Genomic DNA, 40,879 nt, shown 5'->3' on the forward strand with positions numbered 1-40,879 from the left:
AGTGACTCGCCCGCCGGGGCGAATTCCCGGCCCCGGCCTCGAACCAAGCGCAAGGTACAAACAGAGGGCCCAGTGCAGTGCTCATCCTGCAGCCCCCCCGCCCTTGTCACCCCGCCCCTCAACCTCCTCCATCCCACCCGCATCCACCGGCGCATTCTGCGGAACAAAGTCTTCCCGCGCCCCCGGCACCCCATAGGCATACGCCCCGCGATGGACCACCGGCAACACCGCCCCCCAATTGCCGTGCACCGGCGGCGTCTGCGGCGTCTGCCACTCGAGAGAAGCAGCCCGCCAAGGATTGGCATCGGCCACCCGCCCATGCCGCACGCTCCACGCGAGGTTGAATATGAACAGCACCTGCGCCAAGCCGACGGCCAGCGCCACCACCGTGATGAAGGCGTTGAGGCTGTACGCCGAGGCCGGGATGAACTGGTAAAGATCGAAGTTGTAGTAGCGCCGCGGCATGCCCAGCACGCCCAGGTAGTGCATCGGGAAATAGATCAGGTAGGTGCCGATGAAGGTGATCCAGAAATGCAGCTGCCCCAGCCGGTCGTCCAGCATGCGCCCCGTGACCTTCGGGTACCAGTGGTAGATGCCGCCGAACACCACCAGCAGCGGCGCCACGCCCATCACCATGTGGAAGTGCGCAACCACGAAGTAGGTGCCCGACAGCGGGATGTCCACGCTCACGTTGCCGAGGAAGAGCCCGGTGAGCCCGCCGATCGCGAAGGTGCAGATGAAGGCCAGCGAGAACAGCATCGGCACCGACAGGTGGATGTCGCCGCGCCACAAGGTGAGCAGCCAGTTGTAGACCTTGATCGCCGTAGGCACCGCGATGATCAGCGTCGTGGTGGCGAAGAAGAAGGCGAAGTACGGGTTCATGCCGGCCACGAACATGTGGTGGGCCCACACCACCAGGCTCAGCCCGCCGATGGCGACGATGGCCCAGACCATCATGCGGTAGCCGAAGATGCGCTTGCGCGCATGGACGCTGATCAGGTCGGAGACCAGGCCGAAGGCCGGCAGCGCGACGATGTAGACCTCGGGATGGCCGAAGAACCAGAACAGGTGCTGGAACAGCAGCGGGCTGCCGCCCTTGTAGGGGGTCGCCTGCCCCATCGACAGCAGCGCCGGCATGAAGAAGCTGGTGCCGACCGCGCGGTCGAGCAGCAGCATCACGCCGCTGACGAAGAGCGCCGGGAAGCCCAGCAGCGCCAGGATGGTGGCCACGAAGATGCCCCATACCGACAGCGGCATGCGCAGCAGGGTCATGCCCTCGCAGCGTGCCTGCAGCACGGTGGTCACGTAGTTCAGGCCGCCCATGGTGGTGGCGACGATGAAGATCAGCAGCGACACCAGCATGAGGATGATGCCCGCGTCGCTCCCGGGGGTGCCGGGCAGGATGGATTGGGGCGGATAGAGCGTCCAGCCCGCGCCGGTGGGCCCGCCGGTCACGAAGAAGCTCGCCATCAGCACCAGCACCGACAGCAGGTACACCCAGAAGCTCAGCATGTTGAGGTAGGGGAACACCATGTCGCGCGCGCCGATCATCAGCGGGATCAGGTAGTTGCCGAAGCCGCCGAGGAAGAGCGCGGTGAGCAGGTAGATCACCATGATCATCCCGTGCATGGTGACGAACTGGTAGTAGCGCTCGGGGGTGATGAACTCGAAGGCGCCGGGAAAGCCCAGCTGCAGCCGCATCAGGTTCGACAGCACCACGCCGATCACGCCGACGGCAATGGCGGTGCAGGCGTACTGGACCGCGATGACCTTGTGGTCCTGGCTCCAGACATAGCGGGTCCAGAAGCTCTTCGCTTCATGGTGCGGGGCGGGGACGACGATGCTGGACATTGGGCTTCCTTCACTCCTCGCAGGCGCGCGCCCGGCTCATCGCTGCGCCTTCTGCTGTGGCGGGGCCAGCGGCGGCGCGGGGCTCAGGCTCTTGATGTAGGCCACCAGCGCCCCGAGTTCCTCGTCGGTCAGGGGAATCTTGGGCATGACGGGGGCGAAGCCCTTCACCCCGCGCGCCTGCGGGTCGCGGATGAAGGCGCGCAGGTAGGCATCGTCCACGAACGCCGTGGAGCCGTCGCGCATGTTCTCGGTCTTGCCGAAGAGGTCCTTCCAGGTCGGGCCCACGCGAGGACTCCCGTCGATGGAGTGGCAGGCCACGCAGCCCTTGGCGGCGGCGAGTGCGCGGCCCTCCCCGACCGGCCCGCCCTCGGTGGACGGCGGCCGCAGCGTGACCGCGAAGGTCTGCTTGTCCTGCAGCCAGGCCTGGTAGCCGGCCGCATCTTCCACCACCACCACGGCACGCATGTTGGGGTGCCCGACGCCGCACAGCTGCGAGCACATCGCCTCGTAGCGCCCGGCCTGGGTGGGCGTGAACCAGAAGGTGCTGATCTGCCCCGGCACCATGTTCATGCGGGCGCGGAACGGCGGCACGTAGAAGTCGTGCAGCACGTCGTGCGAGCGCAGGATCACCTTCACCGGCCTGCCCAGCGGAAGGTGGACCTCCTGGTCGGCGATGAGGATGTCGTCCTGGCCCGCGGGGTCTGCCGGGTCGAGGCCGAAGGGGTTGGCCGAGTTGACATGGCGCGTCTCGCTGAGCCCCAGCTTCCCGTCTGTGCCCGGCAGCCGGAAGCGCCATTGCCACTGCTGGCCCAGCACCTCCAGCACGGTGGCGTCGTGCGGCGGCTTCACGTAGCTGGCATAGACCACCAGGCCCGGCGCGAGCAGCGCCATGATGCCGACCGTTGTGATGCCGATCAGCCAGCGCTCCAGCGACTTGCTCTCAGGCTGGTGCGCCGCGCGTGGGCTGCCGGGCCGGTGCCGGTAGCGCAGCAGCGCGTACACCATGAACAGGTTGATGCCGACGAAGAAGATGCCGGTGATCGCCAGCGTGATCGTGAGCGTGTCGTCCATCGCCTTCCAGTTGGACGCCAGCGGCGTGATCCACCAGGGATTGACGAAGTGGAACAGCACCGACCCGAGGGCGATGAGTGCCAGCACGATGGCAATGATCATGGGCGAGGCCCTTCATCCGTGCGCCGCGCATGCGCGTTTCAGGGCAGGACCGGGACCAGCCGCTCTTCGCCGGCGAAGCGGGCTTCGGGATGGGCGCGCTCGAGCAGCGCCTCGATCTGCGCCGCGCGCTCGCGCGGCAGGTCGACCATCAGCAGCACCTGGCCCGAGGCGATGGCGCCCTGGAAGCGCGCCAGCCGCGGGCTGGGAATGGAGATGCCGATCATGCTGGAGGACCAGGCACCGAACAGGCCGCCCAGCACCGCGAGCACCACCGCCACCTCCCATTGCGGCGCATCGCCGACGATGGGGAACAGCAGCGCGGCCACCAGGCCGGCGACCGCGCCCACTGCGCTGCCGACCACGAGGCCGCTTTCGGCGGCATGCACCAGATCCGATGTCTGCCAGACGTTGGCCGCATGGAGCCCGCGCATGTCTGCGCCCTCGGGACCTGCGAAATGAATGTGCGCGGTATCGACCCGCGCCTGCACCAGGTCATGCATCACCCGCCGGGCGCTGGCCAGGTCGGGGACCAACCAGTAGATGCGTCTTTTCATGGCGCCCTCCTTTGCCGTCCTGCGGACGAAACAAGGAAACCACGAAGCTCTTATATGCCAGCGTGCAGGGGTTATCAAGAGTAGTCGTCCACCAATCGGCCGAGGGTCCCCGCCCACCAGGCAGCCGCCCCCCGCCCTGCCGCGATGGAGACACCCGCGGCGCGAGCTCCACCATGCGATCCCGCAGCGCGTCATGCGCAATCGGCGCGACCGTGTCCTGCTTGCGTTTTTCTCAAGCGTACATCCTGCAAATATCGTTTGAGCGCGAAGGCTCGAAAGCGAAAACTAAGGCCCATCCCACCCATCAGGAGACCTCCGTGCCCGAGCTTTCATACCCTCTGTGGAGCGCCGCTTCCGAACCCGCCCTGCTCGCCTCCCGTGACCGTGCCACCGGCGAGCTGGTCTTTCCCGCGCTGCCGCCCTCCTCGCCGCTGGCGGATCGCCACGAGACGGTCGGCGTCGATGCCGCCGGCGAGGTCTACAGCTTCACCGTCATCCACCCGGGCGCGAAAAGCGGCCTGTCCCCTTACGCACTCGGCTATGTCGACTTCCCTGGCCCGGTGCGCATCTTCGGGCGCCTGTGCGGCAAGCCGCGGCCGACGATCGGCGAACGCTATGCGGCACGCCCCGACGACGCATTCGGCTACGTCTTCGTGGCCATCGACCACTGACCGGCCCGAGGAGCGGAACATGCAACACATCCACATCACCGGCGGCGCGATGACGCCCTTCGGCCGCCACCCCGGCGTCATGGCGCCCGAGCTGGCGCAGCAGGCCATCCTGAAGGCGATGGACGACGCAGGCGTGTCGAAAGACGAGATCCAGGCGATCTACTGCGCCAACGTGCTCGGCGGCATGATCCTCGGCCAGTTGATCGTGCGCGACCTCGGCTTCGAGGGCGTCCCGGTCTACAACGTCGAGAACGCCTGTGCCAGCGGCGCGACCGGCGTGCATCTTGCGCGTCATGCCCTGCTTGCGCAGCAGTACGACACGGTGCTGGTCTTCGGCATCGAGCAGCTCACGGCGCTGGGCGGCGGCACCATCCCGCTGCAGCGCAACGACCACAAGACCGAGCTCTATGCCAGGGCCGGCATGGTGCTGCCGGCGGTGTACGCGATGCGCGGCACGCGCTTGCTGCACGAGCGCGAGGCGACGCCTGCCGACCTGGCCGCCGTCGCGGTGAAGAACCGCCGCAACGGCTCGCTCAACGAGTACGCGCAGCAGCGCACCGAGACCACGGTCGAGGAGGTTCTGGCCTCGCGCATGATTGCCGACCCGCTGACGCTGCTGCAGTGCTGCCCCTCGCAGGTGGACGGCGCGGCGGCGGTGGTGCTGAGCAGCCGGCCCGGCCGCAGGCAGAAGCCGGTGAAGGTGCTGTCCTCCGTCGTGGTCTCGGGCATTCGCGAGGCGGCCGACGACGACATCCTCGATGCCGAGATCACGGCGCGCGCCGCACGCCAGGCCTACGAGCAGGCCGGCCTGGGCCCGCAGGACGTGAACGTGGTGGAGCTGCACGACGCCTTCACCATTGCCGAGCTGTTGTACTACGAGGCGCTGGGCCTGGCGCCGCGTGGCGAGGCGGTGCCGCTGCTGCGCTCCGGCGCGACGCAGCTGGGCGGGCGCGTGCCGGTCAACCCGAGCGGCGGGCTGCTGGCCAAGGGCCATCCGCTGGGCGCCACCGGCGTGGCGCAGATGGTGGAGCTCATGTGGCACCTGCAGGGCCGTGCCGGCGCTCGCCAGGTGGCGGGCGCGCGCATCGGGCTGGCGCAGTGCACCGGGGGCGGCATTGCCGGCGTGGACCACGCGGCCTCCTCCGTCCATCTCCTGGGAGCCTGACCATGACTGCTGCACGATTCGAGACCGGCCAGGTGGCCGTGGTGACGGGCGCCGCCCGGGGCATCGGCCTGGGCATCGCCAAGCGCCTGGCGCGCGAAGGCTTGACGGTGGCGCTGCTGGACCGCGACGGCGCCGCCCTGGCCGATGCGGTCGGCGCGCTCGAAGCCGAAGGCCGCCAGGCCATCGGCGTGACCGTCGACCTGACCGATTCCGCCGCCGTCAACCAGGCGATGGCCGAGGTCGCCGAGAAGGCGGGCCGCATCGACCACCTCGTCAACAACGCCGGCGCGGTGCGCGACATGCGCTTCCTGAGGATGAGCGACGAGGACTGGGACCTGGTCATCGACACCAACCTGCGCTCGCAGTTCCTGTGCTGCCGCGCCGTGCTGCCGGGCATGATCGAGCGCGGCCACGGGCGCATCGTCAACATCTCCTCGCGCGCCTGGCTGGGCGGCTTCGGCCAGGCCAACTACTCCGCGGCCAAGGGCGGCGTGGTGAGCCTGACGCGCTCGCTGGCCATCGAGTTCGCCTCCCAGGGCGTGACGGTGAACGCCGTCGCGCCCGGCATCGTGGACACACCGCTGTTCCGCGACTTCGCGCCCGAGGTGCAGTCGCGGCTGAAGGGCTCGGTACCAGTCAAGCGCATCGGCACCGCGGAGGACATCGCGAATGCGGTCGTGTTCTTCCTCGACCCGTTGTCGTCCTATGTGACCGGGCAGACGCTGTACGTGTGCGGCGGGCGCAGCCTTTCGTCTCCCAGCGTGTGAGGTGACGCCATGAACGTGCGATTCGAGACCCACGGTGCGGTCGCGGTGCTGACCATCGACCGGCAACAGGCGCTCAACGCCCTGAGCGTGGAGGCGCTGCGCGAGCTGCGCGCGCACCTTGCGGAACTGCGCGACCGCCGCGAGCTGCGCGCCGCCATCCTCACCGGCGCGGGCGAGCGCGCCTTCTGCGCCGGCGCCGACCTGAAGGGCACGCAGACCTCGCCGGCGAGCTATGCGGAAGCGGTCTTCCAGGGCACCGAGCGCTCCGTGGACCTGGGCCTGTACATCCGGCTGATGGACCTGGCGGACCTGTGCGTCTGGAAGCCGGTCGTCGCGGCCGTGAACGGCCATTGCCTCGGAGCGGGCCTCGAGATCGCGCTGCAGTGCGACCTGCGCATCGCGTCCAGCCATGCCAGCTTCGGCCTGCCGGAAGCCAGGGTGGGATCGATCCCCGCGGTTTCCGGCCTGCACCGCCTGCTGAAGGCAGTCCCTTCGGCGCATGCGATGCAGATGGCCTTGACCGGCGAGCGCATCGCCGCGGCGGAGGCACAGCGCATCGGGCTGGTCACGCAAGTGGTCGAGCCCCAGGCGCTGATGGACCGCGCACTGGCGCTGGCCGGGACCGTGGCCGCCAACGCGCCGCTGGCGGTGCAGGCCATCAAGAAGCTGTCGCGCCAGACACAGCACCTGAGCGAGGCGGATGCGCAGCAGCTCACCGAGCTCTACTGGGGCGTGCTGCGCGACACCGAGGACCGCCTCGAAGGCCGCAAGGCCTTCGCCGAGAAGCGGCTGCCGGCCTATGCCGGGCGTTGAACCCACGACAACATCGAACCGGAGACCGATCATGAGCAACCTTGTCCAACGGCGCCAGGCCGTCCTCGCCCTCGCCGCCTCCATGGCCGCGCTGGCCCTGCCGGCCGCAGCGCAGGCCGAGTTCCCCAAGCAGAAGCCGATCACGCTGGTCGTGCCCTTCTCCCCGGGCGGCGGCAACGACATCCTGGCGCGCGCCATCGCGCCGCGCATGGGCCAGCTGCTGGGCCAGACCATCGTCATCGACAACCGGCCCGGCGCCGGCGGCAACCTGGGCACCGAGCTGGTCGCGCGGGCTGCACCCGACGGCTACACGCTGGTCATCGCGTCCAGCCAGGTGACGATGAACCCATTCCTCGACATGAAGGTGCCGTTTCGCATCGAGCGCGACTTCGAGCCGGTCGGACTGCTGGGCTCGGTGCCGATCGTGCTGGTCGCGAACATGCAGGAGCCGTACAAGACACTGCCGGAGTTCATCGCCTACGCGAAGTCGAACCCGGGGAAGCTGGGCTACAGCAGCCCCGGCAACGGCACGCCGCAGCACCTCGCCGGCGAGGTCTTCGCGAAGCTCAACAAGACCGAGATGCTGCACGTGCCCTACCGCGGCACGGGCCCGTCGATCACCGACCTGATCGCCGGCCAGGTACAGGTGTCGTTCGCGACCTACGCCTCGGTGGCGCAGCACATCCAGGCCGGCAAGCTGCGCGCGCTGGGGGTGGCGGGCCAGAAGCGCACCGCCCTCATGCCCGAGCTGCCCACCTTCGGGGACGCCGGCATGAACAACTACGACGCCAGCCTCTGGTACAGCCTGCTGGCCCCGGCGAAGACGCCGGCGGCGGTCGTGAACAAGCTCAACGAGGCAATGGCCGGCGCCTTGAAGGAGCCCGCCGTGGCGAGGCAGATCGCCAACCAGGGCTTCGAGGTGCAGAGCTCGACACCGGCCGAGCTGAAGGACTACATCGGCAAGGAGCTCAAGCGCTGGGAGCGCGTCATCCACGACAACGGCATCAAGGTGGCGCCGTGACCACGCTTCGCCATGCCCTGGACGGCCTGACGGTGGTCGACTTCACGCAGATCGGCGCCGGGCCGACCTGCACCATGCTGCTGGCCGACATGGGCGCGCGCGTGGTCAAGGTCGAGTCGCCCGAGGGCGAGCTCGGCCGCAGCCTCGGGCCGGGCTGGATCGGCGAGGACGCCGCGCTCTACCACGGGTTCAATCGCAACAAGCTGGGGGTCTCGCTCGACCTGAAGACGCAAGGCGGCGTGGCGGTCGCCAGGCGCCTCGTCGCGGGCGCGGACATCGTGGTCGAGAGCATGCGCCCGGGGGTGATGAGCCGGCTGGGACTGGGCTTCGACACGTTCGCCGGAGAACATCCCGGGCTCATCTACTGCTCCATCTCCGCCTACGGCCAGACCGGCCCCTATGCCCAGCGCGCGGGTGTCGATGGCATCGTGCAGGCCGACTCCGGCCTCATGAGCCTGATCGGGCTCGAGGGCGCGGAGCCCTGCAAGGTCCAGGCGCCCATCGTCGACGTGATGACCGGCTACGTCGCGGTCATGGCCGTGCTCGCCAAGCTCGCGCAGCGCGCACGCGACGGCCAGGGCGGCCAGCTCGACGTGAGCCTGCTCAATGCCGCGCTGGCACTGCAGCAATCGTCCATCACCAGCTTCCTGGCCGATGCGCAGCTGCCCGTGCGCGTCGGCAGCGCGGCGCCCTACTCGGCCCCCAACCAGGCCTTCGAGACGCGCGACGGCTGGCTGATGATCGCCGCCTACATGCCCGAGCGCTGGACGAAGCTGTGCGCGCTGCTGGGCCTGCCCGGGCTCGCGACCGATCCGCGCTTTGCCACCTCGCCCCTGCGCGTCGCCAACCGCCTGGCCATGGTCGAGATCCTGACCGGGGTGCTGAAGACCCGGACGACCGGGGAATGGCTGCCTCTGCTGCGCGCGGCCGACATCCTGTGCGCACGGGTGGCGAGCTACGAAGACCTCGCACGTCATCCGCAGCTGGGGGTCAACGGCATGCTGGCGCAGGTCGAGCACCCGGTGCACGGAACGATCCGCATGCCGGGCTTCCCGGTCGACAGCGCGCAGGCCAACGCGCAGCCGCACCGGCCGGCTCCCTCTTGCGGCGAACACACGCGGCAGGTGCTGCGCGAGTCGGGCTTCGATGACGCGGAGATCGGGTCGTTGCTGCGCGCCGGGGCGATCCGATGCCCGGATGCGGGCGATCGAGTCGCGGCCCCGGCACACGCTGCCTGCTGACGGATGTCCGGGCCCGCGCCGGGCGCAAGCGAATGCCGCCCCGCACCTTCTCAGCCCTTCCTGAACTGCTCCATCATCCAGAGGCGGAAGGTCTTCATGGGCGCCGGCTCGTCGCGATGGCTGGGCGTGAGCAGGTAGTAGGTGAAGTCGCCCATGTCGAGCGTCTTGCGCAAGGGCAGTACCAGCCGGCCCTCCTCCAGATCCTTCTCGACCAGGAAGAGCTGCGCCATCGCCACGCCCTGGCCCTCGATGGCGGCGGCGTAGCTCATGGCCGAGCTCTCGTAGGTCATGCGGGCGCGCGGGTCGAGCTGCCTGGCGCCACCGGCAGCCTCCAGCCAGTAGGCCCAGTCGTCCGGCCGGGCAACCGTGTGCAGCAGCGTGTGATGCGCCAGGTCGGCCGGACGCTTGAGCTTGGGCCCCGTCTTCAGCAGCCCGGGGCTGGCGACCGGCGCCAGGATGTTGTCCACCAGCCGGTAGCTGTGGGTGCCGGGCCAGTTGCCGTCGCCCAGGCGGATCGCGCCGTCGATGTCCTCCTTGCGGAAATCGACCGGCGCGAGCGAGGCCTTCAGCAGCACTTCGATATCCGGGTGCGCGGCATGGAAGCCCGACAGCCGCGGGATCAGCCAGCGCATCGCGAAGGTGGTGTAGGCGCGGATCTTGAGCTGCCTGCGCTGGCTGCGCCGCTTGAGCCGTCGGGTCGCGTCGCGAAGCGCCTCGATCGCGCGCGTCACCGCCCGGTAGTAGTCGCCGCCCTGGCGCGTCAGCGAGATCTGCCGGTGCCCGCGCTTGAGCAGCTGCAGGCCCAGCGTCTCCTCGAGGCTCTTGATCTGCCGGCTGACCGCGCCGGGCGTCACGTTGAGCTCGTCGGCCGCCAGCGTGATGCTCATGTGGCGTGCGGCAGCCTCGAAGGCACGAATGGCGTTGAGGGGCGGCAGGCGGTCCATGCCGCCAACCTTAGCTTCGATTGAGCCAGGCTCAATCATGGAATGCCAGCATCGTGCACCGGCCGGCCTCCCCGGGGCCCCTGGTCTTCAGCATTGCCGTCGAGCCCGCCGCGGCGTATCGTGTCTGGAGGAAGGAGCAGTCGATGCCTTCACGAAGAAGCCTCGCGTCCAATCCTGCACCCGGCCTGCGTGCGATGCCTCCCGGATTGTTGGACTATGCAGAAGCCATGGCGCCGCCATCGCAGGCGCAGCTGTGCGAACGCGCAGTCCAGGCCATCTGGCACAGCCTGGACGAGCATGACCTGGTGGACGAGCAGGTGCGGCGCGATCTGGCGCTGGTCCTCGAGTCGCTGGGCGCTGTCGGGCTGGGAGAGCGAGCTCAGCGCCTGATCAAGACGCTCCGGATGCCCGACCCCATCGATGCGTCCCACCTCTACTGGCTCACTCGCCGGTTGCTCACCTTCGTGCCCGAACTGCAGTCGGCGGCCAACGCACTCGCCCGGCAAGCCGACGACCAGCCCCCGCCTCCTGCCTGAGGGCGGCAGCCCCAGCGGGCAGGCGAAGAAGGCCCGGGGCAGCCCTGCAGCCGCAGCGCTTTGTATGCCGCTGTGTCGCACGCCTCGGCCGACACTTGGCAATGCAAATGCCAGGATCGCTCGACACACCGTCGATACAGCCACCCGATTGAATTGCGTCATCGCCATCCGGTGCCGCCGACGAGGCAGATCCGGTCCTTGGCGATGACGAAGCATCCCTCAACCCAACCTGAAGACACCCCCCATGATCACGAAGATCGACAAGGTCCTCTACACCGCCAGTACCCACACCACCGGAGGCCGCGATGGCGCCGGCAAGTCCAGCGACGGCGCGCTGGACGTCAAGCTCAGCTCGCCGGGCTCCGGCAAGCCCGGCACCAATCCCGAGCAGCTGTTCGCGGTCGGCTGGTCGGCCTGCTTCATCGGTGCCATCGGGCTGGCCGCCGGCAAGCTGAAAGTCAAGCTGCCGCCGGACCTCGCCGTCGATACCGAGGTGGACCTGGGCACCGCCGGGTCCGACTACCTCCTCCAGGCCCGGCTCGACGTCAGCCTGCCGGGCCTGGATCGCGAGGTCGCCCAGGCACTGGTCGACACCGCGCACCGGACCTGCCCGTATTCGAAGGCCACGCGCGGCAACATCGACGTCGTGATCCGCTTGGTCTGAAGCCGGACCGGCATGCAGGCCGGCCCGCCCGCGAACATCGGGCGGGCCGTGCAACCAGGGACATGCATGGGGGGCTACATTTGCGCGTGCACTCCGCCCGCCTGCAAAGCCGCGCCACCATGACTCCGAACAGCACCGACCACATCCTCATCGTCGACGACGACCGGGAAATCCGCGAACTGCTGACCGCCTACCTGGTCAAGAACGGCCTGCGCGTCGCCGCGGTGCCCACGGGCCGCCACATGCGGGCGGCGCTCGAAGAATCGGGCCCCTTCGACCTGATCATCCTGGACCTGATGTTGCCGGGCGAAGACGGCCTGTCGCTGTGCCGCGACCTGCGATCGGGCAAGTACAAGGCCATCCCCATCCTGATGCTGACGGCCCGCAACGAGGAAGCCGACCGGATCCTCGGCCTGGAAATGGGGGCCGACGACTACCTGGCCAAGCCCTTCGCTGCACGTGAATTGCTCGCCCGCCTGCGTGCCGTGTTGCGCCGCACGCGGATGCTGCCGCCGAACATGCGATCGACCGAGGGCGCCAACCGGCTGGCCTTCGGCGACTGGCAGGTCGACACCACCGCGCGCCACCTGATCGACGAGAGTGGCGTGATGGTGGCCCTGAGCGGGGCCGAGTACCGGCTCCTGCGGGTCTTTCTCGACCATCCCCAGAAGGTGCTGAGCCGCGACCAGCTGCTGAGCCTGACCCAGGGCCGGGAGGCGGAGCTCTTCGAGCGTTCGATCGACCTGCTCGTGAGCAGGCTGCGCCAGCGCCTGCGCGACGATGCGCGCGAGCCCCGCTACATCAAGACGGTGCGCAGCGAGGGCTACGTCCTCGCATCGACAGTCGAGGCGCGGGACTGAACGAGCGCCGCCCGCTCACCACTTGCCGGCGCTCATCCCGCCGTCCACCGGCAGCACGATGCCGGTCGTGAAGCCGGCGCCGCTCAGGTACAGCACCGCGTCCACGATCTCCTGCGTCGTGCCGATGCGGCCCGCCGGCTGCAGCGTGTCGAGGAAACCATGCATGTCCTTCGTGTAGAGCGGCGTGTCGATGATCCCCGGCGCGACTGCGGTCACCTGGACGTTGTGCGGCGCCAGTTCCAGGGCGAGGGCCTTGGTGGCCTGGTTGATGCCGCCCTTGATCAGCACGGGCAGCACGGCCGGCACGCTCTGGTTGGGCGCCAACGCGATGCTCGCGGTGATGCTGATGATGTGGCCTGCCTTGCGCTCGACCATGTGACGGGCCGCGGCCTGCGACGCGTAGACGAATCCCTTCAGGTTGGTGTCGACCAGGGCTTCGAGGTCGTCCTGCGAGTACTCGACAAAGGGCTTGGCGTTGAAGATGCCCGCGTTGTTGACGAGCACATCCACCCGGCCGAAGCGCTCGATGGCCTGCCGGACCACCGCAGTGCCGACGGCCGGATCGGCGACATCGCCGGGCACGCCCAGGAAGTTGTCGGGCGAACCGAGCGATGCGGCGGCCTGCTGCAGGCGTTCCGCGGTCCGGGCATTGCCGACGACGTTGTCGCCGCGCTGGAGGAAAGCGGCGGCCAGCGCAAGCCCGATGCCGCTGGAGGCGCCGGTGATGACGACGGTCTTGGGATGGGTCTTCATGGTGACTTCCTTTCGGTGATGGAGGTGTGCGGGGCTTGTGTCACTTGCCCCTGAGGCGTACTCTATTTCCCACCGTGGAGTTGATAAAGACAGCTCATACCACTTCAGTCCTTACATCATGTAATCCATGAATCGTCAGTTCGATGACTTGATGCTGGGAAGCCTGGAGCTGTTCTGCCTGGCTGCGGAGCACGGCGGGTTCACCGCCGCCGCCAACATCGCGGGCCTGACACCTGCCGCGGTGAGCAGGACGGTGGCCCGGCTCGAGGAACGCCTCGGCGTTCGCCTCTTCCTGCGCACGACACGGCAGATCCGGCTGAGCGACGCGGGCCAGGCGTACTACGAGCAATGCCGCCAGGCGCTGCACCAGCTGGTGGAGGCCGAGCGCGAAGTCAGCGGCCAGCAGGTCACGCCCAGCGGGCTGCTGCGCATCAGCGCGCCGACCACCTATGGGCACTACCGGTTGCTGCCACTGCTGCCGGCGTTCAGGGCGCGCTATCCCGACATACGGGTCGAAGTTCACGTCAGCAACCGCAACATCGACTTCGCTGCCGAAGGCTACGACCTGGCGGTGCGGGTGCGCGCGCCCGGCGATTCGACGCTGGTCGCACGCCGTCTCGAGGACGCCGAGCTCGTACTGGTCGCTGCCCCGGACTACCTGGACCGGCGCGGAGAACCCCGCACCCTGGACGACCTGCCCGCCCACGAATGCATCCAGTTCGAGCTGCCCAGCAGCGGCCGCACCATCCCGTGGCTGTTTCGACGGGACGGCCAGGACATGGAGATGTCCACCTCCGGCGGCTACGCCTGCTCGGACGATGTTCTCGCGGGCGTCACGCTGGCACGCCATGGCGCGGGCATCTTCCAGGCGTACCGGTTCGTGGTCGAGGAAGACCTGCGCCAGGGGCGGCTGATCGAGGTGCTCAAGCCCTTCGGCGGGCGAAGCCGGCCCTACAACCTCCTCTATCCGCAGTTGCGCTTCGTGCCGTTGCGCGTGCGCACCTTCGTGGACTTCCTGGTGAGCCGCCAGGCAGGTTGACAGGCTGGCTCAGGGCGCGAAGCGCCCTTCGAAATGCCGCCAAACTTGTTACTCCCCCCGTTCGCTTCCCGATGCCAAACTGCCTCACGACCCGCAGCGAATGGCATCGCGCTTCAGTCCCGAGGCGCGGGCATTCGCCCGAACAGGAGCTTGACATGACCCAGTCACCCGAGAACGCACCGCAAGGCAGCCAGCCTGCCATGCACACACCACCGATCGTTTCGCCACAGGCGTGGGAGGCGGCCCGCGAGCAGTTGCTCGTGAAGGAAAAGGCCCAGACCCGCGCCCGCGACGCCCTGGCCGCCGAGCGCCGGCGAATGCCGTGGATGGCCGTGGAGAAGTCCTATGCCTTCGAGGGGCCGGCGGGCAAGGCCAGCCTGCTCGACCTGTTCGACGGCCGGCGCCAGTTGATCGTCTACCGCGCCTTCTTCGAGCCCGGCGTGTTCGGCTGGCCCGACCACGCCTGCCGTGGCTGCTCCCTGGTGGCCGACCAGGTCGCCCACGTCGCCCACCTGAACGCCCGTGACACCACGCTGGTCTTCGTCTCGCGTGCGCCTCAGCCGGATATCGTGCGGCTGAAGGCGCGGATGGGCTGGGAGCTGCCGTGGTTCACCCTCACCGACCGCTTCGACGCCGACTTCGGCGTGGACGAGTGGCACGGCACGAACGTGTTCTTCCGCGACGGCGACCGCGTGTTCCGCACCTACTTCCTCAACAACCGCGGCGACGAGCAGATGGGGAACACCTGGAACTACCTCGACATCACGCCACTGGGCCGGCAGGAGGTCTGGGAAGACTCGCCCGAGGGCTATCCCCAGACGCCGACCTACAAGTGGTGGAACTGGCACGACAACTACGCTGCGGATGCGGTGCCCGACAAGCAGTGGGTCGAGGTGTCGGACGCCGGGGAAGCCGCGTTCCGGAACCAGGACGCGGGCACGAAACCCTGAGGCAGGACAGCGGGCTGCCGCTGCCGCGCGCGAGCTTCCTGCAAGGCCTTCTTGCGCGCGCATTCCCGCTCGCGCGGCGACCAGTCCATTTGGACTGAGCCGTTGCTATCTGCCGATTCTGCGAGTTTGGTCACACCGGAGATCGAAACACTCGGGTCAAACTACTTGCATGCCCACAGCATTCGCACTCTCGCTTTGTGCCATCGGCACATCATGGCTCGTCTATACGTTCGGCTTCGGAATGCTCGTCCCGGCCGGCGCACTCGCCGTTGCCGCCCTCCTGTTGTCCGCCGGACGCGTGCGGGAGCCTGACACTGCCACGCACGATCGGGTCACCGGCCACACCCCGACCGGCTGGGCGGATTTCCAGGACTGAGACTGCGAGCAAGCTCCAGCCGCTGCGTTGTGAAACGTAGTGTGTCGACTTCGTGCATCGATACAGAGGCGTACCGCTTTCGCGCCGATCGAGGGCGATAGGGTTGAAGATCCGGGCGTTCCTTCACCAACCCCCGGTCATCATGAACATCCGCCTCAGTGCCTCCCTCTTCGCCGTGGCCCTCGTGGCCTCGTTTGCAGCCCTCACCTTTGCCGGACCGCCGCAGGGCGGCAACGTGCCCGTTGCCGCCCAGCAGCCGGCACCCGAGTTCCGGGACATCGAGAAGTGGCTCAACGCCCAGCCGTTGAAGCTGGAAGAGTTGCGCGGCAAGGTGGTCCTGGTCGACTTCTGGACCTACACCTGCATCAACTGCCTGAACCATCTTCCGTACGTCAAGGACTGGCACGCCAAATACAAGGACAGCGGCCTCGTCGTGGTCGGCGTGCACACGCCCGAGTTCGCCTACGAGAAGTCCACCAGGAACGTCCAGAAGGCGATCGAGCGGCTGGAGATCAAGCACGCGGTCGCGCAGGACAACAACTATGCGACCTGGAAGGCTTTCGGCAACCAGTACTGGCCTGCCGTCTACCTGATCGACAAGCAGGGGCGCATCGTCTATTCGCACTTCGGCGAGGGCAGCTACGGGGCGACCGAGAAGAAGATCCAGGCGCTCCTGGCAGAGCCGTCTTCGACGGGTTCGTGAGTCCGGCATGAAAAAGCTCTGGCTCGCCCTGCTGTTCTTCGCCGGAGGCGTCGCGCACGAGGTCCGCAATCCGGTGAGCTGCCACCTCATCGCGTCGCGTCGGACCACCAGACCGGAAGGCAGGCCGTGACCCCTCGCTCCCTGTTCGCCCGCGTCACGCTCATCATCGTGGTGGGCCTTGCGGTTGCGCAGCTGCTGACCTTCGCGGCGATCCGCTACGAGCGTGGCATGGCGCTTCGCGAGCTGATGATGACCGGCATCGAGCGCGACATCGCGAGCTCGATCGCCATCATGGACCGCCTGCCCGCCGCCGAGCGCGAAGGCTGGCTGGACAGGCTGGAGCGGCGCAACTACCGCTTCATGCTGGGCGGCGGCGTCGCGGGCCCGCAGCCCGCTTCGGAGCAGTCGCAGGCGTTTGCCGCAGCCATCGTGAACGCACTGCACCCCTTCGAGGTCGTGAAGGTGGCGCAGGCCACCGGCGACGACGTCCGCATCGAGGTCAGGCTCGGGGACGGCAGCCCGGTAGTCGTCGATGCACGCCGGGTCGGCATGCCGATGTCGAGCTGGGTCGTGTGGGTGCTGCTGCTGCAGCTCGCGGTGCTCGGCATCTGCGCCTGGCTCGCGGTGCGCCTCGTCACGCGCCCCCTGGCCCGCCTCGCGGCGGCCGCGGACGAGCTCGGGCCCGACCTGAAGGGCCAGATGCTCAGGGAGGAAGGTCCGACCGAAGTGGCGCACGCGGCGCGTGCGTTCAACGCCATGCAGCGACGGATCGCGGGCTACATGGCCGAGCGCTTGGAGATCCTGGCTGCCATCTCCCACGATCTGCAGACGCCCATCACCCGGATGCGGCTGCGCACCGAGATGATGGACGACGAGAAGGACCAGCTGAAATTCCGGCAGGACCTCGACGCCATGAATGCGCTCGTCAGGGAGGGCGTCACCTATGCGAGGACGCTGCACGGCGCCACGGAGCCGCCGTGCCGCGTCGATGCCGACGCGCTGCTCGAGAGCATGGTCGCCGACTACCAGGACTCGGGCCGGCAGGTGCGCCTGGAGGGGCGGATCGGCGGGCCCATCGTGACGCGTCCGAACGCGCTGCGCCGGATCGTCATGAACCTGGTCGACAACGCGCTGAATTTCGCAAGCGACGTGCGCATGCAGGTGCGCGTCGAGGCGGACCGGCTCGTCATCGCCGTCATCGACAACGGGCCGGGCATCCCGCCCGATCAGCTCGAGGCCGTTCTCAAGCCTTTCTACCGCCTCGAAGGCTCTCGCAACCGCAGCACCGGAGGCACGGGCCTCGGGCTGGCCATCGCACACCAGCTCGCCATCGCGATGGGCGCGGAGCTGAGCTTGCACAACCGCGACGAAGGCGGCCTGGAAGCCCGCGTCGCCATGCCCCTCCAACGGGACACCGCATCATGATCATTCTCGCGATTGCCTACCTGGGCGGCGTGCTCACCATCCTGAGTCCCTGCATCCTGCCGGTGCTCCCCTTCGTGTTCGCGCGCGCCGACCGCCCGTTCCGTTCGCACGGCTTGCCGATGCTGCTGGGCATGGCGCTTGCCTTCACCGGCATCGCCACCCTGGCGGCCGTGGGGGGCGGCTGGGTCGTCGAGCTCAACGAATACGGCCGGTACGCGGCCATGGCCCTGATCGCCGTGTTCGGCCTGACGCTGCTGCTGCCGGCCTGGGCCGATCGCATGAGCAGGCCGTTCGTCGCGCTGGGCATGCGGCTGTCCCAACCGGGAGCGGAGCCTTCATCCGCGCGCCCGTCGATCCTGTCGCCGCTCCTGCTGGGCGTCGGCACGGGCCTGCTGTGGGCGCCCTGCGCCGGGCCGATCCTCGGGCTGATCCTGACCGGGGCGGCACTCAACGGTGCCAGCGCCGGCACCTCGCTGCTGCTGCTCGCGTATGCGGCTGGCGCATGCACCTCCCTGGCGGCAGCGCTGTTGTTCGGCGCACGCGTGTTCTCGGCCTTGAAGGGATCGCTGCGGACCGGCGAATGGATCCGGCGTGCCGCCGGTGCGGCAGTCCTGGCCGGAGTCGGCGCCATCGCGATCGGCCTGGACACCGGCCTGCTCAGCCGGCTCTCGTTCGCGACCACCTCGGAGCTGGAGAAGACGCTGCTGGAGAAGATCGAGCGTCCGGGACCGCTGTCGCCCCTCCCGCGCCCGGGCACCGGTTTCGACGAGCCGGTCATGCTGCCGACCGCAGCCCGCGAACCAGCACCAGCACCGGCACGCGTGCTGGGAACGCAAGGCCGCTTCCCTTCGCTGGCCGGCGCGACCGAATGGATCAACTCCGATCCGCTCACGCCCGAAGGCCTGCGCGGCAAGGTCGTGCTGGTGGACTTCTGGACCTACTCGTGCATCAACTGCCTGCGCACGCTGCCGTACCTTCGCGCATGGGCCGACAAGTACAAGGACGCGGGCCTGGTGGTCCTCGGCGTGCATGCGCCCGAGTTCGCCTTCGAGAAGCGCTCCTCCAACGTGCGCAAGGCCACGAAGGATCTCGGCATCGGGTTCCCGGTCGCCGTCGACAACGACTTCGCCATCTGGCGCGGCTTCGGTAACCGGGCCTGGCCGGCCTTCTACTTCATCGATGCGCAGGGACGCATACGTCACCACCAGTTCGGGGAGAACCAGTACGAGGAGGCGGAGCAGGTCATCCAGCAATTGCTGCAGGAGGCGGGAGGGCCGCAGGTGCCATCCGGACGGGTCGCGCCCCAGGGCCAGGGCGTCCAGGCCGCGGCGGCCTTCACCGCTGCAGGGTCGCAGGAGACTTACCTGGGCCACGAACGCGCGCACAACTTCGCCTCGCCGGGCGGTCTCGCGCGCGATCGGGCAAACACCTACCAAGCCCCCTCTTCGTTGCGAACGAATCAGTGGGCACTGGCCGGCGACTGGACGGTCGAGCGCGAGCGCGCGGTGCTGAACCGCGTCGATGGACGTATCGCCTATCGCTTTCATGCACGCGACCTGCACCTGGTGCTCGGCCCCTCGACCGACGGCAAGCCCGTGCGATTCAGGGTGCTGCTGGATGGCAAGGCACCGCTCGCGGACCATGGCTTCGACGTCGACCCCCAGGGCCACGGGACGATCGATGGGCAGCGGCTCTACCAGCTGGTTCGCCAGACGACGGGTGGGAAGGACCGCCTGTTCGAGATCGAATTCATGGATGCCGGGGTACAGGTCTACGCGTTCACCTTTGGCTGAGCGAGGTCTGGATGCCCACAACGCCAACATATTGCCGCTCGACGCCTCCTTGGGGACTATCATTTCCCCATTTCGGACGGCGCCGGTTCTCCCGAACCGGACTGGAGGTTCCGATGCGCACGAGCAGCCAGAATGCGATGCCCTGCAACGCGGGCACGTACAACCTGTGGGTCGACGATTCGGTGGCCTTCTCGACCCACCGCATCACTCCACTTCACCACAACTTCCATGAGCATCCGCTGTTCCAGGTTCCCGAACTGATCAAGCTGGGCAAGGAGCTCGCGCCCTTCGAGCAGTGCCGCTTCATGCGGCCGCGCCTGACGCCGGCATCGGTCATCGCGCATGACAGCCGCCACCCCGACGGGCGCAGCATCGACGAGTTCTTCGAGCGGCTGGAAGAGCCGGGCTCCTCAGTCGCGCTCTACAACATCGAGGTCATCCCGCGCTACCAGGCGCTGCTGCTGGCGGTGGTCGGCGCCATGCAGGACAGCGTCGAGTTGGAGCAGCCCGATGTGTTCCGGGTGAACGGCTTCGTCTTCATCTCGGCGCCGCCGTCGGTGACACCCTTCCACATCGATCGCGAGAACAACTTCTGGCTGCAGTTGCACGGCCGCAAGATCATGAACGTCTGGGACCATCGGGACCGGCGCATCGTGCCGGCCGAGGCGGTGGAGGACTTCATCGTCACGCATTCGCTGCGCAAGGTTCGCTACCGCGAAGAGCTACGCGCCCATAGCCAGGAGTTCCATGCGGGCCCGGGCGACGGGGTGTACTTCCCGAGCACCTCGCCACACATGACGCGTTCGGACCCGGACTGGACAGGCCCTGGCGATCGCGTCTCGATCTCGATCGGCGTGACCTTCTACACCTCGGTCACACGCCAGGTCGCGCGCGTGCATCAGGTCGACCGGGTCATGCGCCGATGCGGCTGGTCGCCCCGCTACCCCGGCGAATCGCCGAGGACCGATGCGTTCAAGGCGTCCCTGGGCGGGCTGGTCGGGGTCGCGCGCGCGAAGCTGATCAGACTCAGCCCTTCGGCGCGGCGATTCAAGCTGGCGACCACGCCGCCGCCCGGATCTTACTGAGGGGGTGCCGGCCTGCTGCGGTCGAGCCCGCGGCGGCGGCATCATGACAGGGGACGCCGGCGTCGCGCCCGCCTGTTTGCCTGGGCTTCTCAGGCGGCCACGAAGCTGAGCCGCGCCTCGTGCGCCAGCGCATCGCGAACGATGGGGCGGGCATCGTCGTCCACGAAATCGAACAGCGCGCCGGGGATCTCGTCCTCATCGAGCCCGAAGAGGATCTCGATGGCATCCTGCTGGGCTTCCGAGAAGGTCCCGGCCTGGACCAACTCATTGAACTTCGCGGCGGTCTCCTTCGGGGCCAGCTGGCGCAGTTCCAGCATCTCGAGCACCAGCTCGATCTGCGAAGGGGTCAGGGGCTGGGGGGCGGCAGAACGCTTCATGACGTGGGATCCTTTCGTAGGGCTCGGGACTTCTTCCTCTGCTGTGGAATCAGTCTCTGGGTCGATGCTTAAGCGTCGCTGAAGCCCGCGTAAAGAAGCATGGCTGGTCGTGAAAACTTTGTGCCGGCGTGAGGAAAGTCTCGTGCTGGGCGTTGTTCGGACGATACGGGTCGAGCCCGGCGCGGAACGGCGAGCATCAACCCCCGTTTGCTCAGCACACACCCTCTCTCTGCGCGCCAGCTGGCCTTACTCCCTCTCCCTTTGGGAGAGGGTGGGGGTGAGGGCACCGGGCCTGTCAGGCATAGACAGTTCGTCAATGACACCTGGCGAATCCAGCACATGAGCAGCGAGCGTCATCCAACCTGGACGTGTGATTCCGCGCACCACCAAGCCCGGCTGCGGACTGCCTAGCCATGCGGGCAGAACGACCTGCAACGTTGCTTCGAGCTGGCCGGCGCGCACCAGCGTGCTGACGCTTTCGACGTCCGCGTCATCAGTGAGGATCACGGGCAAGGGTTCGCGGGCGAGACGGTGAAGGAGCGCAAGGCGTGTAGGTGCATCGAGATCTGGGTTCGCAAACCCCTTTCCTGCAACAGCAGCCATTCATTCTCCTTGCGAACCATGGCCTGCGTCGCGCCGCCGAAATATATGAATTAGTGTGTATGCGAATTAGAGCATAGAACCGAGAGTCGCCGGATGGAAAGTTTGGCTCAGCGGTTCGGAAGGGTAGTGCGCGACATGCGCGTCGAGAGAGGCCTCAGCCAAGTTGATTTTGGCGAGCGGTGCGGGTTCTACCAGACCTACTTGAGCCGCATCGAGAACGGGCGGGCCAATCCGTCGCTGAACGCAGTGGAGGTTATCGCCAATGCATTGGGGGTGACTGTGTACCAATTGTTTGATCGCGTGCGAGATAGCTGAGGACGAACGGTATGAGGAAACGGCAAGCTCCCGCGCGATCGATCACGTTGTAGATTCTGATCGACCATGGATTGCTTCAGCCTACCGCAAGAGACGAATGGCGTGTTGGCACTCGGCGAGAGCTATGTGGGAACTTGCGACGATGACTCGGAGTACGACGACATCTACTGGAACCAAACCGGTCTTGCTCCCCTCCCCCTGTCACGCTCTTGTTGGCCGTCATCAACCCATTCATATACCGGCTTTTCCTCGACTCCATGAGCCAACAGTCCTCCGCATCTACCCAGCAGCGCTGGACTATGGAGAGGCTCGGCAGGGCCTTGTTTGCGAATGAAGCCTGACCTTGCCGAACGCCCCCCGTGGAGCTGACCGGCACTCAGGGTTTCCTGGTTTCCGGTGCGTCCGTATTCCCGCCACGCGTGAATTCCCCTCGGCGGTTCGCCTCGCGGGCAGCAGCCCGGCGCTGCGCAGTTGCCGCATTGCGTTCTGCTTTCGACAGGCGCGGCGCGGTGGTCGGTGGCACCTCCACCTCGCCCATCTGGGGGCCACGTGCGGCCTTGCCGCCTTCGGTCGCGCGCCCGGCCCGCGCTGCCGAGCGTTCCGCCGGGGTCGACTTGGCCGTGGGACGTGCCTTGGCTTGAGCCGGATCGGCTTCACCCGAGCCCTGCGCGAAAGCGATTCCGCTGAAGGCTGGAACAAAGGCCATGAGGGACAACAGGAGTACCCGGCGCGCTTGGCGTGCGGGAGACAGGTCGAGTTCGGAAGAAGAGCGCATGCTGGAAACTCCAACGGGTTGAAAGAAGAGACTCTAGAGGCGACTTCCCCGCTCTCCATTGATCTCGATCAACCTAGCGTCGCGGTACCCACGCGCTCGGGCTGCGTGGGCATCATCAGGCCGGGTGGACCCGGTTGGTCCCTGAGCCGGTGGAGCGCAGCACCTTGGTGTTGGCAGCGAGCGCCGCGCTCGCCCTGCTGCTGTGGCAGTGGCGGCCGATCGCCGAACCGGTATGGAGGGGGAACGATCCCGTTGCGCGCATCGCAGGCAGCGCTACCAGGCGTACCGCCAGCAGGTGCTACTGTCTGCGAAGACCGGCGCGCGCAAGGATCACGGCGACAGACAGCACGATGGCGAGAATGCTCAACGCCATCGCGCCGCGCCATGCCATGCTGTCCGCGTGTGCAGCCAAAGGCCGGAACCTGGGCAACTTGTCGTAGTCCTTCCCGGTCAATCCTCGGTAGCTCATGATTCGAGGCACAAAATAGGCGCGCCAGGCATCCTCGTAGGAGTTGACGGCATTCACATGACGAGCGTGGCGTGGCGCGTCGACACCCGCGAGCCGGTCGGCAGTCATGGCAAGCGCCAGGGCCGGCGATAGCCAGGACCATCGCTCGAGCAGGACGAAGCGGCGCGCCCGCTTCTCATCGAAGGCAGCCATCAGCGGCCGCACCTCGCGGTCCTGAGCCAGATACCTGGGCAGGAAGCTGACAGGCCACGTGTGGCTGTCGCGCAGGGCCGGCCGGTAAGCCGGATGAGCCGCGTACCTGGCGGCCAGGTGGTCCTCTGTGTGCACCTCGGCCTCTTGCTGGGCCGCGCGCAGCTCGGCAATCGCCATCAGCCTCGAAGGCATCGGCACCTCGCTGTCCGCCACGCCAGCCAGGGCGGCAGGGACGACGAAGGTTGCAAGAAGCCAGGCACCGAGCATCCCGAGCGCCGCAGCGCCCGACGACACGGGCAGCAAGCAGAACAGCCCCGCCAAGGCGGTCCAGCAGGCCGCGAAGGCAGCCAGGGTTGCCAGCCAGGCCGCCAGGGCGTGCAACGTAGCGCCTGGGTCCAGTGCGAACCCGATCAGCGACGCACCAGCAGCCACTGCCCATGCCATCGCTGCGCGAATGCAGAGCGCGATAGCGAAGACTCTCCAGGGTTGCGCGCATTGCGCGACCACCAGCCGCCATCGGCCCTGTTCACGGTCTTCCTGCACCAGCCCGTAGCACAGGCCCAGGATGGCAAGTGGCAGCAGCAGCGCGACCAGCGTCGCGAAATCGGGCGGCCCCAGGTCTTCGAGCAACGGGTTAGATATCCGATCGCTCTTGCGAGCGTCCGTATGCCGGCTCTCGACCGTGACGCGCATTGTCGGACTCAGCAGATCGAATGTTCCGGTTCCGAGGGCGAGGCCGCCGAGCGCGGGCAGATGTGCGGGCGGCGCACCGAGCCGAGCGAACTGGAAGGCGGCCATCATGGCCCTTGTATCGTCGCGCGGCGTCGCGGCCTCGGCCTCGATCGCGGCCGCAGCCTCGCGCGCCCTGGCACGAGCCTGCTCCCAGACGGACATCTCCTGCGCATCCAGCTCGCGCAGTTCCCTGGCCGAATGGCCCGACCAGACCGCACTGATGCACAGCAGCGCGCCCAAGGCGGCGAGCACCCAGAGATGGGTTCGCTGGCGAACGAAGCGACGCCATTCCGCGCGCAGGAAGAGCTTCGTCATGGCTGCAACCTCCGCGACGCAAGCCCCAGCAGCCCGCAGCCCGCGACGGCCCAGGCCAGCAGGATGCCGAGGTCGGGCAGCGCTGCACGCAGTGCGAAAACGACATCCGGCGGCCGGTACTGGAAGGCATCGATCGAGCGCCACAGCGCGTCACCTGCGTATTTCTCGTCGAAGGAGGTCAGCCCGCGCGTGTTGTCCATATCCCACTGGTCGATCCTGACGTTCACGCGGCGACGATACTGCTCGGCCGCTTCCTCGAAGTGGCGCTGATGTGCGAGGTCGGTGCCCGACAGCTTCATCGAGACTGCGCGCATGGCCACTGTCGGGCTGAATGCCGACGCGATTCGCGCCACGCTCTCCTGACTTGCATAGCGCTCCCACAGGCTGTCGAAGTGGATCGCATGCACGCGGTCGGCGTACGCGTCCCGCTCCATCCGGCGCAACGCATAGGCCCCGAAAGGAAGATCCTCCAGGCGCCGCACGCCATGCCGGCGCAGGAGCTCCGCATCGAAGCGTTCGGTCCGCGCGGCCAATGCACCATCGCCCGGCAAGCCTTCGGCGTAGTCGCGCTGGATGTCGCCCCAGAAGCGCTCGGCCGTCGGCAGCGGCGCCGCATGCTGCGCGCTCGCGGCGCCCAGGCGGGGCACGACGAACACGAAGGCGATCCACAAGCCCAGCAGGACGAACAGCGCACGCCGGCTGCTGGCAAGCAAGGCTGACGCCGCCAGTCCGAGCGCGGCAAAGACGCCGCAGTACATCAGGCAGGTCCCGCCCAGCACCACTGCGCGCCAGGCGGCATCGGCTTCAGGCCGCGCAACCGCCGGCACAAGCGCGAGGCCCACCCCCACGGCTGTCAGCAGCACCAGCGAGACCACCGCAAGCAGCGCGACGAGCTTGCCTGCCAGCAGCGCGCCGCCCGGCAAGCCGACACTGTTCAGCATGCGCAAGCTTCCACTCTCGCGTTCGGAACTGACGGCGTTGAAGGCCAGGGCAAAGATCAATAGCGGCAGCAGCGCCTGCAGCACGAAAGCGGGTGTCAGGGCACCGAAACGTACCGACGGCGGCTCGTCGGCCGCGGGACGAAAGCGCGTCATGTTGCGCCGGTGCGGCTCGAGCCAGAGGGCCTGGCCCAGGTAGGGACCGAGGCCGGGGTCGACCACCGCAAGTGGCGAGTCGGGCCGCAAGGCGTAAAGACCGAAGTGCGCGCCGCGGTGCGGGTGCTTGTCGCCTTGTGAATCCCATTGCTGCCGCACCAGCCCGCTGACCTGCGCCTTTTCTTTCGCGAGTCGGCCCTGCTGCTGGGCCGAAGCGAGCAGCAAGCCGGCCAACAGCACCGACAGCGATATAGCAAGCACAGCGAAACGACCGTCGCGAACGATTGCACGCAGTTCCTTCTGCACCACGGCGAGCGCTCTCATGCGTTGGCCTCCGGCTGCGCAGCGCGTGTGTAGGCGAGGTAGGCGCGTTCCAGGTCGTCGTGGCTGACGGTGTGCGTATCGAACTCCGCCACAAGGCGGCCCTCCCTCATGATGCCGATGCGATCCGCGACCTGCTTGGCATTGAACAGGTCGTGCGTGGCCATGAGGACTGCCATGCCCGTTCCAGCCGCTGCGCGCACGCGCTGTGCGAAGTCGTTGGCCGCGCCAGGGTCCAGGCCTGACGTGGGCTCGTCGAGCAGCATCGCCTTTGCGTGTTTGGCATGCGCAATGGCGAGGGCGACCTTCTGGCGCATCCCCTTCGAGTAGGTGGTGACACGCGCCGTATGCGACACCCCCTGCAAGCCGGCCTGGTCCAGCAAGGCCCTGGCTGCTGCGTCGGCCAGCGGCACGCCGCCGAGCGCGCAGAAGTACTGGAGGTTCTCGATGCCGCTCAAGTACGGGTACAGCGCGACGTTCTCCGGCAGGTAGGCCAGAAGGCGCCTTGCCGCAGCAGCATCGCGAATCGGATCGAGTCCGTCGACCTGGACGCGCCCTGCTGCAGGCACCACGAAGCCCAGAAGAGCGTTCAGGGTGGTCGTCTTGCCCGCGCCGTTGCCGCCCAGCAGGGCGTAAACCCTGCCGGCCGGAACACTCAGGTCGAGTCCATCGATGGCGTGATGGCCGCCCAGGCTGACGACCAGTCCCCGCGCAGAGAGCACTTCGTCAAGCATGCCGACCTCAGAAGAAGTAGCGCACGGACGCGCCGACTTGTGTGCGTGGCTGCGGCGACACCAGCAAGCCGGCTGGGGTGCCGTAGGCGATGTCGCTCGCAAACCGTCGCGGCTGAAAGATCGCGAACACCGAGAACTGGAACTGCTGCCAATCGTAGGTCGCCTTGAGGTCGTAGCGCGTGTAGGTCGGCATCAGGCGCAGCCGCGTCTGCGGCGTGCCCTCGTAGTACGGATTACCCGAGGTCAGATAGGCGTCGGCGTTGACGGTGAGGCGGCCCGGGCCGAGGCGCTGCCGATATTCGGCGCCGAGCTTGACTTGGTGCCGCGGCACCGAGAGCCTCTCGCCCGTGTTGGGCAGGGGGTTGTTGACGCGCGCTTCGAGCACGCGGCCGTAGCTGCCGTAGACCGACCATGCACTGTCTATCCTCAGCCTCGACTCGAGTTCGAATCCCCTGCGCGTGGTCTCGCCTACCGCTTTGAACGAGCCGTCGGGCTGCGCGACGATCTCGTCCTGGTTGAGGGTGTGATAGACCACGCCAGAAGCGCTCCATGATGCCGTCGGCGCTGCCGTGAAGCCAAGGTCGTAGGACTTGACCTTCGAAGGCGCGACATCGAACACCGTGCCGCCACGCGCGCCCAGCGGGCCGGTCGCCCCGCTGCTGCTGATCTGCTCCGCGGCCGGCGATCGGAAGCCTTCGGCCACGTTGGCGAAGATGTCGAGCTCCGGCGTCACGCTCCACACCGCCCCGATCTTCGGGGTGGTGACGGCGTCGGTGTAAGTGGTCGAGGCAGCGGGCAGCTTGCGGTTGCCGATGTCGTAGTCGAACCAGTCACGCCGCACGCCGCCGAGCAACTTGAGGTTCGGAGCCAGCTTGTACTGGCCTTGGGCGAACAGGCCGTAGGTCAGCAGATCGAGCTGCTGGTTGTTGATGTAGTTGGCGGTGGGAGCGCCATTGCGCCAGATGCGGCGCAGCGCATCGCCCCTGTCGCGCCGCAGCTCGCCGCCCACAAAAAGGGAGGCAGCGCCGCCGAAGACGAGGTTCTGTGCCAGCCGTCCGCCATAGAAGTGCCGGTCGTCCTCGCCGACCGTTTGCAGCACGCTGCTCGTCGAGGTGCCGCGCACGCGCTCGAAGGTTTCGCCGTAAGCCGTGGCGTACCAGCCCGCCTCGCCGTTCGCCGGAGTGCGGTTGAATACCAGCGCCGTTCGATCGCCGCTGCCGAAGCCCGGCAGGTTGAACTGCGTCGACCTCGGGTCCACGGCGCCGCGCTGAAGATCGGACAGCAGCAGGTAGCCGGGCGCGCTCGTCTCCGAGCGGTAGTGGTTCAGCCGGAGGCTGTACAGGCCATCCCCCAGCCGGGTCGAGAGCTTCCAGAACAAGTTGTCTCGCTCGATACGGCCATCGCGCCGAAAGCTGTCAGTGCGATAGGCATCGGCGATGAAGAGCGATTGCACTTCGTCGAACTGGTTGGACAGCACCAGCGAACCGCGGCGCCCGCCATAGCCTTCGAGCAAGACGCCGACGCTGGACGACGCGGGCGCCGTCTCTGTCGTGATGCTCACGGCGCCAGCGCGATTCTGGTCCCCGTACAAAGCGGAGATGGGGCCCTTGATCACGTTGATGCGCCCGATCATTTCCGGGGTCAGCCATTCCAGAAAGGCGGGGCCATGGCCGGCGCCGGCCTGGCTCGAGGGCATGTTCTGAGGCACGCCGTCGACGTAGACCGCGGTGTCGGCGCCGTGCGTCCCCTGCGTGGCGAAGCCGCGCATGCGAAAGCCGTTGCCTGTGTCGCCTTGATCGATATTGTTGGCGACCACGCCCGGAACGCGGCGGAACACATTCGAGATGTCGCGCCCGATATTGAGCGTGCCGAGTTCTTCCGGCGTGATGACAGTGACGCCCGCCGGGAGGCCGGTGCTGTCGTTGGTGATCCGAGTGCGCTTGCCGTGCAGATCGACACGATCGCCTTCGGCAGTCACGCGCACTTCATTCAGCGTGCCCGCGAGTGCTTGAGCCTGAGCGGAAGTAGTCGAGGGTGCGGCAATGGCGAACGCGATAGCCATGGGTGCGTGGCACCCCCAGGATGGTGAGTTCATGGAAGAGCGAAGAAGGGTGGTCGAGCGGCAGCCTCGCTGGCGTGGAGCCAGCGACTGCGATGAAGTCCGGGTGAAGGCGCCGCTCGCGCGGCGTCCTCAGGTGCCCTGCGGCGGGCCCCGGGGTGAAGCACCCCGGTACACAGGGGCCGCAGTGGCGTACGCGGCCGCCTCGCCATTGCGCTGAACACGCGCAGGTGGCGGGCTGGCCGGGAGTTCCGGCCTCGAGGCCAGCATCAGCTGCTGGACGTGTGCCATGCATCCGCTGCAATGACAGGGGGCCTCGACACCTTCTTCACCGTTCTCCTCGCTCGCGCTGCCCGCGAGTTCGAGATGCCCGGACGTCGAAGCCTGATGCCCGGCGCTCGTGTCGAAGCCATGCGCAACGGTCGCGCCTGCGTTGATGAACGCAAACGCAAGGACCAGCCAGAGGAGAAAACGAGAGATGCGCATGGCGGAGAGCGTGGATCATAGCCATGAAACGTCCTATTGCAAACGCAATTGCATTTGCGGCTACCATCGGCATGTGGAACGCCAAACTCGCCAACGTGATGCCGTGCTGACCGCGCTGTCCGACAGCGGGCGGTCGCTCACGCCGCAGGAAATCTGCGAGCTTGCGCAGCGCTCGGTACCCAGCCTGAATATCTCAACGGTCTATCGACAGTTGAAGGGCCTGCTGGAGCACGGCGAAATTCTGAGCGTCGACTTGCCAGGCCAACCCCCGCGCTATGAGGCGCCCTGCAAGTCGGACCATGCCCAGCCCGATCACCATCACCATCACTTCCACTGTGATGACTGTGGCCGCGTATTTCCGATCCACGGCTGCCCTGGAAGCATGGAGGACTTGGCCCCCGACGGCTTCCTGGTCCGCCGCCACGATGTGACGCTGCACGGGCGATGCGCAGACTGTTCAGGCGGCCCCCCGACCTCTCGAGCGGGGCGCCCCAGAAATCAGCGCGCAAGGCCGATCAGAAAGACCAGTTCAGGTTCACTTTGAACCCGTGATCCTGGCGGCCCAGGGCGGTGACGCGAAGGGGGCATGCGCCGGCGGGCCGCTGCGGCTCGGCCTGTTGGCTCCGCGTGGTTCGGATCACAGACTCGCAGCCTCGGAGGTCTCGGCGCGCCCGCTCCGTTCAAACGGCATCGGGCGGCCTGCCTTGGGCTAGACTTCGCCGATGCGCCGCCGGCTCGCCTTGCTACTCCTGCTGATCATTGCCTTCTGGCAGACCTTGGCCATCGGGGGCCACGCGCAGGCGCTGGGCGGCGTCGAACAAGCTGCCCATGCGGTGCTTCACTGGCAAGAGGAGCCGCATCATCACCACGACGATGGTTCGGTCTCGCAAGACAACTCGGTCGAATCCGTTCAACACGTTGTCGCGGACGGGTATCTGAGCGGTGCCGCGGTCATGTCGGCGGGGATGTCCCTGTTTCTCCCGAGGGCCATGGATCGGCCCTTCGCGGGCAACGAGCCCGCACCTCCCTGGCCGCACCTCGACGGCCTTCGACGACCTCCTCGACCGACGACCTGAAAAACGCCTCTGCTCGGCGCCGCAAGTTGCGTGTGCTGAGCGGGCTTCAGCACGCTTGCGCGTGTCCGGCGTGCTGCACGGGCGGTCGCAAGTCGACAGGAGTGCCGTGATCCCTTTCTCATGGCCTACAGCCCGCGCACGCATACGGCTGCTCGAAGACATCGTTCGGCGCCGGCATTTCCCCACCCTCAGGAGTCTCGTGAGTCTTGTAAACCCCGCTCCATGGTCTGTTTCCGGCGTCCTTGCAGCCATTGCCATTGCGATCGCGTCGCCGGTGCTCGCCCAACAGCCGCAGCCATCGGCGCCGCTCAACGCCGCATCGGCGACCGTCACGCTCGCCCAGGCCAGCGATGCCGCCTGGCATCGCGCAATCCAGGCCCGGGAGAGCGACTCGCAGGCCCGCCGTGCGCGCGCCGAGCAGACCTCGGCCTCGAGTCTCTGGGCGGCACCACCGGCGATCGAGATGAACCACCTCGACGATCGCTTCCATTCCAGCGCCGGCCGTCGCGAAACCGAGCTGGGCTTCGTCTGGCCGCTCTGGCTGCCCGGCCAGCGCGATGCGCGCTCGGCGGCGGCAGACGCGGAACTCAGGCTCGCCCAGTCGACAACGGACGCCGCGCGCTTGCGGATCGCCGGGCAGGTGCGCGAAGCGGCCTGGCGACTCGCGGCTGCGCTCGCCGAAGCCGCATCCGTGGCAGCCCAGGCGCGCTACCTGCAGGGAATCGCCGACGACGTTCAGCGCCGCGTGAGCGCCGGCGACCTGGCACGCGCGGATGCCCTCGCGGCGCGCGGAGAACTGCTGGAAGCCGAGGCAGCGCGCAGCGAGGCTGACCAACGCGTGAACGCCGGGCGTGCGCAATGGCGAACGCTGACCGGCCTGGACGCAACGCCAGCACTGGACTCGCCATCGATCCCCGGCGATCCGGATGGCGCCCAGCCCGCCGGCGATCACCCGGAACTGATCGCAGCCACGCAGGCCGTGGAGCGGGCGCGCAAGCGGGTCGATGCGGTCAACGCTTCGCGGCGAGATCCGCCGGAGCTCTCGCTGCGCTACCGCGAGGAGGCACCCGGCCTCGGCGAGGCGACCCAGCGCGGCATCGGCATCGGCCTGAAGATTCCCCTGGGCACGGACGGCCGGAATGCGCCGCTGCAGGCAGTCGCCTTCGGCGAGCTCGATGTCGCCGAAACGACCGAGCTGCGACTGCGCGAGCGCCTGGTGGCCGATGCGGCCGTTGCCCGCGATGGCCTGCAGAGTGCGGCGCGGCAACTCGACAGCACGCGCACCCGAGCACAACTGCTTCGTGAGCGCGCGCAGCTGATCGATCGCTCCTTCAGAGCCGGAGAGAGCTCCCTGCCGGAGCTCCTGCGCGCCGCGAATGCCGCTGCCCAGGCGGAAGCGGCGCTTGCGCGGCAGCACGCCGCGCTCGGACTGGCGCACGCCCAACTTCAACAAGCACTCGGACTCTTTCCATGACATTCCGCTCCTTCATCGACAGACGCCATCTGCGCCGACTGGTGCTTGCAGCCACCCTTCCCTTCATGCTGCTGCTGGGTTCGGGGACTGCGGCCGCGCCGGGAGCGCACGGCCCCGACGGCGAACATCTGGACGCCCCGGCCCAGGCAACCGGCGGGGGCAGCGACGCACCCCGCATCGAGGCCAGGTCGGAAACCTTCGAGCTGGTCGGGCACCTGCGCGCCGACGAGTTCTCGATCCTCATCAACCGCTTCGAGACCAACGAACCCGTCCTCGAGGCAAAGGTCGAAGTCGAAACCGCCGGCCTGAAGGCTGCCGCCAGGTTCCATTCGGACATGGGGGACTACGCTGTCGACGATGCCGCCTTCCTGACGGCGTTGAGAGCGGCCGGCGAGCACGCGCTCGTGATCACCGTTTTCGCCGGCACGGACACGGACCTTCTCGACGGAACCCTCAAGAGCGTCGGCGCCGCCGCCGGCGCTCGCGGACATTCGCATGACGATGAACAGGACAACGGCTTACCTGCGACAGCGTGGATCCTGTTGGCGCTTCTGGTCCTCGGCGTCTTCATCTTTTTCCTCAACCGCCGTCCCGGAACGACGGCTGGAGCAGCGCCATGAATTCACCGTTTCCTGTCTTTGTGTGCTTCCCGGGACTGCGCTCGTCGGCGCTGGTCGCGCTCGCTCTTGTGCTGAGCTGCGCAACAGTCGGCACGGCATTCGCATCCCCGGGTGCGCACGGACCCAATGGCGAGCACCTGGACGCGGCGGGAAGCGCCACCGGCACCTCGGGACTCGCCCGCCTGCCCGATGGCAGCGTGCAAGTACCGATGCTGGCCCAGCGCCGCCTTGGCGTGAGGACCATGCTGGCCCTGGAAACCGAGGCTGCCGCCACGATCGAATTGCCGGGCCGGATCGTGGTCGACCCCAACGCCGGCGGCCGCGTCCAGCCCGTGCATGGCGGACGCATCGAGGCAGGCCCGCGCGGCTTGCCCGTGGCCGGCCAGGCGGTGCGGCAAGGGGACGTGCTGGCCTATGTGAAGCACCATGCCGAACCCTATGCGCAGGCGAACCAGCAGGCGCAGCTGGCCGAGTTGCGCAGCAGCCGGCAGTTGGCGGCGCAGCGTGTCGAGCGCCTGCAATCGCTCGAAGGCACGGTGCCGCGCAAGGAGATCGAAGCAGCTCGCGCCGAGCTGCAGAGCCTTTCCGCGCGCGAGAAGAGCATCGGCGCGAGCCTGGGCGTGCGCGAAGCGCTTGCCGCCCCCGTCTCCGGGGTGATCGCGCGGGCCGACGCAGTGGCCGGCCAGATCGTCGAGGCGCGCGACGTCCTGTTCGAAGTCATCGATCCGTCGCGTGTGCTGGTCGAGGCAACGACCGCCGACGCGGCCCTGCCTGCACGCCTCGCAGACGCCTCCCTGCAGGGACTGCCCGGCGTGACGCTCAAGCCGCTCGGTGCCGCGCGCTCGCTGCGCGACGGCGTGCTGCCGATCACCTTCCAGGCACGGCCCGGCAAGGACGGCACCGCATTGCCGCTGGCGGTGGGCCAGCCGGTCACGGTCCTCGCGTCGCTCGACGAGCGCATCAAGGGCTTCGTATTGCCCGCGCAGTCCGTCGTGCGCAACAGCGCCAACGAGCCGATCGTGTGGATCAAGTCCGGCGCCGAGCGCTACATCCCGCAGCCGGTGCAATACCGGGCATTGGACGCCGCCACCGTGATCGTCGTCCAGGGCCTCGGCGCCGACAACCGCGTGGTGGTGCAAGGCGCGTCGCTGATCGCGCAGATCCGCTGAACGGAGCCGCCGAATGTTCAACTGGATCGTTCGAAGCAGCCTGCACAACCGACTCTTCGTGCTGGCCCTGGCCGCGCTGCTGCTGGCATACGGTGCCGTCACCGCGTGGCGCACGCCGGTGGATGTGTTCCCCGACCTCAACAAGCCGCTGGTCACCGTCCTCACCGAGGCCGGCGGGATGGCGCCCGAGGAGGTGGAGCAGCTCGTCACCTTTCCCATCGAAACCGCGCTCAACGGCATGCCGGGGGTGACGCGGGTGCGCTCCACCTCGGGCGTGGGCCTGTCCATCCTCTATGCCGAATTCGACTGGGGCACCGATGTGTATCGCAACCGCCAGCTGGTCGCCGAGCGCCTGGCGCTGGTGCGCGAGCAGCTGCCCGGCGGCATCACGCCCATCATGGGCCCGGTCTCCTCGATCATGGGCGAGGTGATGCTGATCGCGCTGCCCCTTGCCGAAGGCAAATCCGCGGCCGACCCGATGCGGGCGCGCGAGTATGCCGACTTCGTGCTGCGGCCGCGCCTGCTGTCGATCGCCGGCGTCTCCCAGGTCATCCCGATCGGCGGCGACGTGAGGCAGTTGCGCGTGGAGCCCGACACGGCCCGGATGGCGCAGTTCGGCGTGTCGCTCACCCAGGTCGAGCAGGCCTTGCGCGGCTTCGCGGGCAATGCCGGCGGCGGCTTCATCGATCTCAACAGCCGGGAGTTCCTGATCCGGCACCTCGGCCGCACCAATCGGGTGGAGGACCTGCAGGGCATCGCCGTGGCGTGGAAAGATGGGCGCCCGGTGCTGCTGGACCAGGTGGCCAACGTGAGGTTCGCCGCCGGCATGAAGCGCGGCGATGCCGGCTACAACGGTGCGCCGGCGGTCATCGTGAGCGTGCAGAAGCAGCCCGCCGCCGACACGGTGCAGCTCACCAAAGCCATCGAGACCGCCCTCGACGAGCTGAAGCAGGGCTTGCCGCCCGGCCTGACTGCCCCCAAGGTGCTGTTTCGCCAGGCCGACTTCATCGAGGCATCGATCCGCAACGTGAGCGAGGCGCTGCGCGACGGCGCCATCATGGTGGCGATCGTGCTGTTCGCATTCCTGCTGTCGGCACGCACTACGCTGATCTCGCTGGTGGCCATCCCGCTGTCGCTGGCCGTCACGGCACTGGTGTTCAAGCTGCTGGGTCAATCGATCAACGTGATGACCCTGGGCGGCCTCGCCATCGCGATCGGCGAGCTGGTCGACGATGCGGTGGTCGACGTGGAGAACGTCCTTCGCCGACTCAAGCAGAACCGTGCCAGCGGCGATCCGCTGCCGGCGCTGGAAGTGGTGCGCCGCGCCAGCATCGAGGTGCGTTCGGCCATCGTCTACGCGACCGTGATCGTGGTGCTGGTCTTCGTGCCGCTGTTCGCGCTGCCGGGCATCGAGGGGCGGCTGTTCTCGCCGCTCGGTACCGCCTACATCGTCTCGATCCTGGCTTCGATGCTGGTGTCGATGACCGTCACCCCTGTCCTGTGCCTCTACCTGCTGCCGAAGATGAATCGCCTCGGCCATGGCGACAGCCCGCTGGTCGTGCGCCTCAAGCGCTGGGACGAAAGGGTCCTGGCCTGGTCCTTCGCTCGCGCCAGGCTCCTGCTCGCAGTCGCCATGCTGGCCGTGGCTGCTGCCGCGGCCAGCGTGCCCTTCTTTCCCCGTGCCTTCCTTCCTGCCTTCAACGAAGGATCGCTGGTGCTCGGCATGGTCTTCAATCCCGGCACGGCCCTGACCGAGGCGAATCGAATGGGTGCCCTTGCGGAGACCCTGATCGCCCAGGTGCCCGAGGTGATCCAGGTCGGGCGGCGCACAGGACGCGCCGAGCTCGACGAGCATGCCGAGGGCGTGCACTCGGCCGAGATCGACGTCGACCTGAAGCGCTCCGACCGCGGCCGCGAGACCGTGATGGCGGACATCCGGGCCCGGCTCTCGGTGCTGCCGGCGCAGGTCGCGATCGGGCAGCCGATTTCCCACCGGCTGGACCACTTGTTGTCGGGCGTTCGCGCGCAGATCGCGCTGAAGATCTTCGGCGACGACACCGACACCCTGCGCGGCCTGGGCGAGCAGATGCGCCAAGGGCTGTCGGGCGTTCCGGGCCTGGTCGACCTGACCGTGGAAAAGCAGGTCCTGATCCCGCAGATCACCGTGAGGCTCGACCAGCGCAAGCTTGCGCAGACCGGCCTTTCCCCGGGCGAGGCGATCCGGATTCTCCAGGCCCTCACCGATGGCGCGCACGGCGCCCAGATCGTCGACGGCCAGCGCCGCTACGACCTGGTGCTGCGCCTGCCGGACGGACGCCGCAGCCCGCAGGACCTCGCAGCCACGCTGATCGACACGCCGGCCGGCCGCCTGCCGGTCTCCGCAATCGCGACGGTCGAGGAAACCGACGGCCCCAACCAGATCGGGCGCGAGAACGGGCGCAGGCGCATCGTGGTCTACGCCAACACCGACGGCTCCGACATGGGCAAGGTCATCGAGAACATCCGGGGCGTGATCGCCAGGACCTCGCTGCCGCCTGGCACCTTCGTGAGCCTCGAAGGCCAGTTCCAGGCCCAGGAGCAGGCGATGAACCTGATCGTCGGCCTCTCGATGGTCTCGCTCGCGATGATCTTCCTCGTGCTGTACGCGCGCTACAAATCCGCCGTCCTGGCAGGCATCGTGATGGTCAACATTCCGCTCGCGCTCATCGGCAGCGTGGTGGCGATGTGGCTGGCCGGCGTGAGCCTGTCGGTGGCCTCCATGGTGGGCTTCATCACGCTGGCGGGCATCGCCGCACGCAACGGCATCCTGAAGATCAGCCACTACATCAACCTCTGCAAGTTCGAGGGCGAGACCTTCAGCCAGGCAATGATCGTGCGCGGCTCGCTGGAACGCCTGACGCCCGTGCTCATGACGGCGCTGGTGGCGGCGTTCGCGCTGACGCCGCTGCTTCTGTCCGCCGACGCGCCGGGCAAGGAGATCCTGCACCCGGTGGCGGTGGTGATCTTCGGCGGCCTGGTCAGCTCGACACTGCTCGACACCTTGCTCACGCCGGTCCTCTTCTGGATGTTCGGCCGGCGCGGGATGGAGCGGCTGGTCGACGAAGACAAGGAAAGCGAAGCCGGCCCGCGGCCGATCCCGCAGATCACCTACTGAGCAAGCAGGATTCCAAAGGCCGTCGGCGCCGCCTGCCAAAGAGCGCCACAACGAAACAAAGGAAATGATTCCATGACTATCAAGAGCAGATCCCTGCGCCATCTGGTCGCGGCGGTGGTGATGAGTACCTCGGCCCTGGCCGCCACGCAGGCGTTCGCCCACGGGGCGGCCAAGCCGAAGCATGGCGGCGTGGTGCAAAGCGCCAGCGACCTGTCCTTCGAGCTGGTGCCCACGGGCGACGGCGCGACCCTCTACGTGATCGACCACGATGCAGAGTTCGATACGGCCGGGACCAGCGGCAAGCTCACGGCACTGAACGGCGCCGACAGGTCCGAGGCCGAGCTCAAGCCCGCCGGCGGCAACAAGCTGGAAGCCAAGGGCGTGAAGCTGGCCAAGGGCTCGAAAGTGGTCGCCGTACTGACGACCCCTGCCAAGAAGGCGGTCACTGTGCGCTTCACGATGAAGTGATGCTCCGGATGCCCCAATAGGCACGAGCACTGATGAAGCCTCAGTCGAGCGTCACCACCTTGACGTAGAGTTCTACCGCCAGCCAGCCAAGCAAAGCGGCAGCGCCTATCGCGAGGATGACGGAGCAGAGTCTCCCGTGTTCGACTCGCTTGCGTGCAGGGCCAGCCTGGCGGCCGTGTGCCGGGTCTTTCATTGCGATGCCGGCCGCACGCGGGTGACCGACGGGTGTACATGGACATCGAACTTTTCATCCCCATCGTCGAAGCGCATCTCGACCTCTGCTCGATCAAGTTCTGCAACGAGCATCCGAGCACGCCACCCAAAGAAGAGCGAGGAAGAAAAGCAGCATCGCATTCCAGCGCACCCTCCCCAGGTTGGTCCGGGATTGGCGTACCCGCACCACGCCGCTCATTCCGCTACACCGCCCTGTTCTGCTCCCTTCGCGGCCGCCACGGGTACTCGGCTCGCGAGCACCTTGTCGATGATCTTGCCGTCCATGTCGACGATCTCGAAGCGCCATCCCTCCCATTCCACCGCGTCGGTGATCCGGGGCAGGCGGCCGGTCAGCAGCATCATCATGCCGCTCAGAGTGTGGTAGCGGCCGCGGTCCTCTTCGGGCACCTGGTCGAGTCCCAGGCGGTCTTTCAGCTCGGGCACGGGGATGTGGCCATCGAGGAACCAGCTCCCGTCTTCGCGCTGCACGGCCCATGACGTCTCGGGATCGCGCGGCTGGAACTCGCCTGTGAGCGCCTCGATCAGGTCCTGCAGGGTCACGATGCCCTGGACCTCGCCGTACTCGTCCACCACAAATGCCATGTGAACGTCGGACAAGCGGAAGTTGTCGAGGAGCTCCATGCCGGTGAGGGTTTCGGGGACGTACAACGGCGGCTGCAGCGTTTGGCTCTCCAGCTCCCGTGGTGCGCCCCGCAATGCCTGCGACAGCCATTTTCTTGCATTGATGACCCCCAGCACATTGTCGAGGCCACCGCGAACCACCGGGAAATGCGCGTGATCCGAGGCCTCGATGCGCGCCAGGTTGTCATCGAACGGCAGGTCGATGTCGAGCGTTGTCACACTGCCGCGCGGCACCATCAGCGAGCCGATCTGGCGATCGTCGAGCCGGAACACGTTGCGCACCATCACATGCTCGTGCGATTCGATCACGCCCGCGGTCGTGCCTTCGACCAACATGGCATGGATTTCCTCCTCGGTCACCGGGCTGCCGCTGGTCTCCTTCACGCCCAGCAGGCGCAAGAGCGTGCGCGTCGACATCGACAGCAGCACCACGAAGGGCTTGGTCGCGACGGCCAGCCAGTTGATGGGCTGTGCCATCAGCCGCGCAAAGGTTTCCGGATACGACTGGCCGATGCGCTTGGGCACCAGCTCACCAACGACGATCGAAAAGTAGGTGATCAGCAGCACCACAAGTCCTGTCGCACCGTAGTTGCCCCAGGCTGGCGGTACCCCCAGCGAGGCGAGCCAAAGGGCCAGGGGCGCCGCCAACGCCGCCTCGCCTACGATGCCGTTGAGCACGCCGATGGAGGTGATGCCGATCTGGATCGTCGACAGGAAACGCGTCGGATCCTGGCCCAGTTTGACGGCCGCAGCGGCCGAACGGTTGCCCTCATCGACCAGCTTCTGCAACCGGGCCTTGCGCGCGGTGACCAGCGCGATTTCAGACATGGCGAACAGGCCATTGAGCAGGATGAGAGCAAAAAGTATGGCTATTTCCATAGAGATGTGTAGCAGGCACTAAAAAGGGAACACTCGGTTCAGGCTCCAGGCGCGGCCGTCGACCCATCAACCGGCGGCATGCCGATTGCGGGATGCGAACACATCCCAGGCCAAGAGTGGCCGCCTAAGAGTCAGACGATCAGGACGCTTGCCGCGCAAGGGGGCCGTTGCGGCCCTTCGAGGTAGGGTGACCGCAGGATCACGTCGGCCGGTGGCCGGGGGCGTGCTGCAGTGAGCATTTGTTCGCCGCGGTCATGCTGGATGTTCAACAGTGCGGCAAGGTCGAGCACATGCTCTGCGTGCGGTTGGTCGTCGATCAGGTGATCATCAAGCGACCCACTGAAATCGGTATGCAGCGATTCCGCAACGGCTTGACCATGACCCTGGGACAGATCCCCAGCCACGAGGGCGAAGCGCTCTTCCGTCATGGCGACGCCTGACCACAGAAAAATGACGGCAAGCAACAGCGCGACGACCCGGGGAGGCATGGACCCTGAAGTGTACAGGTGGCGCAGTCACTTGCCGCGGCGAGAGCGCCCTCGGATACGGCGAGTGCCGGCACCGCTTTACCGCCCAGGCGGGAGTCCGGGATTTCGGGGATTCCGGAGCAGGTGGGGCGCTGTTAACCTTTGCAGCAGTTGTAAAAGCGCTCTACGTGATCGACAGCGGCGACGAGTTCGACCCCAACGGCACCGGCGGCAAGCCGCCTCACGATGAAGTGATGCACCCATGGCAAGTCGCCTGACCCGTCTGCCTGCTCTGCGCGGCGGTCTGCTGGCCTTGCTGGCGGCCGTACTGTTCGGGGTCAGCACACCCCTCGTGCAGCGATTCGGCGCAGGGCTGGGCGCCTTCACGACCGCCGCTCTTCTCTACGCGGGCGCGGCCGCGGTCGGCGCGCTCTCGCGCCGGCACGTGGAGCGCGAGGCGCAGATGGTGCGCGGGGACCTGCCCCGCCTGATGTCCATGGCGGCATTCGGTGCCGTGCTGGGACCCGTGGCCATGGCCTGGGGCCTCCAGCACACCAGCGGCACGAGCGCTTCGCTGATGCTGACGCTCGAAGCACTCTTCACGGCGGTGCTGGCGCGCTTCCTGTACCAGGAGATGATGGACCGCCGCGTCTGGGCCGCCATGCTGCTGCTTCTGGCTGGCGGTGCAGCGCTGGTGCTGGACCAGGGCCGCAGCGGCGGAACACAGCTCTGGGGCATGCTGGCGGTGTTGCTGGCCACTGCAGCCTGGGGTGCGGACAACACGCTCTCCCGCGGGCTCGCCGAGCGAGATCCTGGGCAAGTGGTCCTGGGCAAGGCCGTGCTCGGCGCAACGGCGACGGCCCTGCTCGCGTGGGTCTTCAGGGACCCGATGCCGACCTTGGGTGCCGCGATCGCGTTGTTCCTCGTCGGCGCGAGCGGCTATGGCCTGAGCCTGCGCTTCTACCTGCTTGCGCAGCGCGCATTCGGCGCTGCGCGGACCGGCTCCGTTTTCGCGTTCGCACCCTTCATCGGCGCAGCCCTTGCAATCATGCTCGGAGACCGCAGCGGGACATGGGTGATGGCCGCGGGCGGCATGCTCATGATGTTCGGCGTGGTCCTTCACCTGGCCGAATCGCACGGACACGAACATGCACATGAGCCCCTGGTCCATGAACATGCCCACTCGCACGACGACGGACATCACACGCACAGCCACGACGTGATGCCGCACGGGTCGCACAGCCATCTCCACACACACGAGCCAACGCGCCACAGCCACGCCCACGTGCCGGATGCGCACCACCGGCACGAGCATTGAGCTTTCGACGCACCAGCTGCCCCAAGGTCAGTGCAGAGAAGCCAGATACGCGGCCAACGACTCGACCTCGGCATTGCTGAGGTCGGCAAGCAGCGGATCCGGCTTCGCGGCACTTCCGTGCGGCCGCGTTCCGCTGCGCATCAACTGCAACGACCAGGTGGTGTAGCGCACCTTCTGCCCGGCGAGCCGTGCCGCGCCGGCGCTCGTCCCCTTCAACCCCGGACCGTGGCAGACGGCGCATCGCAAGCGATCGGCCAATGCGCGGCCGGCATCGCTGCCGGCCGCTTGCGCCGTGGGAGGAGGCACCAGTGCCGCGAAGTGTTCGGCAAGGTCATCGACATCCTGCTCGCTCAACTCCGCGGCGAGGGTCACCATCACCGGGGCAGTACGTTTGCGCTCGCGAAAGGCACGCCACTGGGCAATGAAGTAGGCCTTGGGCTGGCCTTCGAGCAGCGGCACCGTCGAGTGGATCGCTTCGCTGGACGAGTGGCAGGATGCGCAGCGCGAGGCGGAGAGCCGCGCGCCAGCTGCAGCATCGGCGGG

Annotated in this window: 41 protein-coding genes; 26 read left to right on the forward strand and 15 right to left on the reverse strand. The window is 67.6% G+C overall.

From position 1 onward, the window contains the following. Window positions 1–81: 81 nt before the first annotated feature. Genes APY03_RS15845 through APY03_RS15855 form a run of 3 tightly spaced genes read right to left on the reverse strand, consistent with a single transcriptional unit; the run spans window position 82 to window position 3,578 of the window. Complete coding sequence (locus tag APY03_RS15845; RefSeq protein WP_068678150.1) at window positions 82–1,851, reverse strand: cytochrome c oxidase subunit I; 1,770 nt, start codon at window positions 1,849–1,851, stop codon at window positions 82–84. Window positions 1,852–1,887: 36 nt separating this feature from the next. Continuing rightward, window positions 1,888–3,024 carry a cytochrome c oxidase subunit II gene (locus APY03_RS15850; RefSeq protein WP_068678151.1) on the reverse strand — a complete coding sequence of 379 codons (1,137 nt, stop codon included), beginning with the start codon at window positions 3,022–3,024 and terminating at the stop codon, window positions 1,888–1,890. A 38-nt stretch (window positions 3,025–3,062) separates the two neighbouring features. Further along, on the reverse strand, window positions 3,063–3,578 hold the full coding sequence (locus tag APY03_RS15855; protein ID WP_068678152.1) for a DUF1269 domain-containing protein: 516 nt from the start codon (window positions 3,576–3,578) through the stop codon (window positions 3,063–3,065). Between the two features lie 317 nt (window positions 3,579–3,895). Here APY03_RS15855 and APY03_RS15860 point away from each other — a divergent pair, with 317 nt between their 5' ends. The 6 genes from APY03_RS15860 to APY03_RS15885 are packed head-to-tail and all read left to right on the forward strand — an operon-like array spanning window position 3,896 to window position 9,256. Beyond that, complete coding sequence (locus APY03_RS15860) at window positions 3,896–4,249, forward strand: Zn-ribbon domain-containing OB-fold protein (protein WP_068678153.1); 354 nt, start codon at window positions 3,896–3,898, stop codon at window positions 4,247–4,249. Between the two features lie 19 nt (window positions 4,250–4,268). After that, window positions 4,269–5,414, forward strand: coding sequence for a thiolase family protein (locus APY03_RS15865; RefSeq protein ID WP_068678154.1), 1,146 nt, complete (start codon window positions 4,269–4,271; stop codon window positions 5,412–5,414). Between the two features lie 2 nt (window positions 5,415–5,416). Then, entirely contained in the window at window positions 5,417–6,181 is a 765-nt protein-coding gene (locus APY03_RS15870) for an SDR family NAD(P)-dependent oxidoreductase (RefSeq protein ID WP_068678155.1), read from the forward strand. A gap of 9 nt (window positions 6,182–6,190) precedes the next feature. Further along, complete coding sequence (locus tag APY03_RS15875; RefSeq protein ID WP_068678156.1) at window positions 6,191–6,994, forward strand: enoyl-CoA hydratase/isomerase family protein; 804 nt, start codon at window positions 6,191–6,193, stop codon at window positions 6,992–6,994. Between the two features lie 31 nt (window positions 6,995–7,025). Beyond that, window positions 7,026–8,015, forward strand: a complete 990-nt coding sequence (locus APY03_RS15880) for a tripartite tricarboxylate transporter substrate binding protein (protein WP_068678157.1) — start codon at window positions 7,026–7,028, stop codon at window positions 8,013–8,015. Then, complete coding sequence (locus APY03_RS15885) at window positions 8,012–9,256, forward strand: CaiB/BaiF CoA transferase family protein (protein ID WP_068678158.1); 1,245 nt, start codon at window positions 8,012–8,014, stop codon at window positions 9,254–9,256. Before APY03_RS15880 ends, APY03_RS15885 begins: the two co-directional genes overlap by 4 nt. A gap of 50 nt (window positions 9,257–9,306) precedes the next feature. Here the strand turns inward: APY03_RS15885 and gcvA are convergent, their stop codons facing one another. Continuing rightward, window positions 9,307–10,200, reverse strand: coding sequence for a transcriptional regulator GcvA (gene gcvA / locus APY03_RS15890; RefSeq protein WP_068678159.1), 894 nt, complete (start codon window positions 10,198–10,200; stop codon window positions 9,307–9,309). A 143-nt stretch (window positions 10,201–10,343) separates the two neighbouring features. Between gcvA and APY03_RS15895 the strand changes: the two genes are divergently transcribed. From APY03_RS15895 to APY03_RS15905, 3 genes are all read left to right on the forward strand, one after another. Continuing rightward, entirely contained in the window at window positions 10,344–10,736 is a 393-nt protein-coding gene (locus APY03_RS15895) for a hypothetical protein (protein ID WP_146039679.1), read from the forward strand. 247 nt (window positions 10,737–10,983) lie between these two features. Then, window positions 10,984–11,400 carry an organic hydroperoxide resistance protein gene (locus tag APY03_RS15900; protein ID WP_174262843.1) on the forward strand — a complete coding sequence of 139 codons (417 nt, stop codon included), beginning with the start codon at window positions 10,984–10,986 and terminating at the stop codon, window positions 11,398–11,400. A 119-nt stretch (window positions 11,401–11,519) separates the two neighbouring features. Beyond that, window positions 11,520–12,260, forward strand: coding sequence for a response regulator (locus APY03_RS15905; RefSeq protein WP_068678186.1), 741 nt, complete (start codon window positions 11,520–11,522; stop codon window positions 12,258–12,260). Between the two features lie 15 nt (window positions 12,261–12,275). On the opposite strand, the gene APY03_RS15910 is transcribed toward APY03_RS15905, so the two are convergent. Next, window positions 12,276–13,013, reverse strand: a complete 738-nt coding sequence (locus APY03_RS15910) for an SDR family NAD(P)-dependent oxidoreductase (RefSeq protein WP_068678162.1) — start codon at window positions 13,011–13,013, stop codon at window positions 12,276–12,278. 127 nt (window positions 13,014–13,140) lie between these two features. Between APY03_RS15910 and APY03_RS15915 the strand changes: the two genes are divergently transcribed. From APY03_RS15915 to APY03_RS15945, 8 genes are all read left to right on the forward strand, one after another. Then, on the forward strand, window positions 13,141–14,052 hold the full coding sequence (locus APY03_RS15915) for a LysR family transcriptional regulator (RefSeq protein ID WP_068678163.1): 912 nt from the start codon (window positions 13,141–13,143) through the stop codon (window positions 14,050–14,052). 155 nt (window positions 14,053–14,207) lie between these two features. Further along, a complete protein-coding gene (locus tag APY03_RS15920) occupies window positions 14,208–15,002 on the forward strand; it encodes a DUF899 domain-containing protein (protein WP_068678164.1) in 795 nt (264 codons plus the stop codon). Between the two features lie 169 nt (window positions 15,003–15,171). After that, window positions 15,172–15,378, forward strand: a complete 207-nt coding sequence (locus APY03_RS15925; RefSeq protein ID WP_068678165.1) for a hypothetical protein — start codon at window positions 15,172–15,174, stop codon at window positions 15,376–15,378. Window positions 15,379–15,520: 142 nt separating this feature from the next. Next, window positions 15,521–16,081, forward strand: a complete 561-nt coding sequence (locus APY03_RS15930) for a thioredoxin family protein (RefSeq protein ID WP_068678187.1) — start codon at window positions 15,521–15,523, stop codon at window positions 16,079–16,081. 7 nt (window positions 16,082–16,088) lie between these two features. Further along, complete coding sequence (locus APY03_RS45360; protein WP_269475642.1) at window positions 16,089–16,211, forward strand: hypothetical protein; 123 nt, start codon at window positions 16,089–16,091, stop codon at window positions 16,209–16,211. Continuing rightward, complete coding sequence (locus APY03_RS15935; RefSeq protein WP_232081261.1) at window positions 16,208–17,506, forward strand: ATP-binding protein; 1,299 nt, start codon at window positions 16,208–16,210, stop codon at window positions 17,504–17,506. Before APY03_RS45360 ends, APY03_RS15935 begins: the two co-directional genes overlap by 4 nt. Continuing rightward, the gene (locus APY03_RS15940; RefSeq protein ID WP_068678167.1) at window positions 17,503–19,299 is read left to right on the forward strand and encodes a cytochrome c biogenesis protein DipZ; all 1,797 of its coding nucleotides are present in this window, start codon (window positions 17,503–17,505) and stop codon (window positions 19,297–19,299) included. The genes APY03_RS15935 and APY03_RS15940 overlap by 4 nt, the downstream gene beginning before the upstream one ends. Window positions 19,300–19,412: 113 nt before the next feature. After that, window positions 19,413–20,384 carry a JmjC domain-containing protein gene (locus tag APY03_RS15945; RefSeq protein ID WP_068678168.1) on the forward strand — a complete coding sequence of 324 codons (972 nt, stop codon included), beginning with the start codon at window positions 19,413–19,415 and terminating at the stop codon, window positions 20,382–20,384. 89 nt (window positions 20,385–20,473) lie between these two features. Here the strand turns inward: APY03_RS15945 and APY03_RS15950 are convergent, their stop codons facing one another. Continuing rightward, window positions 20,474–20,761: a hypothetical protein gene (locus tag APY03_RS15950; RefSeq protein ID WP_068678169.1), complete on the reverse strand. Its 288-nt coding sequence runs from the start codon at window positions 20,759–20,761 to the stop codon at window positions 20,474–20,476. Between the two features lie 246 nt (window positions 20,762–21,007). After that, window positions 21,008–21,364, reverse strand: a complete 357-nt coding sequence (locus tag APY03_RS15955; RefSeq protein WP_068678170.1) for a hypothetical protein — start codon at window positions 21,362–21,364, stop codon at window positions 21,008–21,010. Between the two features lie 93 nt (window positions 21,365–21,457). Between APY03_RS15955 and APY03_RS15960 the strand changes: the two genes are divergently transcribed. Then, complete coding sequence (locus APY03_RS15960) at window positions 21,458–21,679, forward strand: helix-turn-helix domain-containing protein (protein WP_068678171.1); 222 nt, start codon at window positions 21,458–21,460, stop codon at window positions 21,677–21,679. Between the two features lie 376 nt (window positions 21,680–22,055). Here the strand turns inward: APY03_RS15960 and APY03_RS15965 are convergent, their stop codons facing one another. The 5 genes from APY03_RS15965 to APY03_RS15985 all read right to left on the reverse strand — a co-directional run bounded on the left by APY03_RS15965 (window position 22,056) and on the right by APY03_RS15985 (window position 28,373). Next, on the reverse strand, window positions 22,056–22,454 hold the full coding sequence (locus tag APY03_RS15965; protein WP_232081260.1) for a hypothetical protein: 399 nt from the start codon (window positions 22,452–22,454) through the stop codon (window positions 22,056–22,058). A gap of 298 nt (window positions 22,455–22,752) precedes the next feature. Beyond that, the gene (locus tag APY03_RS15970; protein ID WP_068678173.1) at window positions 22,753–24,162 is read right to left on the reverse strand and encodes a DUF3526 domain-containing protein; all 1,410 of its coding nucleotides are present in this window, start codon (window positions 24,160–24,162) and stop codon (window positions 22,753–22,755) included. After that, on the reverse strand, window positions 24,159–25,580 hold the full coding sequence (locus APY03_RS15975) for a DUF3526 domain-containing protein (RefSeq protein WP_068678174.1): 1,422 nt from the start codon (window positions 25,578–25,580) through the stop codon (window positions 24,159–24,161). The genes APY03_RS15970 and APY03_RS15975 overlap by 4 nt, the downstream gene beginning before the upstream one ends. Further along, entirely contained in the window at window positions 25,577–26,311 is a 735-nt protein-coding gene (locus APY03_RS15980) for an ABC transporter ATP-binding protein (protein WP_083944388.1), read from the reverse strand. Before APY03_RS15980 ends, APY03_RS15975 begins: the two co-directional genes overlap by 4 nt. A 7-nt stretch (window positions 26,312–26,318) precedes the next feature. Next, window positions 26,319–28,373, reverse strand: coding sequence for a TonB-dependent receptor (locus tag APY03_RS15985; RefSeq protein ID WP_232324290.1), 2,055 nt, complete (start codon window positions 28,371–28,373; stop codon window positions 26,319–26,321). Between the two features lie 481 nt (window positions 28,374–28,854). Here APY03_RS15985 and APY03_RS40255 point away from each other — a divergent pair, with 481 nt between their 5' ends. From APY03_RS40255 to APY03_RS16020, 7 genes are all read left to right on the forward strand, one after another. Beyond that, window positions 28,855–29,400 (forward strand): Fur family transcriptional regulator, encoded by a 546-nt coding sequence (locus APY03_RS40255; RefSeq protein WP_332112720.1) that lies wholly within the window; start codon window positions 28,855–28,857, stop codon window positions 29,398–29,400. A gap of 178 nt (window positions 29,401–29,578) precedes the next feature. After that, entirely contained in the window at window positions 29,579–29,932 is a 354-nt protein-coding gene (locus APY03_RS15995; RefSeq protein WP_068678176.1) for a hypothetical protein, read from the forward strand. 199 nt (window positions 29,933–30,131) lie between these two features. Then, the gene (locus APY03_RS16000; RefSeq protein WP_083944391.1) at window positions 30,132–31,406 is read left to right on the forward strand and encodes a TolC family protein; all 1,275 of its coding nucleotides are present in this window, start codon (window positions 30,132–30,134) and stop codon (window positions 31,404–31,406) included. A gap of 65 nt (window positions 31,407–31,471) precedes the next feature. Then, the gene (locus APY03_RS16005) at window positions 31,472–32,026 is read left to right on the forward strand and encodes a hypothetical protein (protein WP_232081258.1); all 555 of its coding nucleotides are present in this window, start codon (window positions 31,472–31,474) and stop codon (window positions 32,024–32,026) included. After that, complete coding sequence (locus APY03_RS16010) at window positions 32,023–33,195, forward strand: efflux RND transporter periplasmic adaptor subunit (RefSeq protein ID WP_068678178.1); 1,173 nt, start codon at window positions 32,023–32,025, stop codon at window positions 33,193–33,195. Before APY03_RS16005 ends, APY03_RS16010 begins: the two co-directional genes overlap by 4 nt. A gap of 13 nt (window positions 33,196–33,208) precedes the next feature. Further along, the gene (locus tag APY03_RS16015) at window positions 33,209–36,349 is read left to right on the forward strand and encodes an efflux RND transporter permease subunit (RefSeq protein WP_068678179.1); all 3,141 of its coding nucleotides are present in this window, start codon (window positions 33,209–33,211) and stop codon (window positions 36,347–36,349) included. Window positions 36,350–36,421: 72 nt separating this feature from the next. Beyond that, complete coding sequence (locus tag APY03_RS16020; protein WP_174262792.1) at window positions 36,422–36,817, forward strand: hypothetical protein; 396 nt, start codon at window positions 36,422–36,424, stop codon at window positions 36,815–36,817. A gap of 408 nt (window positions 36,818–37,225) precedes the next feature. On the opposite strand, the gene APY03_RS16025 is transcribed toward APY03_RS16020, so the two are convergent. Together APY03_RS16025 and APY03_RS41520 are read right to left on the reverse strand one after the other, a co-directional pair. After that, window positions 37,226–38,551: a hemolysin family protein gene (locus APY03_RS16025; protein ID WP_068678180.1), complete on the reverse strand. Its 1,326-nt coding sequence runs from the start codon at window positions 38,549–38,551 to the stop codon at window positions 37,226–37,228. Window positions 38,552–38,682: 131 nt separating this feature from the next. Further along, window positions 38,683–39,039 (reverse strand): hypothetical protein, encoded by a 357-nt coding sequence (locus tag APY03_RS41520; protein WP_146039678.1) that lies wholly within the window; start codon window positions 39,037–39,039, stop codon window positions 38,683–38,685. Window positions 39,040–39,280: 241 nt separating this feature from the next. Between APY03_RS41520 and APY03_RS16035 the strand changes: the two genes are divergently transcribed. Further along, on the forward strand, window positions 39,281–40,336 hold the full coding sequence (locus APY03_RS16035) for a DMT family transporter (protein WP_068678182.1): 1,056 nt from the start codon (window positions 39,281–39,283) through the stop codon (window positions 40,334–40,336). Window positions 40,337–40,363: 27 nt separating this feature from the next. Here the strand turns inward: APY03_RS16035 and APY03_RS16040 are convergent. Next, window positions 40,364–40,879: c-type cytochrome (locus tag APY03_RS16040; protein ID WP_232324291.1), on the reverse strand; the 516-nt coding region annotated here is incomplete at its 5' end.

The sequence above is a fragment of the Variovorax sp. WDL1 genome, assembly GCF_001541225.1.
Classification (GTDB): domain Bacteria; phylum Pseudomonadota; class Gammaproteobacteria; order Burkholderiales; family Burkholderiaceae_C; genus Variovorax.

What these genes read in the sequence shown, in the direction of transcription:
- APY03_RS15845 (WP_068678150.1), bottom strand. Translation starts at nt 1,851, where the DNA reads ATGTCCAGCATCGTCGTCCCCGCCCCGCACCATGAAGCGAAGAGCTTC.
- APY03_RS15850 (WP_068678151.1), bottom strand. Translation starts at nt 3,024, where the DNA reads ATGATCATTGCCATCGTGCTGGCACTCATCGCCCTCGGGTCGGTGCTG.
- APY03_RS15855 (WP_068678152.1), bottom strand. Translation starts at nt 3,578, where the DNA reads ATGAAAAGACGCATCTACTGGTTGGTCCCCGACCTGGCCAGCGCCCGG.
- APY03_RS15865 (WP_068678154.1), top strand. Translation starts at nt 4,269, where the DNA reads ATGCAACACATCCACATCACCGGCGGCGCGATGACGCCCTTCGGCCGC.
- APY03_RS15870 (WP_068678155.1), top strand. Translation starts at nt 5,417, where the DNA reads ATGACTGCTGCACGATTCGAGACCGGCCAGGTGGCCGTGGTGACGGGC.
- APY03_RS15875 (WP_068678156.1), top strand. Translation starts at nt 6,191, where the DNA reads ATGAACGTGCGATTCGAGACCCACGGTGCGGTCGCGGTGCTGACCATC.
- APY03_RS15880 (WP_068678157.1), top strand. Translation starts at nt 7,026, where the DNA reads ATGAGCAACCTTGTCCAACGGCGCCAGGCCGTCCTCGCCCTCGCCGCC.
- gcvA (WP_068678159.1), bottom strand. Translation starts at nt 10,200, where the DNA reads ATGGACCGCCTGCCGCCCCTCAACGCCATTCGTGCCTTCGAGGCTGCC.
- APY03_RS15895 (WP_146039679.1), top strand. Translation starts at nt 10,344, where the DNA reads ATGCCTTCACGAAGAAGCCTCGCGTCCAATCCTGCACCCGGCCTGCGT.
- APY03_RS15905 (WP_068678186.1), top strand. Translation starts at nt 11,520, where the DNA reads ATGACTCCGAACAGCACCGACCACATCCTCATCGTCGACGACGACCGG.
- APY03_RS15910 (WP_068678162.1), bottom strand. Translation starts at nt 13,013, where the DNA reads ATGAAGACCCATCCCAAGACCGTCGTCATCACCGGCGCCTCCAGCGGC.
- APY03_RS15915 (WP_068678163.1), top strand. Translation starts at nt 13,141, where the DNA reads ATGAATCGTCAGTTCGATGACTTGATGCTGGGAAGCCTGGAGCTGTTC.
- APY03_RS15920 (WP_068678164.1), top strand. Translation starts at nt 14,208, where the DNA reads ATGACCCAGTCACCCGAGAACGCACCGCAAGGCAGCCAGCCTGCCATG.
- APY03_RS15925 (WP_068678165.1), top strand. Translation starts at nt 15,172, where the DNA reads ATGCCCACAGCATTCGCACTCTCGCTTTGTGCCATCGGCACATCATGG.
- APY03_RS15930 (WP_068678187.1), top strand. Translation starts at nt 15,521, where the DNA reads ATGAACATCCGCCTCAGTGCCTCCCTCTTCGCCGTGGCCCTCGTGGCC.
- APY03_RS45360 (WP_269475642.1), top strand. Translation starts at nt 16,089, where the DNA reads ATGAAAAAGCTCTGGCTCGCCCTGCTGTTCTTCGCCGGAGGCGTCGCG.
- APY03_RS15940 (WP_068678167.1), top strand. Translation starts at nt 17,503, where the DNA reads ATGATCATTCTCGCGATTGCCTACCTGGGCGGCGTGCTCACCATCCTG.
- APY03_RS15945 (WP_068678168.1), top strand. Translation starts at nt 19,413, where the DNA reads ATGCGCACGAGCAGCCAGAATGCGATGCCCTGCAACGCGGGCACGTAC.
- APY03_RS15950 (WP_068678169.1), bottom strand. Translation starts at nt 20,761, where the DNA reads ATGAAGCGTTCTGCCGCCCCCCAGCCCCTGACCCCTTCGCAGATCGAG.
- APY03_RS15955 (WP_068678170.1), bottom strand. Translation starts at nt 21,364, where the DNA reads ATGGCTGCTGTTGCAGGAAAGGGGTTTGCGAACCCAGATCTCGATGCA.
- APY03_RS15960 (WP_068678171.1), top strand. Translation starts at nt 21,458, where the DNA reads ATGGAAAGTTTGGCTCAGCGGTTCGGAAGGGTAGTGCGCGACATGCGC.
- APY03_RS15965 (WP_232081260.1), bottom strand. Translation starts at nt 22,454, where the DNA reads ATGCGCTCTTCTTCCGAACTCGACCTGTCTCCCGCACGCCAAGCGCGC.
- APY03_RS15970 (WP_068678173.1), bottom strand. Translation starts at nt 24,162, where the DNA reads ATGACGAAGCTCTTCCTGCGCGCGGAATGGCGTCGCTTCGTTCGCCAG.
- APY03_RS15975 (WP_068678174.1), bottom strand. Translation starts at nt 25,580, where the DNA reads ATGAGAGCGCTCGCCGTGGTGCAGAAGGAACTGCGTGCAATCGTTCGC.
- APY03_RS15980 (WP_083944388.1), bottom strand. Translation starts at nt 26,311, where the DNA reads ATGCTTGACGAAGTGCTCTCTGCGCGGGGACTGGTCGTCAGCCTGGGC.
- APY03_RS15985 (WP_232324290.1), bottom strand. Translation starts at nt 28,373, where the DNA reads ATGGCTATCGCGTTCGCCATTGCCGCACCCTCGACTACTTCCGCTCAG.
- APY03_RS40255 (WP_332112720.1), top strand. Translation starts at nt 28,855, where the DNA reads ATGGCGGAGAGCGTGGATCATAGCCATGAAACGTCCTATTGCAAACGC.
- APY03_RS15995 (WP_068678176.1), top strand. Translation starts at nt 29,579, where the DNA reads ATGCGCCGCCGGCTCGCCTTGCTACTCCTGCTGATCATTGCCTTCTGG.
- APY03_RS16005 (WP_232081258.1), top strand. Translation starts at nt 31,472, where the DNA reads ATGCTGCTGCTGGGTTCGGGGACTGCGGCCGCGCCGGGAGCGCACGGC.
- APY03_RS16010 (WP_068678178.1), top strand. Translation starts at nt 32,023, where the DNA reads ATGAATTCACCGTTTCCTGTCTTTGTGTGCTTCCCGGGACTGCGCTCG.
- APY03_RS16015 (WP_068678179.1), top strand. Translation starts at nt 33,209, where the DNA reads ATGTTCAACTGGATCGTTCGAAGCAGCCTGCACAACCGACTCTTCGTG.
- APY03_RS16020 (WP_174262792.1), top strand. Translation starts at nt 36,422, where the DNA reads ATGACTATCAAGAGCAGATCCCTGCGCCATCTGGTCGCGGCGGTGGTG.
- APY03_RS16025 (WP_068678180.1), bottom strand. Translation starts at nt 38,551, where the DNA reads ATGGAAATAGCCATACTTTTTGCTCTCATCCTGCTCAATGGCCTGTTC.
- APY03_RS41520 (WP_146039678.1), bottom strand. Translation starts at nt 39,039, where the DNA reads ATGCCTCCCCGGGTCGTCGCGCTGTTGCTTGCCGTCATTTTTCTGTGG.
- APY03_RS16035 (WP_068678182.1), top strand. Translation starts at nt 39,281, where the DNA reads ATGGCAAGTCGCCTGACCCGTCTGCCTGCTCTGCGCGGCGGTCTGCTG.